The 56,851-nt window shown below is 61.7% G+C and carries 54 protein-coding genes (2 of these 54 cut by a window edge); 29 read left to right on the top strand and 25 right to left on the bottom strand.

Features of this window, described 5'->3' with window-relative positions; all coding sequences use genetic code 11:
• Together AC1UK9_RS24415 and trmA are read left to right on the top strand one after the other, a co-directional pair.
• Positions 1-525 carry the final stretch of an NCS2 family permease gene (locus tag AC1UK9_RS24415; protein WP_025108748.1) on the top strand. The gene continues 771 nt to the left of window position 1, outside the view, so 525 of the gene's 1,296 nt are visible here — the last part of the coding sequence; the start codon falls outside the window, past its left edge; its stop codon occupies positions 523-525.
• Positions 522-1,601 carry a tRNA (uridine(54)-C5)-methyltransferase TrmA gene (gene trmA / locus AC1UK9_RS24420; RefSeq protein WP_482578656.1) on the top strand — a complete coding sequence of 360 codons (1,080 nt, stop codon included), beginning with the start codon at positions 522-524 and terminating at the stop codon, positions 1,599-1,601. The genes AC1UK9_RS24415 and trmA overlap by 4 nt, the downstream gene beginning before the upstream one ends.
• Positions 1,602-1,656: 55 nt before the next feature.
• On the opposite strand, the gene AC1UK9_RS24425 is transcribed toward trmA, so the two are convergent.
• Positions 1,657-2,049, bottom strand: a complete 393-nt coding sequence (locus AC1UK9_RS24425) for a DUF2442 domain-containing protein (RefSeq protein ID WP_482580525.1) — start codon at positions 2,047-2,049, stop codon at positions 1,657-1,659.
• A gap of 232 nt (positions 2,050-2,281) precedes the next feature.
• On the opposite strand from AC1UK9_RS24425, the gene aroQ reads away from it, so the two are divergent.
• Positions 2,282-2,731 (top strand): type II 3-dehydroquinate dehydratase, encoded by a 450-nt coding sequence (gene aroQ, locus AC1UK9_RS24430; RefSeq protein WP_482578657.1) that lies wholly within the window; start codon positions 2,282-2,284, stop codon positions 2,729-2,731.
• On the top strand, positions 2,728-3,582 hold the full coding sequence (locus AC1UK9_RS24435; RefSeq protein WP_025108743.1) for a shikimate dehydrogenase: 855 nt from the start codon (positions 2,728-2,730) through the stop codon (positions 3,580-3,582). The genes aroQ and AC1UK9_RS24435 overlap by 4 nt, the downstream gene beginning before the upstream one ends.
• A 116-nt stretch (positions 3,583-3,698) precedes the next feature.
• Here AC1UK9_RS24435 and AC1UK9_RS24440 read toward each other — a convergent pair whose 3' ends face one another.
• Both AC1UK9_RS24440 and quiC read right to left on the bottom strand, forming a co-directional pair.
• Positions 3,699-4,376 carry a TetR/AcrR family transcriptional regulator gene (locus AC1UK9_RS24440; protein ID WP_025108742.1) on the bottom strand — a complete coding sequence of 226 codons (678 nt, stop codon included), beginning with the start codon at positions 4,374-4,376 and terminating at the stop codon, positions 3,699-3,701.
• A 102-nt stretch (positions 4,377-4,478) separates the two neighbouring features.
• A complete protein-coding gene (gene quiC, locus AC1UK9_RS24445; RefSeq protein WP_482578658.1) occupies positions 4,479-6,380 on the bottom strand; it encodes a 3-dehydroshikimate dehydratase QuiC in 1,902 nt (633 codons plus the stop codon).
• Positions 6,381-6,667: 287 nt separating this feature from the next.
• On the opposite strand from quiC, the gene AC1UK9_RS24450 reads away from it, so the two are divergent.
• Positions 6,668-7,981: an MFS transporter gene (locus AC1UK9_RS24450; RefSeq protein ID WP_371262549.1), complete on the top strand. Its 1,314-nt coding sequence runs from the start codon at positions 6,668-6,670 to the stop codon at positions 7,979-7,981.
• A gap of 114 nt (positions 7,982-8,095) precedes the next feature.
• Here the strand turns inward: AC1UK9_RS24450 and AC1UK9_RS24455 are convergent, their stop codons facing one another.
• Positions 8,096-8,974 (bottom strand): DMT family transporter, encoded by an 879-nt coding sequence (locus AC1UK9_RS24455; RefSeq protein WP_025108739.1) that lies wholly within the window; start codon positions 8,972-8,974, stop codon positions 8,096-8,098.
• Between the two features lie 297 nt (positions 8,975-9,271).
• Between AC1UK9_RS24455 and ypfJ the strand changes: the two genes are divergently transcribed.
• Both ypfJ and AC1UK9_RS24465 read left to right on the top strand, forming a co-directional pair.
• The gene (gene ypfJ / locus AC1UK9_RS24460) at positions 9,272-10,165 is read left to right on the top strand and encodes a KPN_02809 family neutral zinc metallopeptidase (RefSeq protein ID WP_482578659.1); all 894 of its coding nucleotides are present in this window, start codon (positions 9,272-9,274) and stop codon (positions 10,163-10,165) included.
• Positions 10,166-11,119 carry an alpha/beta fold hydrolase gene (locus AC1UK9_RS24465; protein WP_482578660.1) on the top strand — a complete coding sequence of 318 codons (954 nt, stop codon included), beginning with the start codon at positions 10,166-10,168 and terminating at the stop codon, positions 11,117-11,119.
• Positions 11,120-11,234: 115 nt separating this feature from the next.
• Here AC1UK9_RS24465 and AC1UK9_RS24470 read toward each other — a convergent pair whose 3' ends face one another.
• The 3 genes from AC1UK9_RS24470 to AC1UK9_RS24480 all read right to left on the bottom strand — a co-directional run bounded on the left by AC1UK9_RS24470 (position 11,235) and on the right by AC1UK9_RS24480 (position 13,369).
• The gene (locus AC1UK9_RS24470) at positions 11,235-11,828 is read right to left on the bottom strand and encodes an HAD family hydrolase (protein ID WP_025108736.1); all 594 of its coding nucleotides are present in this window, start codon (positions 11,826-11,828) and stop codon (positions 11,235-11,237) included.
• On the bottom strand, positions 11,825-12,694 hold the full coding sequence (gene tesB, locus AC1UK9_RS24475) for an acyl-CoA thioesterase II (RefSeq protein WP_025108735.1): 870 nt from the start codon (positions 12,692-12,694) through the stop codon (positions 11,825-11,827). The genes AC1UK9_RS24470 and tesB overlap by 4 nt, the downstream gene beginning before the upstream one ends.
• Before the next feature lie 105 nt (positions 12,695-12,799).
• Positions 12,800-13,369 (bottom strand): GNAT family N-acetyltransferase, encoded by a 570-nt coding sequence (locus tag AC1UK9_RS24480; protein ID WP_025108734.1) that lies wholly within the window; start codon positions 13,367-13,369, stop codon positions 12,800-12,802.
• 96 nt (positions 13,370-13,465) lie between these two features.
• On the opposite strand from AC1UK9_RS24480, the gene AC1UK9_RS24485 reads away from it, so the two are divergent.
• Positions 13,466-14,386, top strand: coding sequence for a histone deacetylase family protein (locus AC1UK9_RS24485; protein ID WP_482578661.1), 921 nt, complete (start codon positions 13,466-13,468; stop codon positions 14,384-14,386).
• Between the two features lie 294 nt (positions 14,387-14,680).
• Positions 14,681-15,922, top strand: a complete 1,242-nt coding sequence (locus tag AC1UK9_RS24490) for a TIGR03862 family flavoprotein (protein WP_482578662.1) — start codon at positions 14,681-14,683, stop codon at positions 15,920-15,922.
• Positions 15,923-16,039: 117 nt separating this feature from the next.
• Here AC1UK9_RS24490 and rhlE1 read toward each other — a convergent pair whose 3' ends face one another.
• The gene (gene rhlE1, locus AC1UK9_RS24495) at positions 16,040-17,380 is read right to left on the bottom strand and encodes an RNA helicase RhlE1 (protein ID WP_025108731.1); all 1,341 of its coding nucleotides are present in this window, start codon (positions 17,378-17,380) and stop codon (positions 16,040-16,042) included.
• Between the two features lie 65 nt (positions 17,381-17,445).
• Positions 17,446-18,387, bottom strand: a complete 942-nt coding sequence (yedA, locus tag AC1UK9_RS24500; protein ID WP_025108730.1) for a drug/metabolite exporter YedA — start codon at positions 18,385-18,387, stop codon at positions 17,446-17,448.
• 163 nt (positions 18,388-18,550) lie between these two features.
• Between yedA and AC1UK9_RS24505 the strand changes: the two genes are divergently transcribed.
• On the top strand, positions 18,551-19,003 hold the full coding sequence (locus tag AC1UK9_RS24505) for an Lrp/AsnC family transcriptional regulator (RefSeq protein ID WP_025108729.1): 453 nt from the start codon (positions 18,551-18,553) through the stop codon (positions 19,001-19,003).
• A 136-nt stretch (positions 19,004-19,139) separates the two neighbouring features.
• Here AC1UK9_RS24505 and AC1UK9_RS24510 read toward each other — a convergent pair whose 3' ends face one another.
• From AC1UK9_RS24510 to AC1UK9_RS24520, 3 genes are all read right to left on the bottom strand, one after another.
• On the bottom strand, positions 19,140-19,745 hold the full coding sequence (locus AC1UK9_RS24510) for a 3'-5' exonuclease (RefSeq protein ID WP_025108728.1): 606 nt from the start codon (positions 19,743-19,745) through the stop codon (positions 19,140-19,142).
• A gap of 41 nt (positions 19,746-19,786) precedes the next feature.
• Positions 19,787-20,266: a LabA-like NYN domain-containing protein gene (locus AC1UK9_RS24515; protein WP_007949802.1), complete on the bottom strand. Its 480-nt coding sequence runs from the start codon at positions 20,264-20,266 to the stop codon at positions 19,787-19,789.
• A gap of 181 nt (positions 20,267-20,447) precedes the next feature.
• A complete protein-coding gene (locus AC1UK9_RS24520; RefSeq protein ID WP_473013658.1) occupies positions 20,448-21,203 on the bottom strand; it encodes a DUF2076 domain-containing protein in 756 nt (251 codons plus the stop codon).
• 178 nt (positions 21,204-21,381) lie between these two features.
• Here AC1UK9_RS24520 and AC1UK9_RS24525 point away from each other — a divergent pair, with 178 nt between their 5' ends.
• Positions 21,382-22,056: a YciC family protein gene (locus AC1UK9_RS24525; RefSeq protein WP_102354513.1), complete on the top strand. Its 675-nt coding sequence runs from the start codon at positions 21,382-21,384 to the stop codon at positions 22,054-22,056.
• A 74-nt stretch (positions 22,057-22,130) separates the two neighbouring features.
• Positions 22,131-23,210: an endonuclease/exonuclease/phosphatase family protein gene (locus AC1UK9_RS24530; RefSeq protein WP_482578663.1), complete on the top strand. Its 1,080-nt coding sequence runs from the start codon at positions 22,131-22,133 to the stop codon at positions 23,208-23,210.
• Between the two features lie 129 nt (positions 23,211-23,339).
• Here the strand turns inward: AC1UK9_RS24530 and AC1UK9_RS24535 are convergent, their stop codons facing one another.
• From AC1UK9_RS24535 to AC1UK9_RS24550, 4 genes are all read right to left on the bottom strand, one after another.
• A complete protein-coding gene (locus AC1UK9_RS24535) occupies positions 23,340-24,176 on the bottom strand; it encodes an ABC transporter ATP-binding protein (RefSeq protein WP_473013661.1) in 837 nt (278 codons plus the stop codon).
• Complete coding sequence (locus tag AC1UK9_RS24540; RefSeq protein WP_025108723.1) at positions 24,164-24,967, bottom strand: ABC transporter permease; 804 nt, start codon at positions 24,965-24,967, stop codon at positions 24,164-24,166. The genes AC1UK9_RS24535 and AC1UK9_RS24540 overlap by 13 nt, the downstream gene beginning before the upstream one ends.
• A gap of 9 nt (positions 24,968-24,976) precedes the next feature.
• The gene (locus tag AC1UK9_RS24545) at positions 24,977-25,963 is read right to left on the bottom strand and encodes an ABC transporter substrate-binding protein (RefSeq protein WP_025108722.1); all 987 of its coding nucleotides are present in this window, start codon (positions 25,961-25,963) and stop codon (positions 24,977-24,979) included.
• Positions 25,964-26,314: 351 nt separating this feature from the next.
• Positions 26,315-27,805: an aldehyde dehydrogenase gene (locus AC1UK9_RS24550; protein ID WP_482578664.1), complete on the bottom strand. Its 1,491-nt coding sequence runs from the start codon at positions 27,803-27,805 to the stop codon at positions 26,315-26,317.
• 222 nt (positions 27,806-28,027) lie between these two features.
• Here AC1UK9_RS24550 and AC1UK9_RS24555 point away from each other — a divergent pair, with 222 nt between their 5' ends.
• Positions 28,028-28,942, top strand: coding sequence for a LysR substrate-binding domain-containing protein (locus AC1UK9_RS24555; protein WP_025108720.1), 915 nt, complete (start codon positions 28,028-28,030; stop codon positions 28,940-28,942).
• Positions 28,943-29,039: 97 nt separating this feature from the next.
• On the opposite strand, the gene hrpB is transcribed toward AC1UK9_RS24555, so the two are convergent.
• Positions 29,040-31,559 (bottom strand): ATP-dependent helicase HrpB, encoded by a 2,520-nt coding sequence (hrpB, locus tag AC1UK9_RS24560; protein ID WP_482578665.1) that lies wholly within the window; start codon positions 31,557-31,559, stop codon positions 29,040-29,042.
• Between the two features lie 363 nt (positions 31,560-31,922).
• Here hrpB and AC1UK9_RS24565 point away from each other — a divergent pair, with 363 nt between their 5' ends.
• A complete protein-coding gene (locus AC1UK9_RS24565; protein WP_025108718.1) occupies positions 31,923-32,342 on the top strand; it encodes a hypothetical protein in 420 nt (139 codons plus the stop codon).
• Positions 32,343-32,357: 15 nt separating this feature from the next.
• On the top strand, positions 32,358-33,266 hold the full coding sequence (locus AC1UK9_RS24570) for a cation diffusion facilitator family transporter (RefSeq protein ID WP_473013665.1): 909 nt from the start codon (positions 32,358-32,360) through the stop codon (positions 33,264-33,266).
• Here the strand turns inward: AC1UK9_RS24570 and AC1UK9_RS24575 are convergent.
• Entirely contained in the window at positions 33,260-34,309 is a 1,050-nt protein-coding gene (locus AC1UK9_RS24575) for a DUF6515 family protein (RefSeq protein ID WP_482578666.1), read from the bottom strand. The two genes, AC1UK9_RS24570 and AC1UK9_RS24575, sit on opposite strands and share 7 nt — an antisense overlap.
• Before the next feature lie 456 nt (positions 34,310-34,765).
• Between AC1UK9_RS24575 and AC1UK9_RS24580 the strand changes: the two genes are divergently transcribed.
• On the top strand, positions 34,766-35,245 hold the full coding sequence (locus AC1UK9_RS24580; protein WP_007909658.1) for an Lrp/AsnC family transcriptional regulator: 480 nt from the start codon (positions 34,766-34,768) through the stop codon (positions 35,243-35,245).
• Between the two features lie 217 nt (positions 35,246-35,462).
• On the top strand, positions 35,463-35,672 hold the full coding sequence (locus AC1UK9_RS24585) for a DUF2788 domain-containing protein (protein ID WP_003228500.1): 210 nt from the start codon (positions 35,463-35,465) through the stop codon (positions 35,670-35,672).
• Here AC1UK9_RS24585 and AC1UK9_RS24590 read toward each other — a convergent pair.
• The 4 genes from AC1UK9_RS24590 to AC1UK9_RS24605 form a co-directional block, all read right to left on the bottom strand.
• Positions 35,667-36,302, bottom strand: coding sequence for a pseudouridine synthase (locus AC1UK9_RS24590; RefSeq protein WP_025108716.1), 636 nt, complete (start codon positions 36,300-36,302; stop codon positions 35,667-35,669). The two genes, AC1UK9_RS24585 and AC1UK9_RS24590, sit on opposite strands and share 6 nt — an antisense overlap.
• Positions 36,303-36,374: 72 nt before the next feature.
• Entirely contained in the window at positions 36,375-37,874 is a 1,500-nt protein-coding gene (amn, locus tag AC1UK9_RS24595) for an AMP nucleosidase (protein ID WP_177327301.1), read from the bottom strand.
• 180 nt (positions 37,875-38,054) lie between these two features.
• Positions 38,055-39,704 carry an acyl-CoA dehydrogenase family protein gene (locus AC1UK9_RS24600; protein ID WP_482578667.1) on the bottom strand — a complete coding sequence of 550 codons (1,650 nt, stop codon included), beginning with the start codon at positions 39,702-39,704 and terminating at the stop codon, positions 38,055-38,057.
• A gap of 97 nt (positions 39,705-39,801) precedes the next feature.
• A complete protein-coding gene (locus tag AC1UK9_RS24605; protein WP_482578668.1) occupies positions 39,802-42,150 on the bottom strand; it encodes a 7TM diverse intracellular signaling domain-containing protein in 2,349 nt (782 codons plus the stop codon).
• A 303-nt stretch (positions 42,151-42,453) separates the two neighbouring features.
• On the opposite strand from AC1UK9_RS24605, the gene AC1UK9_RS24610 reads away from it, so the two are divergent.
• The 4 genes from AC1UK9_RS24610 to AC1UK9_RS24625 all read left to right on the top strand — a co-directional run bounded on the left by AC1UK9_RS24610 (position 42,454) and on the right by AC1UK9_RS24625 (position 45,989).
• The gene (locus tag AC1UK9_RS24610; RefSeq protein ID WP_007960553.1) at positions 42,454-43,251 is read left to right on the top strand and encodes a hydroxymethylpyrimidine/phosphomethylpyrimidine kinase; all 798 of its coding nucleotides are present in this window, start codon (positions 42,454-42,456) and stop codon (positions 43,249-43,251) included.
• 18 nt (positions 43,252-43,269) lie between these two features.
• Entirely contained in the window at positions 43,270-43,893 is a 624-nt protein-coding gene (thiE, locus tag AC1UK9_RS24615; protein ID WP_025108711.1) for a thiamine phosphate synthase, read from the top strand.
• A gap of 32 nt (positions 43,894-43,925) precedes the next feature.
• A complete protein-coding gene (hemL, locus tag AC1UK9_RS24620; protein ID WP_473013670.1) occupies positions 43,926-45,209 on the top strand; it encodes a glutamate-1-semialdehyde 2,1-aminomutase in 1,284 nt (427 codons plus the stop codon).
• A 225-nt stretch (positions 45,210-45,434) separates the two neighbouring features.
• The gene (locus tag AC1UK9_RS24625) at positions 45,435-45,989 is read left to right on the top strand and encodes a tetratricopeptide repeat protein (protein WP_482578669.1); all 555 of its coding nucleotides are present in this window, start codon (positions 45,435-45,437) and stop codon (positions 45,987-45,989) included.
• Positions 45,990-46,097: 108 nt separating this feature from the next.
• Here the strand turns inward: AC1UK9_RS24625 and AC1UK9_RS24630 are convergent, their stop codons facing one another.
• Entirely contained in the window at positions 46,098-46,427 is a 330-nt protein-coding gene (locus AC1UK9_RS24630; protein WP_003185742.1) for a DUF1820 family protein, read from the bottom strand.
• Between the two features lie 133 nt (positions 46,428-46,560).
• Between AC1UK9_RS24630 and miaB the strand changes: the two genes are divergently transcribed.
• The 5 genes from miaB (at position 46,561) to lnt (ending at position 51,952) form a co-directional block, all read left to right on the top strand.
• Entirely contained in the window at positions 46,561-47,889 is a 1,329-nt protein-coding gene (gene miaB / locus AC1UK9_RS24635; protein WP_482578670.1) for a tRNA (N6-isopentenyl adenosine(37)-C2)-methylthiotransferase MiaB, read from the top strand.
• 193 nt (positions 47,890-48,082) lie between these two features.
• Entirely contained in the window at positions 48,083-49,081 is a 999-nt protein-coding gene (locus tag AC1UK9_RS24640) for a PhoH family protein (RefSeq protein ID WP_482578671.1), read from the top strand.
• The gene (gene ybeY, locus AC1UK9_RS24645; RefSeq protein WP_215502209.1) at positions 49,074-49,568 is read left to right on the top strand and encodes an rRNA maturation RNase YbeY; all 495 of its coding nucleotides are present in this window, start codon (positions 49,074-49,076) and stop codon (positions 49,566-49,568) included. Before AC1UK9_RS24640 ends, ybeY begins: the two co-directional genes overlap by 8 nt.
• Positions 49,569-49,573: 5 nt before the next feature.
• Complete coding sequence (locus tag AC1UK9_RS24650; protein ID WP_025108706.1) at positions 49,574-50,413, top strand: HlyC/CorC family transporter; 840 nt, start codon at positions 49,574-49,576, stop codon at positions 50,411-50,413.
• Positions 50,414-50,428: 15 nt separating this feature from the next.
• On the top strand, positions 50,429-51,952 hold the full coding sequence (gene lnt, locus AC1UK9_RS24655) for an apolipoprotein N-acyltransferase (protein ID WP_482578672.1): 1,524 nt from the start codon (positions 50,429-50,431) through the stop codon (positions 51,950-51,952).
• Between the two features lie 75 nt (positions 51,953-52,027).
• Here the strand turns inward: lnt and AC1UK9_RS24660 are convergent, their stop codons facing one another.
• Positions 52,028-52,807 (bottom strand): YdcF family protein, encoded by a 780-nt coding sequence (locus tag AC1UK9_RS24660; RefSeq protein ID WP_482578673.1) that lies wholly within the window; start codon positions 52,805-52,807, stop codon positions 52,028-52,030.
• Positions 52,808-52,911: 104 nt separating this feature from the next.
• Positions 52,912-53,235 (bottom strand): hypothetical protein, encoded by a 324-nt coding sequence (locus AC1UK9_RS24665; RefSeq protein ID WP_025108703.1) that lies wholly within the window; start codon positions 53,233-53,235, stop codon positions 52,912-52,914.
• Between the two features lie 255 nt (positions 53,236-53,490).
• Between AC1UK9_RS24665 and leuS the strand changes: the two genes are divergently transcribed.
• The 3 genes from leuS to holA all read left to right on the top strand — a co-directional run.
• A complete protein-coding gene (gene leuS, locus AC1UK9_RS24670; protein ID WP_482578674.1) occupies positions 53,491-56,097 on the top strand; it encodes a leucine--tRNA ligase in 2,607 nt (868 codons plus the stop codon).
• An 88-nt stretch (positions 56,098-56,185) separates the two neighbouring features.
• On the top strand, positions 56,186-56,791 hold the full coding sequence (locus AC1UK9_RS24675) for an LPS-assembly lipoprotein LptE (RefSeq protein WP_025108701.1): 606 nt from the start codon (positions 56,186-56,188) through the stop codon (positions 56,789-56,791).
• Between the two features lie 39 nt (positions 56,792-56,830).
• On the top strand, positions 56,831-56,851 hold the beginning of the coding sequence (holA, locus tag AC1UK9_RS24680) for a DNA polymerase III subunit delta (protein WP_458833968.1). 1,017 nt of this gene lie beyond the right edge of the window; 21 of the gene's 1,038 nt are visible here — the first part of the coding sequence; its start codon is at positions 56,831-56,833; the stop codon falls past the right edge of the window.

A 56,851-nucleotide genomic window follows, 5' to 3' on the forward strand; every position in this document is an offset into this window, starting at 1 on the left:
ACCCTGATCGGCGTTGCCAAGCGCGCCGGCCTGATGGGCAAGGACGGCCACATGCCGAAAATGGGTCGCGCACTGATCGCTGACAGCACCGCGGCCATGGCCGGTTCGCTGCTGGGCACCTCGACCACCACCAGCTACATCGAATCCGCTGCCGGCGTGAGCGCGGGCGGGCGTACCGGTCTGACGGCCGTGGTCGTGGCGTTGCTGTTCCTGCTGGCGCTGTTCTTCTCGCCACTGGCGGCCAGCGTTCCGGCCTTCGCCACCGCACCGGCCCTGCTGTTCGTCGCCGTGCTGATGACGTCGGGCCTGGCGGAAATAGACTGGGAAGACATCACCGTCGCTGCGCCGGTCGTGGTCACCGCGCTGGCCATGCCGTTCACCTACTCGATCGCCAACGGCATCGCGTTCGGCTTCATTTCCTGGACCGTGATCAAGCTGCTGTCGGGCCGCGCCCGTGAGCTGAACCCGGCGCTGGTGATTCTGTCGATTCTGTTCGTGATCAAGTTGGGTTGGTTCAACGCATGACTTTCGATTCCCAGGCTTACGCCGAGCAACTTGAAGCCAAGGTCACGCGTTTGCGTGACCTGTTGGCGCCGTTCGATGCCCCCGAGCCAAGCGTGTTCGATTCGCCGCTGCAGAACTTCCGTCTGCGCGCCGAATTCCGCCTGTGGCGCGAGGCCGGCGAACGGCACTACGCGATGTTCTCCCAGGACGACAAACGCACGCCGATCCTGATCGAAGAGTTCCCGATTGCCAGCCTGCGCATCAACCAATTGATGCCGCAACTCAAGGCCGCGTGGCAAGCCAGTTCGGCGCTCAGCCACAAGCTGTTCCAGGTGGAGTTCCTGACCACTTTGGCCGGCGATGCGATGATCACCCTGTGCTACCACCGTCCGCTGGACGAGCACTGGCATGCCGCCGCTACCCAGTTGGCCGCTGATCTCAATGTCAGCGTCATTGGTCGCTCAAAGGGCAAACGCGAAGTGCTCGGCCTCGATTACGTGGTCGAGGAGCTCGAAGTTGGCGGTCGTACTTTCAGCTACCGTCAGCCTGAAGGTGCGTTCACCCAGCCTAACGGCACCGTGAACCAGAAGATGTTGAACTGGGCGTACGAAGCATTGGGCGATCGCACTGACGATCTGCTGGAGTTGTACTGCGGCAACGGCAACTTCACCCTGCCGCTCGCCACTCGCGTGCGTAAAGTGCTGGCCACCGAGATCAGCAAGACCTCGGTCAACGCAGCACTGAGCAACCTCAGTGAAAACGCTGTGGATAACGTCACGCTGGTACGCCTTTCCGCCGAAGAGCTGACCGAAGCCCTGAACGAAGTGCGCCCGTTCCGTCGCCTGCAAGGCATCGACCTGAAAAGCTACGAGTTCGGCAGCGTCTTCGTCGACCCGCCGCGCGCCGGCATGGACCCGGACACCTGCGAGCTGACCCGGCGCTTCGACAACATCCTGTACATCTCCTGCAACCCGGAAACCCTGGCGGCCAACATCGCCCAACTGCACGACACGCACCGCATCACCCGCTGCGCGCTGTTCGACCAGTTCCCGTGGACGCATCACATGGAGTCAGGCGTGTTGCTGACCCGGCGTTGATTGCCGGTTCCCGGATGCAAAAAAGCCGTCGTGATTGACGGCTTTTTTGTGGGTGTCACGGTGCGATATCGGTTTTACGGGGGCGCCCGCCCTTTTTGCCATTCGCTCGTGCAGCTTCGGATTTTGCCGCACTGCTTTGACGACCGTTGCGCGAAGCAACCACAGAAGCCGCCATCCTCATGAGTGACGGGTTCGCCGAAATCATCCCAGCAATGGAAACATCGAGGTCTTTGCCCTCGTGGCAAAGCGCGGTGCCTGCGAAACCGATTGTCAGTCCCTCATAGTCGCCTGCCTCAAACCCGTCGAACTCCGGATACTGATTCACCGGCAGTAACACACCGCTACCGTCTTCAAAACGGATGACCAGCGATGGTTTTTCAAAGCTCACCGAAACAGCAAATCCGACGACCGGAGCTGCACAACAAGCGCTGCTTCTCACCACTCTCAGGCTAGCGTTGGCGAGGGTCAGGAGTCGGTAAACATTCGAAGGAAAACGTAAGCAAAGCTGTCGTTACAATTAGAACAACCCTGCCCACAAAAATGGCTTGCGTGCGATCACCGAACACAAAACTCCCAGGCTCAAGCACTTCATTTGACCACGGTAACCATCTGGTACATTTTATCTCCGCAGGCTGAAACCCTCGGCCCAAGCCAACAACAATAAGTGGAGTTTGCCCCCCATGCCCCCTATCGTTCTGGTGCTCAACGGCCCGAACCTGAACCTGCTCGGCACCCGTGAACCGGCGACCTACGGTCACGAAACCCTGGCCGATATCTCTGCCCTGTGCGGTCGTGCGGCCGAGGAGTTCGGCCTGGCGGTGGAGTTTCGCCAGACCAATCACGAAGGCGAATTGCTCGACTGGATTCATGCGGCACGCGGGCGCTGTGCCGGCATCGTGATCAACCCGGCGGCCTGGACGCACACCTCGGTGGCGATCCGCGATGCGCTAGTTGCCTGTGAGTTGCCGGTGATCGAAGTGCACCTGTCCAACGTCCATGCACGCGAGCCGTTCCGGCATCACTCGTTCGTTTCGGCCATCGCCACAGCGGTGATGTGTGGCTTCGGCAGCCATGGATATCGCCTGGCCCTGGAACATTTCAGTCAACGGCTGAAGGGGCGCGCAGCATGATCCGCAAGCACGTGATATTGGCCGGACTGATCGGCGCCGGCATTCAGGCTTCGCGCACGCCGTCACTGCATGAGCATGAAGGTGACGCCCAAGGCCTGCGCTACCTGTATCGCCTGATCGACCTCGATCAGTTGCAACTGGACAGCAACGCCCTGCCCGACTTGCTGCTGGCGGCGGAGCGGATGAACTACACGGGCCTGAACATCACCTTTCCGTGCAAGCAGGCAGTCATTGCGCTGCTCGATGAACTGTCGCCGGAAGCCCGGGGCATCGGCGCGGTCAATACCGTGGTGCTCAAGGACGGCAAACGCATCGGCCACAACACCGATTGCCTGGGCTTTGCCGAAGGCTTTCGTCGCGGCTTGAAGGATGCTGCCCGAGAGCGTGTGGTCCAGATGGGCGCCGGCGGTGCAGGTGCGGCAGTTGCCCACGCGCTGCTGAGTGAGGGCGTGCGGCAACTGAGCATTTTCGACGTCGACCGCGAGCGCGCCGAAAGTCTGGCGAACAACCTCAACCAGCATTTCGGCTTCGGTCGCGCTGTCGCCGGGCAAGACCTGCCGGGCACACTGAACAAGGCTGATGGCCTGGTGAACACCACGCCGATGGGCATGGCCAAACTACCGGGCATGCCGGTGCCTATCGAACTGTTGCGCAAAGAATTGTGGGTCGCGGAGATTGTTTACTTTCCGCTGGAAACCGAACTGCTGCGCAACGCCCGCGCCCTCGGTTGCCGCACGCTGGACGGCGGCAACATGGCGGTGTTTCAAGCGGTGAAGGCGTTTGAACTGTTCAGCGGCGTGGTGCCTGATACGCAGCGGATGCTCGCGCATTTTCAAAGCATGAATGGCTGAAGAACAATATAAAACCTGTGGGAGCGGGCTTGCTCGCGAAAGCGGTGTGTCAGGCGCCAGATGTTTCGGCGGACACGCCGCCTTCGCGAGCAAGCCCGCTCCCGCATTGGATAGTGTTACGGCTGCAAGTAGCGCAGCACCGACTCGCAGATCATCTCGCGATGGCGCTGCTTGATGGTCTCGTCCGGCAGGTCGATCTGAAAGATCTCACCGAACGTATGGCGGTTCGAGACGCGATAGAAGCAGAACGAGCTGATCAGCAAGTGCACGTCCAGCGCGTCGAGGCCAGCACGGAAGACGCCCTCCTCGGCGCCACGGCGCAAAATCTCGCCCAGCGAATCGAGGATGGTGTTGTTCATCGCCTTGATCGCGTCGGAACGCTTCACGAACTCGGCGTTGTGGATATTTTCGATGCAGACGATGCGCACGAAATCGACGTTGCGGTCGTGGTGATCGAAGGTGAATTCCACCAGTCGCCGGATCGCCACCACCGGCGGCAACTCCGCCAGGTGCAGGCGGTTTTCGGTGCTGCGGATGTCGCCGTAGAGTTTCTCCAGCACCTCGACGTACAACTGCTCCTTACTGCCGAAGTAGTAATAGATCATGCGTTTGGAGGTGTGGATGCGCTCGGCGATCGCGTCGACGCGGGCGCCGGACAACCCCTGCTGGACGAACTCGACGATCGCCTCCTGGAGGATGTTCTCGCGGGTCTTTTCCGGGTTGTTCTTGCGACTCTTGCGCGGCTCGATGCCTGATACGACGGGAGCGGCGGGGAGTTCTGATGTCATTGTCATTGCGGGCTCACGGCCATCACTGCACAGGTGGGCGATTATGGGCCGCGTCGCACAGTGAAGGAAGCCACGTGGCCCGTGTTTAATCCCGCGTTTACGAATTTCCTACAACTTCGCCTGGCGCACCGCACCGCTGCGTGATTTGGCCATTGCCGCCAGACGCACAGCGACGTTCGCCGCACCGTAACCGGCGTAACCGTTCTTGCGCTGGATGATCTCGAAGAAGAAACGTCCCTCGAACGGCTCGGTGTACACATGGAACAGCTCGCCGCCCTGTGCATCACGGTCGTAGAGCACGTTGTAATAGGCCAGTTCGCTGAGGAACTCGTCATCGAAATCGAAGCGTGCAGCGAGGTCGTCATAATAGTTGAGCGGGATATCCAACAACGGCACACCAGCTTCTTTGGCGCGACTGACTTCGGCGAAGATGTCTTCACAATCGAAGGCGATGTGATGCACACCCGAGCCGCGATAACTCGACAGGGCATGAGAGATCGCGGTATTGCGATTCTCCGAGATGTTCAGCGGCAGACGGATCGAACTGTCGCGGCTACGCAACGCACGGCTCTTCACCAGACCGTAAGGATCGGGCAGCACCACTTCATCGTCGGCCTCGAAATCCAGCAGGCTCTTGTAGAACAGTACCCAACTGTCGAGGCTGTCGGCCGGCAACGCCATGGCCATGTGGTCGATGCGTTTGAGGCCGCCACGAGCCTGAGCGCTCGGCAACAGATTGAAGTCCGTGCCATAGACGTCCGCGGCCTCATCCACCAGATAAATCAGACTGCCGTCCGGCGCGCGTACGGCGGCCAGTTCCAGTTCGTTGGGGCCGACCAGTCCGCGATAGGGCTGGCCCTTGTAAGCGACCGCGCGGGCCAGCGCGCTGGCGCTGTCCTTGACCCGCACGGCGGTGGCGCACAGTGACGGGCCATGGGCCTCGAAAAAACTGTGGCCGAACGAATACGGTTCGGCGTTGAGGATCAGGTTGATATCGCCCTGACGCAGCAGGCTCACGTTCTTGGAGCGGTGCTGCCCGGCCTTGACGAAACCCAGGCGTTCCAGCCAGTTCGTCAATTTGGCGCCCAGGCTTTCATCGACGGCGAACTCGAGAAACTCGATCCCGTTGTACTCACTGGCCTTCGGTGTTTGGAAGAGGATTTCGCGGTTGCTCACCGGTGCTGTCTGCTGCTCCAGGCGCTGGCGGGTTTTCTCCTCCAGATACAGCAGCGAACGCAGACCATCGGCGGCGTTGGCCCGTGGCGGCGCGGCGCGGAAACCATCGTTGAAGATCTCCAGCGACAACGGCCCGGTGTAACCACTCTGAATGATCGGCGCGAGGAACCCCGGCAGATCGAATTCGCCCTGCCCGGGGAAGCAACGAAAATGCCGGCTCCACTCCAGCACATCCATGGCGAGGATCGGCGCGTCGGCCATTTGCACGAAGAAGATCTTGTCGCCGGGGATGTCGGCAATCGCGCTCGGATCGCCTTTCAACGACAAGGTGTGAAAGCTGTCGAGCAGCACGCCGAGGGCCGGGTGATCGGCCTGGCGCACGATGTCCCAGACCTGTTGATAGGTATTGACGTGCCGGCCCCAGGCCAGCGCTTCATAGCCGATGCGCAGCCCGCGGGCGCCCGCATGCTCGGCCAGCAGGCGCAGGTCATCGACGAGGATCTGCCGGTCGCCAACGCAGTCCGCAGAGGCGTTGCTGCACACCAGAATCAGATCGGTGCCCAGTTCCTGCATCAAGTCGAACTTGCGCTCGGCCCGCTCCAGATTACGCGCCAGACGCTCGCGCCGGCAGCCTTCGAAGTCACGAAACGGCTGGAACAGAGTGATCGCGATGCCCAGGTCAGCACACATCTGCCTGATTTCCCGAGGGCTGCCGTCGTAATACAGCAGATCGTTTTCAAAGATCTCGACGCCGTCGAATCCGGCGGCGGCAATGGCTTCGAGCTTTTCCGGCAGGGTGCCGCTCAGGGAAACGGTGGCAATGGAACGCTGCATGCTTGAACTCCCGGTCTGCACTGCTCTGATTCAGGGATGTTTTTATCGTCTGCAAATTATTGGCTGCATGACTGCGCACAGCAATTTAAAGTGTACTACCCGGTTAGTTTTGCGTGCGATTATCGAACACTAAGGCGTTTCGACGAATTGACGATTTTTCGTCCACTGCCCAACATCGACTGCACATTGAGTCCGGACGTGAACGCTCGGTCGCAGTGCCTTGCAAACAACACCACATAACAAATTCAAAAACGGGTGGAACAATGATTCCTTCACAGACTTCCCACATGGCTCCGGCCATGAGCACTGCCACGGGTGGCATCGGCGACAAGATCCGCGGCGCCATGGCCGTCGGCAAGACCCGTTGGGGCATGCTGGCGCTGGTGTTTTTTGCCACCACCCTGAACTACATCGACCGCGCCGCCCTGGGCGTCATGCAGCCGATCCTCGCCAAGGAAATGAGCTGGACGGCGATGGATTACGCCAACATCAACTTCTGGTTTCAGGTGGGCTACGCGATCGGCTTCGTCCTGCAGGGGCGACTGATCGACCGGGTCGGGGTCAAGCGCGTGTTCTTCTGCGCGGTGCTGCTCTGGAGCCTGGCCACCGGCGCTCACGGCCTGGCGACCTCGGCCGTCGGCTTCATGGTCTGCCGGTTCATCCTCGGCCTGACCGAGGCGGCCAACTACCCGGCCTGCGTGAAAACCACGCGGCTGTGGTTCCCGGCCGGTGAACGTGCGGTTGCCACCGGCATCTTCAACGCCGGCACCAACGTTGGCGCGATGTTCACACCGATGCTGCTGCCGCTGATCCTCCATGTGTGGGGCTGGCAGGCGGCGTTCCTGTGCATGTCGGCACTGGGCGGGATCTGGCTGCTGCTCTGGGGGCTGAAGTACTTCAACCCGGAAGACCATCCGAGCGTGAAAAAATCCGAACTCGACTACATCCAGCAGGAAGTCGAACCGGAGCAGGCCCGCGTACCGTTCTCGCGCATCCTGCGCATGCGTGGCACCTGGGCCTTCGCCCTCGCCTACTCGATGACCGCGCCGGTGTTCTGGTTCTACCTGTACTGGCTGCCGCCGTTTCTCAATCAGCAATACAACCTGGGCATCAACGTGACCCAGATGGGCATTCCGCTGATCATCATCTACGTCACGGCCGACTTCGGCAGTGTCGGCGGCGGCATCCTGTCGTCCTTCATGATTGGCCGCGGGATGAACCCGATCAAGGCACGGCTGCTGTCGATGTTCCTGTTTGCCTGCTGCATCATCGGCGTGGTGATGGCGGCCGGCTCAAGCAATCTGTGGGTCGCGGTGGCGGCAATTTCCCTGGCGATCGGCGCGCATCAGGCCTGGACCGCGAACATCTGGAGCCTGGTGATGGACTACACGCCCAAGCACATGATGAGCACGGTGTTCGGTTTCGGCGGCATGTGCGCAGCGATCGGCGGGATGTTCATGACCCAGATCGTCGGCCACATCCTGACCGTCACCCACAACAACTACACGGTGCTGTTCACGCTGATTCCGGCGATGTACTTCATCGCACTGGCGTGGATGTACTTCCTGGCGCCGCGCAAGATTCCGACGATCACCGAGTAACCCCGCCCCTGTGGGAGCGGGCTTGCTCGCGAAAGCGTCCTCTCAGTCACTGAAGATGCCGACTGAAACACCGACTTCGCGAGCAAGCCCGCTCCCACAGGGATTTGCGTTTCTTCAGCGACGGCTTTGCTGCCACGCTGCCGCCAATCCACTGCAGCAGATCACCGCGATCCCGATCACCGTCAATAGACTCGGCGTGTGCTTGAACACCACCCAGCCCAACAACCCCGCAAACACGATCTGGCAGTAGCCAAACGGCGCCAGCAAGGCCGGCGCGGCGTGGCGGAACGCCTGGGTCAGAAACAGGTGCGCAGTCATCCCGCAGGTGCCCAGCGCCAGCATCAACACCCCATGCCCCAGGCTCGGCACCTGCCAGAAGAACGGCACCAGCGCGCTCATCACCAACGTGTTGCACAGGCCGGCGAAAAAGTTGCTGGTGGTCGGGCTGTCGAATTCGCTGAGCTTGCGCGTGAGCAGTTGATAGAAACAGAAGAACAGCGCCGAGCAGAAGGGCAACAGCACTGCCGGGGTGAACAATTCGCCTCCCGGGTGGACGATGATCAGCACGCCGATGAATCCGCAGATCACCGCGATCCACTGCCCGCGCGTCACCCGCTCCTTGAGCAACGGCACCGACAACGCGGTCACCAGCACCGGCGCGAGAAAGTTGACTGCCGTGGCTTCGGCCAGCGGGATGTACAGCAGCGCGGTGGTGAAAAACAGACTGGTGCCCAACAGGCACAAGGCCCGCGCCAACTGCCACAACGGTCGCTTGGTGCGCAGCACCCGCAACCCAGACTGCGGCAGAAAGATCCCCGCCATCAGCAAGGTGTGCACCAGATACCGAGCCCACACCACCATCACGATCGGATAGAAACCCGAGAGGTATTTCGACAGCGCGTCATGGCTGGAAAACAGAAAGGTCGCCAGGACAATCAGCAAGATCCCTTTGAAGGGTTGGTTGACGCCGGATAACGGTGTGCTGACGGTCATGAGCTCTCCTTGTAAATACTGCGCAACAATCTAGAGCCAGGCGTCAGACTCTCACACACGACAAACCAAATACTGGGCGAACAACGCACGACTTCACCCGCACCGCGTTTCCACACAGAGTAGAAACCACCGCACTGCACACGATACCTTCCCGGGCACGCGGCTAAAACGCTAATCTGGCGGCGACAGAACCGTCGCGCCGCCCGGCTGTCTGACGACCGGACTGGCGCCGCTCCTGCGCACCAGCAACACTCATCACCACGCAACTTTCACCCGGTACAGATAGAGGATTCCCACATGCTATGGAAAAAAGGCCGACGCAGTGACAACGTCGTCGACGCCCGGGGTGATGAGGGCGACAGCGGTGGCGGTGGCATGCGTTTCGGTGGCGGCAAGGGCCTGAGCCTCGGGGCGATCCTGCTGATCGTCGGCATCGGCTGGATCACCGGGCAGGATCCTTTGCAGATCCTCGGCCAGCTCACCGGGCAAATGACCGAGCAATCGGCACCCGCTACAACGCAAACCCGTCAAGCGCCACCGGCCAATGACCAGCAGGCCGAATTCGTCCGCTCGATTCTTGGCGACACCGAAGACACCTGGGGCGCGATTTTCCAGCAGGCCGGGCGCCAATATAAGGATCCGACCCTGGTGCTGTTCAGCAACCGGGTGAATTCCGCCTGCGGTCTCGCCACCTCGGCCACTGGCCCGTTCTATTGCCCGGCGGATCAGAAAGTCTATCTGGACATGGCGTTCTTCCAGGAAATGGCCCAGCGCTTCAAGGCCGCCGGCGACTTCGCCCAGGCCTACGTGATCGCGCATGAAGTCGGCCACCATGTGCAGACGCTGCTCGGCGTCTCGGCAAAAATCCAGGCCGCCCGCCAGCAGGGCCGGCAGATGCAAGGCGATGGCGGTTTGCTCGTGCGTCAGGAATTGCAGGCCGACTGCCTCGCCGGCGTCTGGGCCTACCATGCGCAGAAGCGCCTGAACTGGCTGGAACCCGGTGACGTCGAAGAGGCCTTGAACGCGGCCAACGCCATCGGTGATGATCGACTGCAACAACAGGGTCAGGGCCGTGTGGTGCCGGACTCGTTTACCCATGGCACGTCGGAGCAACGAGTGCGCTGGTTCAAAACCGGATTCGCCCAGGGCCAGGTCGGCCAGTGCGATACCTTCGCCGCGAAAAACCTCTAAATGCGTAAATGGCTTTTGGCTTTACTGATCATCGGCGGCAGTGCCCAGGCCGCCGGTGTCGACGCGATCAGTCCCGGGCGCCTGCAACTGAAGGCCGGGGAAATGGCTGTCGGCCTCGGCCCGGCGCCGGAGAAGATCGAACGGGTGCTGATCGTCATTCACGGTCGTCTGCGCAACGCCGAGACCTACCGCAAAAGCGCCGAGAGCGCCGCCGAACTGGCCGGGCAAACCGCGCACACGCTGGTGATCGCCCCGCAGTTTCTCAACGAAAGTGACGTCGCCCTGTACTCCCTGCCCAACACATTGTTGCGCTGGAAAGGCAACGAGTGGATGGGTGGCGGGTTATCCACAGGACCCAACTCGCTGAGTTCCTACGCTGCACTGGACGAAATCGTCGCGCGGGTCAGCGATCGCAAGCAGTTCCCGGATGTGCAGCAGATCGTGATTTTCGGCCATTCCGGTGGCGGACAAGTGGTGCAGCGCTATGCCCTGCTCGCCAAGGATCAGCCGGCACTGAAGGCCAACGGCATTCGTCTGCGGTATGTCGTGGCCAATCCGTCTTCGTATGCTTATTTCAACGAACAGCGGCCCGTGGCGTTCGATCACGCGCAGTGCCCGGGTTTCAATCGCTGGAAGTACGGTCTGAGCGACATGCCAGTGTACGCCGGTGGGCAAACGCCGTTGCAGCTTGAAAGCAGTTACATCAAGCGCGAGGTGATTTATCTGCTCGGCCAACAGGACATCGACCCGCAGCATCCGGCGCTGGACAAGCGTTGCGCCGCCGAAGCCCAGGGCGCTTATCGCCTGGAGCGCGGCAAACTGTTTTTCGGCTACCTGCTGCGCCGCCATCCGGAAGGGGTCAATCAGCGGCTGGTTGAAGTGCCGGGGGTGGGGCATAACGGCGATGGGATGCTGACATCGCCGCAGGGGCAGAAAGCCCTGTTCGATCAGTAATCCCTGCGGCGGCCGCTCTGGCCTCTTCGCGAGCAAGCCCGCTCCCACAGGGGAATGCATTCCATATGTGGGAGCGGGCTTGCTCGCGAAGGCAATCTGGCAGGCGCCGAGGATCTCAGGCCGAAAGCATCTGCCGCAACACCACACAATCCTGCGCATGCCAGTCGGTCAACTCCGGCCACGGGTTATCCGGCAAATTCACCAGCACCGTCCGCGCCCCGGCCGCTCGCCCGCAATCCAGATCGAAGCGGTAATCACCGACCATCACCATCTCGCTGGCCGGCACGTTCCAGGCCTCGGCCAGTTTCAGCAACCCGCCAGGATGCGGCTTGGGCGGAGCTTCATCGCGGCCCAGTACATCTTCCACCGCGAAGCAGTCGGCCAGGCCAATAGCTTCGAGCGTCACATGCGCCAGTTCCCGTGCATTGCGCGTCAGGATGCCAAGGCGATAACCGCGCCCGTGCAGGTCACGCACCAGCTCCACCGCACCCACCGCCGGTTTTGAACCCAGCGCCAGATCACGCTCATGCTCCAACAGCCACGCATGCTTCGCTGCCGCTTCATCGGCTGGCAGCGCTGCGAGATGGGTAAGGATGTCATCCTCGGGCGGAATCGCCAGCGCCACGCGGATCGCCGCAAAGTCATGCACCGCGACGGTCAGGGTGCCGTCCATGTCGAACACCCAGTGCTTCACATCGCTCAGGCTCATGCCCAGTCCTTGCGGTGACGAATCAAGCCTTCCTGGGTCACCGACGCCACCAGTTGCCCGGCGCGGTTGTACACGCTGCCACGGGAGAAGCCACGGGAATTGCCGGCCCATGGGCTGTCCATCGCGTAGAGCAACCAGTCATCGGCGCGCAGATCGTTGTGGAACCACAACGCGTGATCGAGGCTGGCGACCTGCATGTCCTTCTGCCAGACCGACTTGCCGTGGGGCAGCATCGAGGTGGTCAGCAGACCGAAGTCCGAGGCGTAGGCCAGCAGGTATTTATGCAACGCCGGAATGTCGGCCAGCGCACCGTCAGCGCGGAACCACACGTACTTCACCGGATCGGCCGGCTGCGGGTTGTACGGGTCTTTTTCGGTGACCGGGCGAACTTCGATCGGTTTCGGGCACAGCAGCTTTTCGCGCATGTGCTCGGGGATCAGGTGCGCGCGTTGCTGGGTCAGTTCCAGCTCCGACGGCAGGTTTTCCGGGCCGACCACCACCGGCATCTGGCTCTGATGTTCGAAGCCTTCCTCGTCGTACTGAAACGACGCGCTGCAGGTAAAGATCGGGTGCCCTTTCTGGATCGCCGTCACCCGGCGAGTGCTGAAACTGCCGCCATCACGCACGCGATCCACCGAATACACCACCGGCAACTTGGCGTCGCCGGGGCGCAAAAAATAGCCGTGCATCGAATGCACATGACGCGCCTCTTCAACCGTCTGACTGGCCGCCGACAGCGACTGACCGAGCACCTGACCACCGAACAACTGACGGAAACCCAAGTCCTGGCTACGGCCACGGAACAGGTTTTCCTCGATCGGCTCCAGGGTCAGCAGGTCGACCAGATCATCCAACACTTGGCTCATTCAGACTCTCCTCACACAACGCTATGCCGCGCAGTCTTGGCTGCGGCGGCCCATTCAGGTTCTGGCGCGAGCCACTGTCGCGCCATTGTAAACGTCCGTGTCGGCTTAGCCATGCAAGGTCTGCAGCCATTGCTCCCGGGTGATGCGGTACAACAGATGTCGACGCAGCGGGTGGTCGACAGCCAGTTTGGGGTGATCGAAATCATCGGCCGGGTCGTGATGCATGCCAATCGCCTGCATGACTTTCTCCGACGGCAGATTGCTCTGTGCGGTGAAGGACACGATCTCCTTCAGCGCCAGCCGATCAAAGCCTGCGCGCAATGCCGTCCAGGCTGCCTCACTGGCGTAACCCAGGCCCCAATGTTCCTTGGCCAGACGCCAGCCGATTTCCACGGCTGGGGTGAATGGCGCATCGAAGCCGACCACGCCGAGGCCGGTAAAACCGATGAACTCGCCGCTGTCCTTGCGCTCCAGCGCCCACAAGCCATAACCGTGCTCGGCAAAATGCCCGCGCACGCGGCCGATCATCGACGCGCTTTCCAGGCGGCTCATCGGCGCCGGAAAATAGCGCATCACCTGAGGATCGGCGCACATCGCCGCAAATGCCGGCAAATCCTCGTCGCGCCACTGGCGCATCAACAGGCGTGCGCTTTCGAGTTCCTGTATCGGCTCCATCGTGCCCCTCCGTTTCCATGCCGCAAGTCTACATCGCTGGTAGGATCCTTCACGCTTTCCTACATTCCTGACCCCAAGTACTGATAAGAAATCGCCATGCCAGTGCCGCTGATCTACCACGAAGACTACAGCCCCGACTTTCCGGCGGATCACCGCTTTCCGATGGACAAGTTCCGTTTGCTGCGCGATCACCTGGTCGACAGCGGCCTGACCCGCGACGCTGATCTGCTGCGTCCAGAGATCTGCCCCAACGACATCCTCGCCCTCGCCCATGACCGTAGCTATATCGAACGCTACATGAGCGGCGAGTTGTCCCGCGAAGACCAGCGGCGCCTCGGCCTGCCGTGGAACGAAGCACTGGCCCGACGCACCGTGCGGGCTGTCGGCGGTTCGATTCTGGCGGCCGAAAAAGCCTTGGCGCACGGCCTGGCCTGTCACCTGGCCGGCGGTACACACCACGCCCATTACGATTACCCGGCCGGGTTCTGCATTTTCAACGACCTGGCGATCATCAGCCATTACCTGCTGCAAAGCGGTCGGGTGAACCGGGTGCTGATCTTCGATTGCGACGTGCATCAGGGCGACGGCACCGCGCGAATCCTGCAGGACACGCCAGAGGCGATCACCGTTTCCCTGCACTGTGAAAAGAATTTTCCTGCACGCAAGGCCGAAAGCGACTGGGACATTCCGCTGCCTAAAGGCATGGGCGATGCCGATTACCTGAAAGTGGTGGATGACACACTCAACTACCTGCTGCCGCTGTATCAACCGGATCTGGTGCTGTATGACGCCGGCGTTGACGTGCACAAGGACGACGCCCTCGGTTATCTGCAACTGACCGACGCCGGTGTCGCCGCCCGCGATGAAAGCGTGATGCGCCATTGTCTGGGCCGTGACATCCCGGTGGTCGGGGTCATCGGTGGCGGCTACAGCAAGGATCGCCACGCCCTCGCCCGCCGCCACGGCATCCTGCACCACAGCGCGCAACGAGTCTGGCAGTCACTGGGCTGTCATTAAGTTGTGCTGCGTTACCCACAATGGCTGTGGAACGGCCTGTGGATAACCTGAGCGAAAGGGACTACAGGCCACAGCGAACATGGCGTACAGCTTGATGGTTGTTTTTTAACCAGATACCGAACCCACCATGATTTCCCTGTGAGGAGCGAGCCTGCTCGCGAAGACGTCGGCACAGTCGACATAAAAGTGACTGACCCATCGCTTTCGCGAGCAGGCTCGCTCCCACAGGGATCTCCCACATCGATCTGCGCTGTTAGAATGCGCGCCTTATCCCGCCATACCACAGCGCACGCCATGACCCAGACATCCGCCCCCCTCCCCGCTCACGTCGCCATCATCGGCGGTGGCCCCGCTGGCCTGATGGCCGCCGAGGTGCTGAGCCAGGCCGGCGTGCGCGTCGATCTGTACGACGGCATGCCGTCGGTGGGGCGCAAGTTCCTGCTGGCCGGAGTCGGCGGCATGAACATCACCCATTCCGAAGCCTACCCGGCGTTCCTCGCGCGCTATGCCGAACGCGCACCGCAAATCGCACCCTGGCTGCGCGCCTTCGACGCCGATGCGTTGTGCCGCTGGATTCACGACCTCGGTATCGAGACCTTCATTGGCAGCTCCGGTCGGGTGTTCCCCACCGACATGAAAGCCGCCCCGTTGCTGCGTGCCTGGCTCAAGCGCCTGCGCGACTGCGGCGTGGTTATCCACACCCGCCATCGCTGGCTTGGTTGGGATGAACACGGCGCACTGCGCATCGCCGGCCCCGACGGCGACATCACCGTCAAACCCGATGCCACCCTGCTCGCCCTCGGCGGCGGCAGTTGGTCGCGCCTTGGCTCGGACGGCGCGTGGATGCTGCCGCTGGAGCAAAAAGGCGTAGGACTGGCGCCGTTGCAGCCGAGTAATTGCGGCTTCGAGGTGCAGGCCTGGAGCGAGTTGCTTGTCAGCAAATTCGCTGGCGCACCGCTGAAAAACGTCGCTATCGGTTTGAACGACGATGTGCCGCGCTTGGGCGAATGCGTGATCACCGCAACGGGCGTTGAAGGCAGCCTGATCTACGCGCTGTCGGCGCCGATTCGCGAGGCGATCAACGCGCATGGCTCAGCCACGGTGCACATCGATCTGCTGCCGGGCCGGCCTGTGGATAAATTGCAGGCTGCGTTGAGCAAACCGCGAGGTTCGCGCTCGATGGCCAAGCATCTGCACAGTCAGGTCGGAATCGATGGGGTGAAAGCGGCGCTGCTGCGTGAATTGACTGACGCGACAACCTTTGCCGACCCGGCGCTGTTGGCCCGGGCGATCAAGGCATTGCCGTTGACCCTGGTGAAAACCCGTCCGCTGGACGAAGCGATCAGCAGCGCCGGTGGCGTGATGTTCGAGGCGATGGATGAGTGCTTGATGCTCAAGGCGTTGCCGGGGGTGTTCTGCGCGGGGGAGATGCTGGACTGGGAAGCGCCGACGGGCGGCTATTTGCTCACGGGGTGCTTTGCCAGTGGGCGGGCTGCGGGGTTTGGGCTGCTGGAGTGGTTGCAGCGCAAGGGCTGAAGACTGCGGTGCGCCCTTTGCGAGCAAGCCCGCTCCCACAGGATATCTCCATTTCACTGAAGACCCATGTGGGAGCGGGCTTGCTCGCGAAGGCGTCCTTACAGACGCCGCATCAAATCAAGGTTTGCGCTTACGCGGCCCGGTATTGAACACCGGCACTTTACGCACAGGCTTGATCGAAGGCTCCGGCGCCTGGGTATCGCCACTGTCGACCCACTTGCCGAGATTACGCTTGCCGCCACCGCCGCCGGAGGTCTTCGGCTTTTTCGGTTTCTTCGGCTTTTTGATCACCTGACCGCTGGCATCGGTATCCGGCACGCGGTGCTCAGGTTCGAAGTCCGGCTCGTTCTGGCGCTTCAAGGTCTGACGCGTGAGCATCTCGATCGCCGAGAGCATGTTCACTTCATCGGCGCACACCAGCGAAATCGCCTCGCCCGTAGCGCCAGCGCGCCCGGTACGACCGATGCGGTGAATGTAATCCTCCGCCACGATCGGCAGGTCGAAGTTGACCACCAGCGGCAGGTCTTCGATGTCCAGACCCCGGGCAGCCACATCGGTGGCCACCAGAATCTGCACTTCACTGAGTTTGAAACGATCCAGCGCACGCTGGCGGGTCGCCTGCGGTTTGTCGCCATGGATGCCGTCGGCATTCACGCCCAGGCCCTGGAGTTTTTCCACCAGCGCGTCAACGCCGTTGCGGGTCTTGGCGAACACCAGCACCTGCTTCCACTTGTTCTTGCGCATCAGGTGCACGAACAGTTCAGGCTTGCGCTTCTTGTCCACCGTCACCACCCATTGCTTGACGGTGTTGGCCGCGACGTTACGCGGGCTGACTTCGACGCTCAGCGGATCGTTGAGCATCTGCCCGGCCAGCAGGCGGATGTCATCGGAGAACGTCGCGGAAAACAGCAGGGTCTGGCGCTTCTTCGGCAGCGCGCGATAGATGTTCGCCAGCTCTTCGGAGAAACCGAGGTCGAGCATGCGGTCGGCTTCGTCCAGCACCAGGGTTTGCAGCTGATTGAATTTCAGCGCGTTCTGGCGGAACAGGTCGAGCAGACGGCCCGGCGTCGCCACCAGCAGATCGACGCCGCCGCGCAGCTTCATCATCTGCGGGTTGATGCTCACGCCGCCGTACACCGCATAGGTGCGCAGCGGCAGGTTTTCAGCGTACTGGCGCACGGATTCGTGAACCTGCTCGGCCAGCTCGCGGGTCGGCACCAGAATCAGTGCGCGCACCGAGTTGGCGGTGACTTTCGGCCCTTCCATGGCCAGCAACTGCAGCAGCGGCAAGGCGAAACCGGCGGTCTTGCCGGTGCCGGTCTGGGCCGCAGCCATCAGGTCGCGACCGGCCAGAACGGCCGGGATGGCTTGCGCCTGGACCGGCGTTGGAGTCTGGTAGCCGAGCGTCTCGAGGGAGCGCAGCAAGGGTTCGATCAGGCCAAGGGTGGCGAAAGTCATGGGAATACCGTAGGAAAAATCAGCGCGGTTGCGCAAAACAAGAGTGCAATTGCGCGCAGTTTACCCTAATTCACACGTTGCTCTGCTGGAATGGCTGTCTTCGGCGCCTCCACGACGGGTGGCTGCGCGGGGCGCCGCCATTGCGGCAGACCGATCAGCACCACGGCACTGATGATCACCAGCATCGCCAGCGCTTCTTCCAGGCCGATGGTCTCGCCGACAAACACGATCCCCAGCAACACGGCCACCGCCGGGTTGACGTAGGCATAACTGGTGGCCGCCGCCGGACGCACATGCTTGAGCAGGTACATGTAGGAATTGAAGGCGATGATCGAGCCGAAGAAAATCAGGTACGCCAGCGCCAGCCAGCCTTCCACCGGCGGCACGGCTTGCAGGTGTTCGCCGCTCACCGCGCTGCCGATCAGCAGCACCACGCCGCCCACCAGCATCTCCACGGCACTGGCCATCGCCCCTTGCGGCAGCGGCAGGTGTTTACTCCACACCGAGCCGAACGCCCAGGTCGCCGCCGCAAAAATCAGCAGCGCCGCGCCCATCGGGCTCGATTGCAGGTTGGAGCCCATGTTGAGCATGGCGATGCCGATAATCCCCAACGCTACCCCGGCCCATTCCAGTCGAGTGTTGCGCGCACCCCAGAAATACCCGCACAGCAAGGTGAACAACGGCACCGTCGCCACCGCCAGTGCCGCCACGCCGGAAGCCACGCCCGTGTGCTCGGCCACGCTGACCGCGCCGTTACCGAAGCTGAGCAGCAAAATCCCGATGATCCCCGCCGCTTTCCACTGCGCCCACGTCGGCGCCGGTGCCCCGCGCCAGCGCAGGAAGGCGTACATCAGGCTGCCAGCAATCACAAAGCGTACCCCGCCGAGCATCAGCGGCGGCCAGTATTCGACGCCAATGCGAATCACCAGGTAGGTCGACCCCCATATCACGTACAGCGCGAAAAACGCGGCGATCAACGGCAAGGAAAAACGGCGCAAGGCAGGCATGGGCAGCTCGACGGTCAGAGGCAGGGTGTGGATTATTCTAGAAAGGCCTGCGAGCAAAAATAAGTTACAAAACCTGTTTATAGCGCCGGTACACTTTTGAAATAACGGAGATCATCGGGATAAACCGTGATTTCGAAAGTCTGGCAATTTCAGGAGTCTGGTCTTGGACAAATACGACCGCATGCTGCTCAGCGCCCTGTTGGAAAACGGTCGCGCGTCCTACGCCGACCTCGCGCGCAAGGTGAACCTTTCGGCTCCGGCTGTGGCCGAGCGCGTGGCCAAGCTTGAGGCGTGCGGGGTGATAACCGGGTATCAGGCGAACATCGACCTGTCGAAAATCGGCTTGCCGATCCAGTGCATGATCGAATTGCGCCTGCACCAGAACGGCAGTCAGAAGGTCTACGACGAACTGGTGAAAATTCCGCAACTGACCGAGTGCTTTCGAGTGACGGGCGATCCGTGCGTGATGATGAAGGGCGCGGTGGGCTCGATGCCGGAGCTGGAAGAGCTGATCAACCGCGTGGCGAAGTTCGGCTTCAGCAAGACTTCGATTGTGCTGTCGAGCGCGATCGAGAAACGCGTGCCGCTGGGGCTCATCGAAAACAACGGCAAGTAATCAGGCACTCAGACGATCCAAATGTGGGAGCGGGCTTGCTCGCGAAGAGGGCGTGTCAGACAACATATTTGCCGAATGACACACCGCTTTCGCGAGCAAGCCCGCTCCCACAGGGGATTTTGTGTTGGGTTCGGGATCAGCGGTAGCGCTGCAGGTGCTCGCTGACTTTGGCTGCCGGGACTTTCTGCAGTTTGCACAGCAGGTCGTGGTTCAGCTCACGCACCCCATGCTTGTGCCGCAACTCTTGCGCCAGATGCGCCATCAGATTGGCCGCCATCTCCGCATCCGCCATCGCCCTGTGCGCCTGACCGGTGTGCGGCAGGCTGGCGAATGCAGTGAGAGTACCGAGCTTGTGATTCGGCGCCGCTGGCATCAGGCGGCGCGCCAACAACAGCGAGCAGGCAAAATTCTGCAGACGGGTACGTTTGATCCGCCCAAGCTCGAAGTCCCAGAACTTCTGGTCGAACGATGCGTTATGCGCGACCAGCGGCGTGCAGCCGACGAATTCGTTGACCTCCTCCATTACCCGCTCGGCCGAGGGTGCGGTGCGCAGCATGGCGTTGCTGATACCGGTCAGTTGTTCGATGAAGGCCGGGACGCGTACACCCGCGTTCATCAGGCTCTGGTAACGCTCGACGATGCGCCCGTTTTCCAGCATGACCACGGCGATTTCCGTGGCGCGGCAGCTGCTGTTCGGCGACAGGCCGGTGGTTTCAAAGTCGATGACTGCAATGCGTTCCAAACCGGGTTCAACTCCGTACAAATCAATTCTTCAGTAACAGCTTAATTCTTCAACAACAACGCGCCTTCGATCGGCACGTAACGGCTGGCGGCGCGGATCAGCGAATTGGCGGTCAGGCCGGGTACGCCGTAGGCCACTGCCTGTACGCCGTGTTTGCTGATGATGCGTTCGAGCAGCATGTCGAAGTCACCGTCACCGGAGGCCAGGACGATTTCGTCGACATGGTCGGCCGCGTCCATGATGTCGAGGGTGATGCCCACGTCCCAGTCACCCTTCGCGGAGCCGTCGCTGCGCTGGATATAGGGCTTGAGCTTCACGGTGAAGCCGAGGTTGCGCAGGATCTGCTGGAACTGCTGCTGTTTGCTGTCGCCACGGTCGATCGCATAGGCGTAGGCCTCGACGATCTGCCCGTCCTTGCTGATGTCTGCCCACAATGCGGCGTAGTTGAAGTGACAACCATAGGCCTGACGCACGGTGTAGTAGAGGTTCTGCACGTCGGCGAACACTGCGATTTTTTTCACCGGGATTCCTGTGAGCGCATAGCGCACGAAGCGGGATCAGGCGCCAGGCCCGAAAAAGGCGCCCAGTATGCCAGTCCACAGGAAGGTGGCGCGAATAATCAACCCACCACTCCGGACGGATGGTGGATTGTGGCGAGGGAATTTATCACCTCGCCACAGGTTGGTACGGGCGGCTGATCAGTCAGACGAAGGAATCGTCGTCATCGAAGAACGACGAGTTGTCGTCGCTGTAATCGGTGTCGGCGAGACCACCCTGATCGTTACCGAAGCTGTCGTTGCCGGCCATACGCTGGTCGTTGCCCCAGTCATTGTTGCTCTGGTCAGCCACTTGCGCCGGCTCTTCCTTGATCACCTCAACGATTTCTTCAGGCTGCTGGTTGTGATGGAACAAGCTGCTGATGCCTTGTGCCAGCATCACGCCACCGGCCACGCCAGCGGCAGTTTTCAGGGCGCCGCCGAGGAAGCTGCTGCCCGCTGCCGGGGCTGCTTGTTGCGCGTAGTTGGGCGGTGGCGCGGCATAGTTCGGTTGTGGCGGTGGCGCAGCGTAGTTCTGCTGCGGTGCCGGTTCACGCCAGCCGCCAGTAGAAGCCGGAGCGCTCTGGATCGGCGCCGGACGCGAGCTGCCACCGAAGATGCTGGACAGGAAACCACCGCCGCCGCTTGGCGCCGGGGCCGCAGTCTGGGCCTTGGCCGCTTGCAGTTCGGCCTGCAATTGCTGGACTTGCTGGGTCAGCTGCTTGTTCTGTTCGTCGAGGCTCTTGATGGCCGCCTCTTGCACCAGAATCGCCTGGGTCATGAAATAACCTGCCGCCGGCTGGCGGGTCAGGTGTTCCTTGATCCGCGCCTCAGCCTGGGCGTCGCGCGGGGCTGCCTCCGTTTCGGCCTGTTGCAGCCGGGAAAACAGTCCATCGATCAGGGTTTGCTCTTCGCTGTTCATGGCGACCTCGTAGATTGCCGGGGATAACGTTGCCCGTGTCCACTGTGGACAAGGCGCTCCTCTGTAATGGAGGCAGTGACAGGATGTTTCAACGACCTTTACCGAATGTTTACGTTTGTGTCGGCCCGCGCATCATCGGTTAAAGTGAGCCACTGTTTTCGACCTGCGATACCGACTGATGAATGCCTTCGATGTACTGCGTGACTCTCTGTATTTTTTCAAACGCCATCTGGCCAGCATCGTGCAGTTGTGCCTGCCACTGGTGATCTTCGAAGCGGCGCTGCAGCAAGTGGTGGACCATGTCACCGACCCGGACAGCTTCTCCGCCGCCAGCGTCGTGGTCGGTCTGCTGGTGTACCCGCTGTACACCGCCGCGCTGATCCTGTTCCTCGACGCCCGCACCCGCGGCGAAGCCCCGCGCACCCTTGACCTGCTGGCGATGTCCGCCCGCCTGTGGCCGCGCTTCGCCCTGCTCACGGCGCTCAATACGCTGCTGATTCTGCTCGGGTTGTCCCTGTATTTCCTGCCAGGGCTGATGTTGATGGTGATGTTGGCGTTCGCTGAATACCTGCTGGTGCTGCGCGGCATGGGGCCGTTGCAGGCGATGAAGGAAAGCCTGCGCCTGACCCGTGGGCATTTCTGGCGCATCCTGCTGTGCATTCTGTGCGTGATGGGGCCGTTGTGGCTGCTCAAGGGCGCGACGCTGGCGGTGTACCCCGACCCGCAGAATCCGCTGATCGCGGTACTGATCGACAGTGCGCACAGCTTCCTGCAACTGTTCACCAGCGTAGTGCTGTTCCGTCTGTTCATGCTGATCAGCGAATTGCCTGACAAACGTAACGGAGCGGTCTGACTTCAGGGGCCTTGGGCCAAGCGTCTGCGGTCGGGTATGCTCGGGGTCACTTTTGTAACGCGATAAGCCGAGCCATGCCCCGTCTGCTGCGCTACACCCTGTTGCCGTGTTTGCTCGCCATCGTCCTGATCGGCGGGCTGATCTACAGCTTGACCTGGCGCCCCGATGCCCGCGAAACCCTGCCAGTCACCTGCACCGGTACGCCGCCGAACCTGATGCCTGGGCAGGCGCTGAAAGTCATGACCTGGAACGTGCAATACCTCGCCGGCAAGCGCTACGTGTTCTGGAACGACCTGGCCCAAGGCGACGATGAAGCGCCGACGCCGGAAGACATGGCCTTCAGCCTCGACGAAGTGGCGCGGGTGATTCGCGACGAGCAGCCCGACGTGGTGTTGCTGCAGGAACTGGATGACGGCGCCAAGGCCAGTGATTACCAGAATCAGCTCAAACTGCTGCAGGAGCGGGTCACCGACCTCTACCCGTGCAGCGCCCACGCTTTCGACTGGAAGGCCGATTTCGTCCCCGAGCCGCATATCTTCGGCAGCGTTGGCCGACAACTGGCGACCCTGAGCCGCTACCGCATCGAACACGCCGAACGCCTGCAATTGCCGGTGCCCCCGGCGAACCTCATCAGCCGCCAGTTCCAACCGAAGGACGCCCTGCTTGTCACCAAACTGCCGCTGAGTGACGGCGGGCAGCTGACGGTGTTCAACACACACCTGGATCGCGCCAGACAACCCGATGACACCTTGCAGGCGCAAGTGACCGCGGTGGCCAAAGTGCTCGACAAATACGAAAGCCAGGGCCTGCCGTGGCTGATCGGGGGCGACTTCAACCTGTTGCCGCTGGGCCAGTATCAGCGCCTGCCCGCCGAGCAGCGCACGCCCTACTCGATCGACAGCGCGCTGCACCTGTTGTGGGACAAATACCCGATGATCCCGACCAACAACGAAGCCAGCGGCATCGACCGCGCCCACTGGATGACCCACTACCCCAACGACCCAGGCCTCAATGGCCCGGATCGCACGGTCGACTACCTGTTCTACAGCCCGAAAATCAAACGGGTCGAAGCGAGGGTGCGGCAGGACGATACGTTGCGCATTTCCGATCACTTGCCGGTCATCGCCCGGTTCCTGCTGCCGGCTACCCCATAGCCAGCAAACACAAGACCTCCTGTGGGAGCGGGCTTGCTCGCGAAAGCGGTGTGTCTGCAAAGTTGATGGCGGCTGACACTACGCCTTCGCGAGCAAGCCCACACACAGGGAAATATGCATGACTCCAAGTCAGTGCACTTCTTCGAGGTCGTCATGCAGCAGCCCGAAGATCTCCCGTTTCATGTCGATGAACGAGCGCTCCATGACCATGTCCAGTGAGCGCGGGCGTTCGATCGGCACGTCGAGGATCTGCTTGATCCGCCCCGGTTTGGCGCCCATCACGTAGACCCGGTCGCCGAGCAGGATCGCCTCGTCAATATCATGAGTCACGAACAGCACAGTCTTCTTGCTGTTGCCCCAGACCCGCAGCAACAGCTGCTGCATCTGCAAGCGAGTCTGGCTGTCCAGTGCGCCAAACGGCTCGTCCATCAGCAGGATCTGCGGATCATTGGCCAGCGCCCGGGCAATCGCCACGCGCTGCATCATGCCGCCCGAGAGCTGCTTGGCGTAGTTGTCAGCAAACCCGGCAAGGCCCACTTCGTTGACGTAGTAGTCGACGATTTCCTTGCGCCGCGCCGCCGGCATGCCGCGCCGCTTGAGGCCGAATTCGACGTTCTGGCGCACGGTCAGCCACGGAAACAGCGTGTAGCTCTGAAACACCATCCCGCGATCGGCACCGGGGCCTTGCACTTGCTGACCGCCGACGTAGATCTCGCCGGACGTCGGCTCGGCCAGGCCGGCAGTCAGGTACAACAGGCTCGACTTGCCGCACCCCGACGGCCCGACGAGTACCGCGAACTGCTGATCCGGCACCTCGAACGACACCTGTTCCAGCGCGGTGAATGTGCCGCCATCGGGCTTCTTGTAGCGCAGGCTGACCTTGTCCACTTGCAGGCGCGCGGCGGCTTGCGGCGCGGCGGCTCGCGGTTCGAGGAAACGGTGATTGGCAGCGGTTACTGAGCCCATGCGGCAACCCTCAAGCGGAGAAAACGGAACAGTTGATCGGTGACCAGACCCAGCAGGCCGATGATCGCGATGGCGAGGAAAATCACGTCGACCTGAAAGCCGCGCATGGCTTTGAGGCTCAGGTAACCGAGGCCACTGGAGGCCGCGACCAGCTCGGCCACCACCAGATACGTCCAGGCCCAGCCCATGGTCACGCGCAGGGTGTCGAGCACACCGGGCACCGAGGCCGGAGCGATCACATGCAGCACCGCGTCACGGCGGCTGGAGCCCAAGGTGTAGGACGCGTTGATCAGGTCCTTGGAAATCCCTTTGGACACGTCCGCGATCATCACCAGTTGCTGGAAGAACACACCGAAGATAATCACCGATACGCGCTGCTCCAGACCGATACCAATCCACAGGATGAACAGCGGCACGAACGAGGTCACCGGCAGGTAGCGAATGAAGTTGACCAGCGGTTCGAGGAACGCCTGGACGATGCGAAAGCTGCCCATCAGCAAGCCCAGCGGCACCGCCACCAGCGACGAGACAATGAAGCCGACCATCACCACTTCGACGCTGGCCCACACGTGGGTGCCAAGCGTACCGTCGCGGCTCAGGCGCACGGCCGCCTCGAGCACCGCGCCGGGGGTTGGCAGAAACATCCCCGGCACGATGCCGCCGTAGGACAACCCGGCCCACAGGCCGACCAGCAACACCCAGGCCAGACCGCTGGCGCTCCACACCACTTGCACCGGCAACCCGGTCTTGGGCGTGAGGCAGCGGCTCAGCCATGATTTGCGCTTGAACATGCAGACCTCCTAAAGCGGGCTGACGAAACGGTTGTCGACCAGATCGTCATGGCTGACGTTGTAGGGCTTGCCTTGCAGTTCGCTGGCGGTTTCGTTGGCCAGTTTGATCAGCGCTGCGCTGTCACCCGGTTTGCCCGGCGAACCGAGGAGTTTTTCGCTCATGGCCTGATCGTAGAAGCGCACGCCCTTGGCGGCAGCGGCCAGTTCCTTCGGATCGGAGAGGTAGCCGCCGACACCTTTGGCCATGATCGCGTAGGCCTCGTCCGGGTGCTCCTGAGTGTACTTGACCGCCTTGTACAAACCGCTGACCAACGCCTTGACGTCCTGCGGCTGTTTTTCGATGACGCTGCAGTTGAGCGCCACCACATCAACGATCACCCCCGGGGTACTGCTGCTGTCGATCAGCACCTTGCCCTGCTGCTTGTCACGCACCATCGACAGGTGCGGTTCCCAGGTCACGGCGGCCGGTACACGCCCGGCGATGAACGCGGTGGCGGCATCGTCGGCGGTCATGTTCTGCACGGTGATGTCGCTCATTTTCATGCCGTTCTTTTTCAGCAGGTACGACAGCCAGAACTGCGACGTCGAGCCTTCGTTGACCGCCACGGCCTGGCCCTTGAGCTCCTGCAATGACTTCACGTCCTTGCCGACCAGCACACCGTCGCCGCCATGGCTGTCATCCAGCGCCGCAACTGCCTTGAAGCAGAACTGCGGGCGGTATTTGAGCACCTCGTCGATGGTCGAGGCCGAGCCGGACAGTTGACCGGAGGCTTGGGCTGCCATGTACATCGAAGCTTCTTCAACTACCGGCAGTTCGACGGTCAACCCGTTTTCCTTGAAGTAGCCAAGGTCCTGAGCCAGATAGAGCGTGCCATAGCCGACCCAGGTGGTATGGCCGATGGACAGGGTGCCGGCCTGGGCGCTGGTCGCAACCGTGGCCGCCAGGGCGGTGATCGCCAGAGGATGGGTGAGACGGATACACAAGGACTTGATCATGGAGCACTCCCGACGCTGTTGATTTAGTTTTGTCATGGGCAGTACGGCCGGCACCGATGATGTAATCCACGCTGCGGTCTCTGCTGGACTCTGGCGTGAAACATCGGGCTGGCGAGATCGATGGTGGCCCATGTGCGGGCCGAGGAAAATCAGGAAATAGTTGGCAGCAAATGATGAAAAAACTGGGTAGTGCGCACTGCTAAAGGGCGCGGTTTGCGGGGGCGCTCAAAGGGGGGGCAGATCAGGGATTTTCTGTGACTGCCCCACCGCGTTCGCGAGCAAGCCCGCTGCCACAGTGGAACGCGGTCAACTGTAGGAGTGAGCCTGCTCGCGAAAAGGGGCGACGCGGTATCAGCGCAACTGAAACCAGGTGGTTTTCAGCTGAGTGTATTTGTCGAATGAGTGCAGTGACAGGTCGCGGCCAAACCCCGATTGCTTGCCGCCGCCGAACGGCACGGTCACGTCCAGCGCATCGACGGTATTGACCGACACCGTGCCCGCCCGCAGCCGTCGGGCCACGCGGTGCGCGCGATGCAGATCATCGGTCCACAGCGACGCCGCCAGCCCATACACACTGTCATTGGCCAGCCGCACCGCTTCATCTTCATCGTCGAACGGCACCACCGCCAGCACCGGCCCGAACACCTCTTCGCGAAACAACGGCATGTCGGCGCTGACGCCGGTAAAAATCGTCGGCTCGATGAAGTTGTCCGAACCATTGAAACGCCGCTGCTGACCGCCACACACCCGGGCCGCCCCCGACTGCTCGGCGCCGCGAATGGCGCGCATGATGCTCGCCGTCTGCCGGTGATCGACGATGGCACCGGCACGGCTTTGCGGGTCGAGCGGATCACCCGGCAGCCAGCGCTCAGCCTGAGATTTCAGACGCTCGACAAACTCGTCGTGAATCGAGCGTTCGACCAACAGCCGCGAGTTGGCCGAACACACTTCGCCCTGATTGAAGAAGATCGCGAACGCGGCTTTTTCCGCCGCCAAATCCAGATCGCGGCAATCGGCGAACACCAGATTGGCGCTTTTGCCGCCGCACTCCAGCCACACTTGTTTGAGGTTGGATTGCGCCGAGTACTGCATGAAATATTTGCCAACCTGCGTCGAGCCGGTGAACACCAGACAATCGACATCCGGGTGCAGGCCCAAGGCTTTGCCGGTCTGTTCGCCAAGCCCCGGTAGCACGTTGAGCACGCCCGGCGGCAGGCCGGCTTCCAGCGCCAGCTCGGCCAGACGCAACGCGGAAAACGGTGATTGCTCGGCCGGTTTGAGGATCACCGAATTACCCGCCGCTAGCGCCGGCGCGAGCTTCCACGCCGCCATGTCCAACGGGAAATTCCACGGCACCACCGCCGCCACCACGCCCAGCGCCTCGCGGGTGATGGTCGCCAGCACATTGGCGGCACCCGGGGCGATCTGGTCGTAGAGTTTGTCGATGCTTTCGGCGTACCAGCGAAACACCCCGGCGGCGCCCGGCACATCAATGTTGTAAGCGTCCATCACCGGTTTGCCCATGTTCAGCGAATCGAGCAGGGCCAATTCTTCTCGATGCTCCATCAGCAGATCAGCCAGGCGCAGCAGCACTTGCTTGCGCTCGGCGGGCGGGCGCTGCGCCCAGGTACCGGCCTCGAACACTTGTCGCGCATTGCACACCGCCGCGTCCACATCCTCCTCGCCACACGCGGCGACATTGGCCAGTAACTGGCCGGTGGCGGGATTGATCGCAACGAAGGTCTGCCCTGATTGCGCGGCGCAGTGTTGACCGTTGATCACGGCTTGATCGGGAAACTTCAATGCAACGGCCTGGCGCTGCCACTCTGCAAGCTCGAACACGTCGGATGCTCCTTGGACGTTATTGTGCAGTCGATGGTCGCTCAGGCCCCGGCGGGCTAAAACCAGTAAAAATGTCTTCGCAGGCAATGAAAAAACTGCTCAATCGGTTTCCCCAAAACCTGCACGGATGACTAAGGTTCAAGGACAAAAACAACGTCGCGCAGCGGACGCGGCGGCGCACAAATTGCTTGGAAGTCGAGTCCGCTCGTCCTGAGGTTTGCCGTGGCCGCCTACAATTTGCGTCAGCTCAAATACTTCATCACCACCGTCGAATGCGGCAGCGTTGCCGAAGCTTCACGCAAGCTGTACATCGCGCAACCGGCGATCTCCACGGCAATCAAGGGGCTGGAAGACAGCTTCGCCGTGCAACTGCTGATCCGCCATCACGCCCAAGGCGTATCCCTGACGCCCAGCGGTGCACGGTTTTTCCGCAAGGCGCAGGAGCTGTTGCGCATGGCCCGGGAGTTCGAGCAGAACGCCCTGGCCGACAATGACATCGTCGCCGGGCAGATCGACATCGGCTGCTTCGAAACCGTCGCCCCGTTGTACTTGCCGCAATTGATCGCCGGGTTTTCCGCGCTCTACCCCGGGGTGAAAATCCGCATCCGCGACGGCGAACAACAGGAACTGGTGCTGGGCCTGACCTCGGGCACGTTCGACCTGGTCATCCTCTATGAGCACGAACTCGACGCCACCATTCAGACCGAGCCACTGATGCCGGCGCAACGGCCGTACGCGTTGCTGCCGGCCGACCACCGTTTCGCCCAGTACAAGCAAGTGTCGCTGCGTGACCTGTGTCTGGAGCCAATGATTCTGCTGGACGTACAACCGAGCCGGACCTACTTCGTCAGCCTGTTCGAAGAACTGGGCCTGACCCCGCGCATCGAGTTCAGCTCGCCGTCGATCGAGATGGTCCGCGGCATGGTCGGCCAGGGCTTTGGCTTCTCGGTGCTGGTCACCCGACCGCATTCGGAATGCACCTATGACGGCAAGAAAGTGGTGTGCGTGGAGATTGCCGAGGATGTCACCGGCTCAGGGCTGGTGGCGGCTTGGCTCAAGCGTGGGCAACTGACCAAGCCGGCGCAATTGTTCGCCGATTACTGCCGGGAACAACTGACGGGCAAGGCGCGTATTTAACAGCGAACACGCTCAGACTCATTGTGGGAGCGGGTTTGCTCCCACAGTAGATCGATGTCGCACCGTCAATGGATGGCAGGTTGTGATGTTTTGACCTTCACGTGCCGCGCGGTTTGGCCCGCGCCGTGGCCTCGGCCACCAACGGATCATCCGGCCAATAGTGCTTCGGATACCGTCCCTTCAAATCCTTCTTCACCTCGGCATAGGTGCTGCGCCAGAAGTTGGCCAGATCCTGCGTCACCTGCACCGGCCGCCGCGCCGGGGACAGCAGGTGCAGCTTGACCACTTGCCGGCCGCCGGCAATACGTGGCGTCTCGGCCAGGCCGAACAACTCCTGCAGGCGCACCGCGAGAATCGGCGGTTGCTCGCTATAGTCCAGACGAATAGACGAGCCCGACGGCACACTGATGTGATGCGGCGCCAGCTCGTCCAGCCGTTGCGGCAACGGCCACGGCAGCAGATTGCGGACGATGCTCGACAGGTCCAGATTGGCGAAATGGCTGAGCCGCGAGACTTTGCCCAAATAAGGCATTAACCAATGCTCGAGGGTGTTCAGCAACGTCGCGTCGCTGACATCCGGCCACTGGCTGTCGGTCTGTGTCGCCAGATCCAGTTGCCGCAGCAGCGCGACCCGCGCCTGCCACTGGCGCAGCTCCGGCGTCCACGGCAGCAACTCCAGACCTTTGCGCCGCACCAGATTGACCAGCGCCTGACTGCGCGCCGCTTCGTCGAGACCGGTCAACGGCTCGCGGCTGAGGATCAGTTCGCCAACCTTGCGCTGGCGCTCGGCGCGCAGCACGCCTTCGCGCTCGTCCCAATCCAGTTGATCGACGCCACTGACCTGCTCGGCCAACACTGAATCGAACAGCGCCGGATCGAAATCCGCCGCCAGATAAATCCGTTCCTCGCGCTGACCCTGACGGCTGCCGAGGTCGGCAATGACAATCCACGGCTCCTTCATCAGGCTGTCGGCTTCGGCGAACAGTGCCGCGCGACCATTGGCCAGACGATATTCCGCACCACCGGCGCGGCGCTGCTGAGCGACGCGATCCGGATAGGCCAGCGCCAGCAGCGCACCGAGCCAGCGCGGGTGATCGGGATCGCTGACCGGCGCGCTCGCCTTGCCGCGCAGATAACCCCGATATTGTCGCGCCAGTTGCCGCGCTCGCTGCACGCCCCCCTGAGCACCGCGCGATGCGCGCTCCTCGCCAGAGAGCAGGACCAATCGGCTGTGCAAATCCGCACCGGCACCGCGCAGGATATCGCGCTCGCCGAGCAGCGCCGCAACGTCGCACGCCATGTTCGCCAGCCCCAGCGCCTGACCGCGCAACAACAGATGGGCGATGCGCGGATGCGCCGGCAGTTCAGCCATGGCCTGACCGTGCGCGGTCAGCGTTTCGCCTTCAAGCGCGCCGAGGCGCTGCAACAGATCCTGCGCCTGGGCATAAGCCGCCGCCGGTGGCACATCGAGCCAGACCAGTTCGCCCGGGGTCACGCCCCAGCGTCCGAGCTGGAGGGCCAGGCTCGCCAGATCCGCTGAAAGAATTTCCGCACTGCCGTAAGCGGCGAGTTGTTCGTGCTGATCCTGCGACCACAAGCGATAACACACACCCGGTTCCAGACGCCCCGCCCGGCCCGCGCGCTGGGTGGCGCTGGCCTTGGAAATGCGCTGGGTGTCGAGTCGGGTCATGCCGCTGCCAGGGTCAAAACGCGGCACCCGCGCCAACCCGGCGTCGATCACCACGCGCACGCCGTCAATGGTCAAACTGGTCTCGGCGATGTTGGTCGCCAGCACCACTTTGCGCTGGCCGGCGGGAGCCGGATCGATCGCGGCGCGCTGGGCATTCAGATCCAGTTCGCCGTGCAGCGGGCAGAGCAACACATCGCTGCGCTCGCCAATGGCATCGCTCAATTGCTGATGCACGCGACGGATTTCCGCCTGCCCCGGAAGGAACACCAGCAGGCTGCCGGTTTCATCGTGCAGGGCTTCGAGGACGGTCTGGGTCACGCGCTGATCGATGTATTCGCCGGGCTGGAATGGCCGGCCCCAACGCATCGCCACCGGGTACATGCGCCCTTCGCTGCGCAGGATCGGCGCGTCATCCAGCAACCCGGCCAGACGCTCGCCTTCCAGCGTGGCCGACATCAGCAGAATCTTCAGCGGCTGTTCAGCTCGGAACAGTTCACGACCGTTCAAACTGAGCGCCAATGCCAGATCGGCATCGAGGCTGCGCTCGTGGAATTCGTCGAAAATCAGCAGGCCCACGCCTTCCAGCGCCGGATCGTCCTGCAGGCGCCGGGTAAGAATACCTTCGGTGACCACCTCGATACGGGTGTTGGGGCCGACCTTGCTGTCGAGGCGGATGCGATAGCCGACGGTTTCACCAACCTTCTCGCCCAGTTCGCTGGCCAGTCGTTCAGCCGCCGCACGCGCCGCCAGACGGCGCGGTTCGAGCATGAGGATGGTCTGCCCGGCCAGCCAGGCTTCATCGAGCAAGGCCAAGGGCACGCGGGTGGTTTTACCGGCGCCGGGCGGTGCTTCGAGCACGGCTTCGTGGCGTGTCGCCAACGCTTCACGCAGGACGGGTAAAACTTCATCGATCGGCAAAGAAATCATGCTGGCTCCCCAGGGCGTGTCCACCGTAAATTGCGAGTCGCGTTAAAGCTGTGAGCGTGCCAGGCAAGGCGCGGGACGCAGGTAAGGGTCGTTTCCTTGCCAAGTCCCGCAACGCAGCATGGCGTGCTCACAGCTTTAGCCCGGAGGGCCGAACCCCGACAGGATTCATCAGCCTTCACGCGGTGTCGATCTGGAGAAAACAACTTCAATCCTCAACATATTTCGGTAGGGGTGAGACGAGGCCGCAATTTACTGTGGGCATGCCCTGCCAGCCGCGAGTATAACGGCGAACTGCCGGGCGTTTGTCAGGGTCTTAATTTCAAATGACGACGCTTCGTTTTCAAATGACTCAGGAGATTTTCCATGCGCTTACCTTCTCGCCTGATCGGCGGTGTACTGGTCGCCACCCTGCTCACTCAACTCACCGCCTGCGGTTCGATTTTCTACCCGGACCGGCGCGGTCAGATTGACGGCAAGATCGACCCGGCAATTGCCGTGCTCGACGCCGTGGGCCTGCTGTTCTACGTCATCCCCGGCCTGATCGCATTCGCGGTCGACTTCACCACCGGCGCGATCTATTTCGAACCGGGCCACACCGCCCAGGTCGATCCGGCCAAACTGAAACAAGCCATCGGCCCGGACGGTCAGGTCGATAACCTCAAGTTGCAGGCTATTCTCGAAACTGAACTGGGCCGCAACCTGCCACTGGACGATCCACGTCTGATCCAGCACAAGGGCAGTACTCAACAACTGGCGATGTTTGGCCTGCAACCTGCCGCATAAGGAAATCGCACTCACATGACCACCAGCCCCGAACACGCCCGCCTGCTGAGGCTGGCGACCCGCGCCTCGGTCGCGGTGGCCTGCACGCTGATTATCGCCAAAGCCATCGCCTGGTGGCTCAGCGGTTCGGTGAGCATGCTCGCCGGCCTCACCGACTCGGCGCTGGATGGCGTCACCTCGCTGCTCAATCTGCTGGCAGTGCATTACGCGCTGCGCCCGGCCGATGACGATCACCGTTACGGCCACGGCAAGGCCGAGTCGCTGGCGGGCATGGCGCAGGCGCTGTTCATCGGTGGCAGTGCGGTGTTGATTGCCTTTCAGGCTTACGAACGCATCCAGCAACCGGAGCCGCTGGGCGCACCGTGGCTGAGCATCGGCGTGATCGTGTTTTCCCTGCTGCTGACCGCCGCGTTGCTGACACTGCAACATCGCGTGATCAAGCAGACCGGCTCCAACGCGGTGCGCGCCGACTCGCTGCACTACCGCTCGGACATGCTGCTCAACGGCAGCATTCTGATCGCGCTGATCCTCGCCGGGATGGGCTTTCATCAGCTCGATGCATGGTTCGGTTTGGGAATTGCCGGGTACATTTTGTGGAGTGCGATCCAGATCGCCCGGGAAAGTTTTTCGGTGCTGATGGATGAAGAGCTGCCGACGGACGTCAGTCAGCACATGCTCGAACTGGCCTGCGGCGTCCCCGGCGTGCTGGGCGCGCATGATCTGCGCACGCGGATTTCGGGCAATCACTGGTTCGTGCAGTTGCATCTGGAGTTGCCGGGAGAACTGACGCTGTCAGTCGCTCACGGCATCAGCGATCAGGCGGCGGATGCGATTCACGCCGCCTACCCGCGAGCCGAGGTGCTGGTGCACGCCGACCCGCAGGAAGTGGTCAAGACCGAACGGGCGCAAACCCGGCTTCAGTAAGACACCTGATAACCGCGACTGCTCAGGCAATTGCCCTGAGCCTGACGGTACGCCTGCACCACTTCTGGCGCCGGTTGATAGGTCGCGGTACGCGGATCGAAACCGCTTTGCTGCACCGCGTATTGGTAGCACTGGTAACCGTCCTGCTGGACCTGTTCCGGCGACTGACCGTTAGCGGGATAAGCCTCGACGTCATAACCCTGGGATTGCGGCTGCGGCTGCGGCGGTTGTTGCACCGGCGGCTCGACCACTACGTAATCCTGGGTGGATTGCTCATACGCATAGTAGGAACCGGCAGCGAGGAACAGCAGCGCACCGCCGATCCACACTTCACGCGCATAGTCCGGCAGATACTGGGTCCGAATCCCTCGAGGCGGTTGCACGACGATGTAGCGCGGGCCTTGCGGGCGATACCAGTAGCCGCCGGAATAGAAGTAATCCTGACCACGATACGGCACACGGTATTCGCGATCCGGGAAACGATCGATCACATGCCCCGGGCGATACTGCGGGCCTGGGCCCCAGCCGTTGCCATGCCCGTCCGGGCGGCCCGGCCAGCGATTGTCATTGGGCCGGTTGCCGGTTTGCCATTGCTGGTTGTGGTAACCATTCTGCGGACGCTCGTCGCGGTAGTAACCCTGGCGCGGTTCCTGGGTCTGACGCACGGCGTCGGGCCGAGGCTGGATCGGCAGATTGTTCGCCGGGGGCGGTGGCGCCTGATGAACCGGAGCAGGCGGGGCGGGCGCGCGGTTCTGGTTCTGCCATTGACCGTTATTATTGTGCTGCTGGCCGTTGTGCTCGAACTGGCGACTGTTGTCGCCTCGAATGATTTCGTTGTTCTGCGGCCGCGGCTGATTTTGCGGCGGCGGGTTGTTCTGCCCGTGGGGCTGATGTTCGCCGCCATGCCCCTGATTGCCCTGATGTTCACCACCGTGCCCGTTATTCTCGGGGCCACGGTTCTGTGGCTCGTCGGCAAGCGCTTGCGCACTGACACTCACACACAGCAAACCAACACCGGCCAGACGCCAGATGCGCGACTTCATGCTTTTCCTCACTGCGGGTAATAAGGGGGCTTGTAACTAAGACCGGGAATACACACACCGGGTTCTGCGACAGGTTATCAGTCACGAAACTTATTTATTGAGGATGGCGGCGCTGCAAGGCACAAAAATCGCAGGCAAGAAAAAAGGGAGACCCGTCGGCCTCCCTTCTAGAGAACTTCGTCCTGGCTCGACGCTTTTGACGTCGGCTCACCTCACGCCGTCTTCTGGACAGTGTGCAGCTCGGGGGCCGGCACATCCCCGGTGGGGGTGGCGGCCGCGGCGGGCCTGATTGGGCGGGCCGCAGTGGACTGTGTTACCGAGCAGTGATTCTGGTGATAAGAATAGGCCGCGAGCCGCGACAGAGGATTGCGAAGATTGCTCAAATAAACATCACTTGCGCAATTTTTAACCCTGGATAGATAATCCTCCGCAATAGTTACAACCAAGGACAGATTCATGAGCAAACTCGACCGTTACGACCTGAGCATTTTGGCGGAATTGCAGCGCGACGCCCGCATCTCCAACCAGGAACTGGCCGAGCGCATCGGTTTGTCGCCCTCCCCTTGCTCACGCCGGGTCAAACAACTGGAGGACGACGGCTACATCTCGCGCCAGGTCGCCCTGCTCGATCGCAAGATGCTCGGCCTGAGCCTGACCGCCTACGTGCTGATCGGCATGGACCGGCACACGCCGGAGCGTTTCGAGAACTTCGAAGCGGCAATCCGCACCCTGCCGCAGGTGCTGGAATGCAGCCTGGTGACGGGCGTCGATGCCGACTATCAGTTGAAAGTAGTGGTGCCGGACATGGATCACTATCAGAAGCTGCTGCTGGGGCACCTGACCCGGATTGAGGGCGTGACCAGCGTGCGCTCGAGCTTTGTGCTGAATCAGGTGCTTAACAGCACTGAATTGCCACTGACGCATTTGCGCAGCTGAAACCGCCTTCGCGAGCAAGCCCGCTCCCACAATTGATCTTCGTCGAGCACACAATTTGTGTACCACCGAGATCACCTGTGGGAGCGGGCTTGCTCGCGAAGGGGCCGGTACAGGCACCCCATAACTGCGGCACACCGACGCAGGTCAATGCGGCTATTGCCACCCTCGGCGTATAATCGCCGAGCCCTTTCAGCCGCGCCTGCGCCGGAGATGCCCGATGGATCCTGCAGTATTCGAAGAGTGGATGATGACTGGCCTGGTCAGCATCCTGATCATTTTCATGGGTTTCATCGTCTGGGATCTGGCGAAGAAGTCCAAGGCCGGGCGTTTCGGCTCGTTCATTCTGTTCTTCGTACTGGGCCTGGGCGTGGCCGCGTTCATCATCAAGAGCGTGGTGATCGGCCTGATCGAATCCGGCGCGCTATAGACGCGCCGGCACTTCTTTCCATTGGCCCTGATCGAGCCCTTCGATTGTCCAGTCGCCAATCCTGACCCGCACCAGCCGCAACGTCGGCAGCCCGACCGCTGCGGTCATCCGCCGAACCTGACGGTTACGCCCTTCGCGAATCACCAGCTCCAGCCAGGTTGTCGGAATCGTCGCGCGAAAGCGTACCGGCGGATTACGCGGCCACAGCTCGGGCTCATCCAGTTGCCGCGCTTCGGCGGGCAAGGTCATGCCGTCATTCAGTTCGACACCGTCACGCAGACGCTGCAACTGCTCAGCCGTCGGCACGCCTTCGACCTGCACCCAATAGGTTTTCGCCAGCTTGTGCTTCGGATCGGCAATCCGCGCCTGCAACTGGCCGTCATTGGTCAGCAGCAGCAAACCTTCGCTGTCGCGGTCCAGCCGTCCGGCCGGGTAGATGCCCGGAACGTCGATGTAATCCTTGAGCGTCGCTCGCCCTTCGCCATCGCTGAATTGCGTCAGCACATCGAACGGTTTGTTGAACAGGATCAGCTTCGGCTCGGCCGGCGGCGCCTTGGCGACACGACGCGGGGCTGAAGGGGACGGCTTCGCGCCGGGGCGGCGGGAAGGTGGACGTTGGGGACGGGACATGGCGAAAAGAACATCTAACGGTCGGGGCTGACAATGCTAGTGCCCCGACCGCCAAATGACCACGACTAACCGTTAACGGAACGGCGGCTCGTCGAAGCTGCGCAGTTTGCGCGAGTGCAGCGAGTTGAGTTCGGTGCGCAGCAGATCCACCGCTTCAATGCCGATCTTCAAGTGCTGGCTGACCGCACGTTCGTAGAACGCGTTGGCCGAGCCCGGCAGCTTGATCTCACTGTGCAGCGGTTTGTCCGAGACACACAGCAACGTGCCGTATGGCACTCGCAGGCGATAACCCTGGGCGGCGATGGTGCCGCTTTCCATGTCAACGGCCACGGCGCGAGACAGGTTGATCAGCGGACGCTCCTGGGCCCAGCGCAGCTCCCAGTTGCGATCGTCGTAGGTCAGCACGGTGCCGGTGCGCAGGCGTTTCTTCAGCTCTTCACCTTTTTCGCCGGTGATGTTGGCCGCAGCTTGTTGCAGCGCCAGCTGCACTTCGGCCAGTGCCGGAATCGGAATGTTCGGCGGCACAACGCGGTCGAGGATCCCGTCACGACGCATGTAGGCGTGAGCCAGTACATAGTCGCCGATGGTCTGCGACTGACGCAGGCCGCCGCAGTGGCCGATCATCAACCAGCAATGCGGACGCAGCACCGCCAGGTGGTCAGTGATGTTCTTGGCGTTGGACGGGCCGACGCCGATGTTGACCAGGGTCACGCCATGGCCATCGCTGGCGATCAGGTGATAGGCCGGCATCTGGTAGCGGTGCCAGACCACGCCGGCGGCAATCGCCGAGGCTTCGCCGTGATCCATGCCCTTCTCGATGATCACGTTGCCCGGCAGGACCATGCGCACGAAACGCGGGTCTTTGCGCAGTTGTTCCAGGCCATGGACGATGAACTGGTCGACGTAGCGGTGGTAGTTGGTCAACAGGATCCACGGCTGCACATGGCGCCAGTCGCTGCCGGTGTAGTGCACCAGGCGGCGCAGGGAAAAATCGACCCGCGCGGCGTCGAACAGCGCCAGCGGCAGCGGATCGGTGTTTTCCCAGTCGTAGAGGCCGTCAGCGATGCCATCGGTGGCAGCAGACAGGTCGGTACTCGGAAACACCCGCGCCAGCACGGCAGCGGTGACGCCGGAGCCGGCCAGCTCATCGCCCTGCTCGACCACATACGGGTACGGAATGTTCTGCTGGCTGACGCCGACTTCCACGGTCACGGTGAAGTCGTGCATCAACGGCACCAGTTGTTCCAGCAGGTATTTGCGGAACGCCTTGGGGTGGGTGACGGTGACGCTGTAGGTGCCCGGCAGTTGCACCTTGGCGTAGGCGCGGGTGGTCTGCGGGACTTCGCCCTGGCACAGGTAGGTCAGACGCAGTTCGGGATAACGAAACAGAGCGCGCTGCGCAGCGTCAGGCTCGACGCGATCCTTGAGGTAACGCTTGAGCGCCGAGTTCAGCGCAGTGGTGGCCCGCTCGTGCAGCTCGGCCAGACGGTCCACGGCTTGTTCGGCGGTTTGAACGACAATAAACGCTTCGGTCACGATCAGCTTCCTGTGTTCTGACTTGCAGAGCTTCATCTTGCCTGCATCGCGGTCTCACGGGAACAGTGGCGTTGTGGCTGTACCTTAATCTTCAGAATAAAGAAGATCCCTGTGGGAGCGAGCCTGCTCGCGAAAGCGTAGTGTCAGCCACCAACCATTTGACTGATACACCGCTTGCGCGAGCAAGCCCGCTCCCACAAGGGGATTTGTGGCGGGTCAGAAACCTTGCGGCGTCGAGCGCGCGACAATGGCTTCGACATCCAGCCCCCGCGGCAATGCGCCATAGACCCGGCCGCCGCCGCTCAGGCGACTGGCAATAAATGCATCACTGACCGCCGAATTCCCCGCCTCCAGCAGCAGTTTGGCCTGCAGCCCCAACGCAATATCCTCGGTCAACTGCCGCGCGCGGTACTGAATATCGCTGGTGTCCTTGAACTGCGCCTGCAACTGCTGGATATGCGCGGCCAGACGCTTGTCGCCATGACCGTCACCCAATTCGCTGAACAACACATCGAGTACACCCGGCTCCTTCGAGAGTGCGCGCAACACGTCCAGGCACTGCACGTTGCCCGAGCCTTCCCATGTCGAATTGACCGGCGCCTCGCGATACAGGCGCGGCAGGATGCTCTCCTCGACATACCCGGCACCGCCCATGCATTCGGCAGCCTCGTTGATCATTGCCGGCGCACGCTTGCAGATCCAGTACTTGCCCACCGCCGTCACCAGTCGGGCGAATTGCGCTTCGTGACGATCATCCAGATGATCCAGCGCCTGGCCCATGCGCAGGCTCAGGGCCAGCGCGGCTTCGCTTTCCAGCGCCAGATCGGCCAGCACGTTCTGCATCAACGGTTGCTCGCTGAGCAGTTTGCCACCGACCTTGCGGTGCGCGCAGTGGTGGCTGGCCTGGGTCAGCGCCTGACGCATCAGCGAGCTGGAGCCGACCATGCAATCGAAACGGGTCATCGCCACCATCTCGATGATCGTCGGCACGCCACGCCCCTCTTCACCGATCATCCACGCCAGGGCGCCACGGAACTCCACTTCGCTGGAGGCGTTGGACTGGTTGCCGAGCTTGTTTTTCAGACGCTGGATGTAGAACTGATTGCGTGTGTCGTCCGGACGATGACGTGGCAGCAGGAAGCAGGTCAGGCCCTTGTCGGTCTGCGCCAGTGTCAGGAACGCATCGCACATCGGCGCCGAGCAGAACCACTTGTGCCCGACCAGTTCATAGGCCTGGCCCGGCCCACTGGCGCCGACCGGATAAGCCCTGGTGGTGTTGGCCCGCACATCGGTGCCGCCCTGCTTCTCGGTCATCGCCATGCCGATGGTCACGCCGGCCTTGTGCGCCATGGCGACGTTGCGCGGGTCATATTCGGTGGCGAGGATTTTCGGCAGCCACTGTTCGGCCAGATCCGGCTGCAAGCGCATCGCCGGGACACTGGCAAAGGTCATGGTCAACGGGCAACCGCTGCCGGCTTCGGCCTGGCTGTGCAGATAGCTCATGGAGGCGCGGGCAACATGCGCGCCGTCCTGCGGCCGGGTCCATGGCGATGAGGTCAGGCCATGTTCGATCGCTGTGCGCATCAGCTCGTGATAGGCCGGATGAAATTCCACCAGATCAATGCGATGACCATAGCGATCATGGCTGACGAACACTGGTTTGTTCTGATTGGCGAGGAACCCGGCTTCCATCAGTGGCCCGCCGGCCAGCGCACCGTAGGCATCGATCCGCGACTCGGCCCAACCGGCGCCGAAACGCCGCGACCACTCCTGCAGCGGCAGGTCGATGCGGTACAGGTTGGCACCGTCCAGCGACGGTGGCTGGTTGGTGACTTCGTGGGTTTCGGCGAACTGATGCAGGTTCATGACGGGGCTCCTTTGGTCAGCCAAGGAATCCAGTTAAGCACCGCCCCGTGGCTGATCAAAGTGTCATATGCGCCGAACTGTCGGCGCTTTCACCCTATCAGGCGCTGAGCACTCGACGCTCCAGTGCGGTCTGCAGGTCTTCGAATTTCACCGGTTTGTTCAGGTAATCGATGCGCGTACCGGGCGCGCATTGCTCGCGATCCGTGCCCAGCGCCAGCATGAACACCGGCAGATTGGCGCAGCCGGGCAACGCATGAATCTGGCAGCACAACGACGCCCCTTCATGGCTGGGCAGCTGGCAATCGATCAGCACCGCGTCGAAGGTTTCCCGTTGCAGGCAATCGACTGCCGCCGCGCCATTGTCGGCCGTGCGCACGCGGAAACCGAGCTTGAGCAGCATGCCGCGCATCACCAGTTGATTGACGCTGTTGTCATCCACCAGCAACACCGTGCAGTCCTGCGGCGCACGAATGCGGTCATGCAGCGGGCTCGGCGCCGCCTCGACCATCGGCAGTTCGAATTCGACATCCAGCTGAAAGCGGCTGCCGCGCCCGGGCTCGGAGCGATGGGTGAGCTTGCCGCCGAGCAGCTCGACCAGTTGCCGACAGATCGCCAGCCCCACGCCCAGGCCACCGTATTCGCGAGTCATCGAGCCGTCGAGCTGGAAGAAACGCTGATACATCGTCGCCTCGCCCAGATCGGTGAAACCGATGCCGGTGTCGATCACCGCAAATGACAGCGCCAAGCGGTTGTCCGCCCCCGGTTTGCCGGTCACCCGCAGGGCCAGGCCGCCAACCCGGGTGAACTTGATCGCATTGTCCAACAGGCACTCCAGGCACTGCGCCAGCTTGGCACTGTCGCCATGCAGGCGATCGGGCAAGGTCGGCAGCACCTCGACCTTGAAATCCAGCGACTTGCTCGCGGCGTTGCCGTCGAACTGCACGCGCAAGGCCTCGACCACCGCACGCAGGCTGAAGCTGCCCGGTGTCGCCTTAAGCTTGCCGGCCTGCAGTTCGGTGAGGGTCAGGATGCCGTTGACCATGCGCATCATGTCCCGGGCGGAACCGGCGGCGGTTTGCTGATATTGCTCCAGCTCAGGTTCCAGCTCGACGGTCTGCATCAACTCCAGCGAACCGATCACGCCGTTCATCGGCGTGCGCAATTCGTGCGTCAGGGTCGCGAGGAATTCGTCCTTGAGCTTGTTGCTGTGGGCCAGTTGCTGGTTGAGCACTTCGAGTTTCTGCCCGGCGTCGAACAGCGTTTGTGCCTGCTGCTCGCGCATCGCGTTGATGCGATCGGCCAGCGCCAGCGACAGCAATGCCACTTCAATCGCCGAGCCGATCTGGCTGGCGTACATGGTCAGGAACACGTTCGGCAGCAAGCCCAGCACCATCAGCGTGTTGACGATGCCGCCGAGCAAAAACGCCGACCAGGCAATGATGAAATAACGCGCCACGCGCAGGCCACGCCACCAGGCGAGGATCCCGGCGGCGAAGATCACCACGGTGAAGGTCAGCGCCAGTATTGTCGCCAGACGCAGCGACAACGCGTAGCTGGTCATCAGCGACAGACCAACCACCAGCGCGCCGAACGCAATCAGCGCAATCAGCAAGCGGTCGAGCCAACGGCTGTGGGTTTTGGTCTGCAGGAAACTGCGGGCGAACTGGCTGCCGAACAGGCCGGCACAACCGATGAAAAACGGTGTGGCGGCGTTGGCCCACCACGGATTGTCCGGCCAGAAATACTCGACCGCCGCGCCGTTCACCGACAGTTGATAGAGGCCGAACGAGGCGATGTAGAAAATGTAATAGAGGTAGCTGGTATCGCGCACGCTCAGGTAGATGAACAGGTTGTAGACCAGCATCCCCAGCAGCACGCCATAAATGATCCCCAGCACATACAGGCGCACCGGCTGGTCTTCGAGGTACGCGGTGCTCGACCACAACGTCACCGGCGCCTGAATCGAGCCTTCGCTGGCCAGCCGCAGGTACAGGGTCTGTTGCTGATCGGGGGTGAAGCTGAGGTCGAACAGGTAGTTGTTCTGACGGATCTCGCGACTGGCGAACGGCAAGGCGTCGCCGGTCTGCCGGATCAGGCGATAGTCACCGTTGGCGTCGGCCCTGTACAAATCAAGATGATCGAGCGGCGGGTACGCCAGCTCCAGCAGCCAGGTGCGCTGTGCGGCCGGGTTGTTCGGACGGTAATGCAGGTCGATCTTCAGCCAGAACGCCGAACGTGAGTAACCGGCATTGAGCGTGGCTTTATCGTGGGGTTTGAAATTGCCCGCCGCCGCTTGGGCGCGGACGTCGGCGATGCTCGCCTGACCGCTCGGGTCTTCGAACACCTGCAAGGAGCGCCCCAGGGGAAGGCTCTGGGTATTTTCGTCGAACTCGACGGCGCTTGCGAAGAGGGGCAAGCAGAACAGCAACATCAGCAAATAGCGCATTGAAGCCCCAGCGTGGCTCGTCCGGTTGTGTCAGGAAGCCCCCCATTCCCTTTGAGTAGACGTAAAACCGGTATTACCTGTTATTGGTTTGGATCCAGACTAGCATAGCCGTTGATGGCCATTGAGCACCATTAAAATATTTACGACAAAGGCTCTAGAACGGGCGTTTCAGAGCAAAGCAGCGGGCTAGAGCTGTTGAGTCGGTCAGCTCACGACAACATCCGATATGTGAATACCTTTTGTGGCGACGAGCCTGATCGGGACTGAACCCCAAAATCAGGTTTGGTGGTAAGCTCGCGCACCATGAATATCTACAGTTCCCGCCCCGTTGTCCTCTGTCTCTCCGGCCACGACCCCAGTGGTGGCGCCGGCTTGCAGGCAGATATCGAAGCCCTGCTCGCGCAGGGTTGCCATGCGGCTCCGGCCGTCACCGCCCTGACCGTGCAAGACACCGTCAACGTCACTGACTTCCGCGTCCTCGACCGTGAGTGGGTACTGGCCCAGGCCAATGCCGTGCTCAACGACTCCGAAGTCGCTGCGGTCAAACTGGGCATGCTCGGTTCGCTGGAAATGGTCGACACCGTTGTCGAACTGCTTTCGGCGCACCCGCACCTGCCAGTGGTCTGCGACCCGGTGCTGCGTGCCGGCGGCGGCGGACGCCTGGGCAAGGACGAAGTCGGTTATGCAATGCGCGAGCGCCTGCTGCCGCTGTCGATCATTGCCACCCCTAACCTCCCTGAAGCGCGGATCCTCGCCGAACTGCCCGAAGGCACGGCGGACGAGTGCGCTGAAAAACTCCTGCCGTTCGTCAAAAACCTGCTGATCACTGGCGGTCATGGCGACGAAACTGAAATCCACAATCGCCTGTACAGCCGTGATGGCCTGCGTGAAACCTTCTATTGCCAGCGTTTGCCAGGCAGTTATCACGGTTCCGGTTGCACTCTGGCCAGCGCCCTCGCCGGTCGTCTGGCCCAAGGTGAAAACCTCGCCAGCGCCGTACGCACCGCGCTGGATTACACCTGGCGCACCCTGCGCGATGCCGAACAACTGGGCAAAGGCCAGTTCGTGCCGCGTCGCCTGCCGCTGGATTTTTGCTCGTAACGTCGTGAGGTTTGCCTGATGAAACTACGTGGCCTGTATGCCATCACCGACAGCACACTGCTGGCGGGCAAGTTTCTGTCGTACGTGGAGGCAGCGCTGGAAGGCGGTGTCACCCTGCTGCAATACCGCGACAAAAGCAGCGACGAGGCCCGCCGTCTGCGCGAGGCCGAAGCGCTGCGCGACCTGTGCGAGCGCTACAAGACGCAGTTGATCATCAACGATGACGCCGAACTGGCCGCGCGCCTGAACGTCGGCGTGCACCTGGGCCAGACCGACGGCCCGCTGTCACCGACCCGCGCCCTGCTCGGCTCCAAAGCCATCATCGGTTCGACCTGCCACGCGCAACTCGAACTGGCCGAGCAAGCCGCCAAGGAAGGCGCGAGCTATGTCGCCTTCGGCCGCTTCTTCAACTCCAGCACCAAGCCCGGCGCGCCAAGTTGCGGCCTCGATCTGCTCGACGAAGCCAAACGCACACTGCATCTGCCGATCTGCGCGATTGGCGGCATCACCCTCGACAACGCCGCACCGCTGGTGGCCCACGGGGTCGACCTGCTCGCCGTGGTGCATGGCCTGTTCGGTGCCGACAGCACCGCCGAAGTGACCCGCCGCGCTCGCGCGTTCAACCAACTGCTTTCTATTTAAGTCGCTTAGAAATCTGATTTGAGAGCCCGATCATGTCTCGTTCCGAAACCCTGTTTGCCAATGCCCAGAAACACATTCCCGGTGGCGTGAATTCGCCGGTTCGCGCGTTCAAGAGCGTGGGCGGCACGCCGCTGTTCTTCAAGCACGCCGAAGGCGCCTACGTCACTGACGAAGATGACAAGCGCTATGTGGACTACGTAGGTTCGTGGGGTCCGATGATCCTCGGCCACAGCCATCCGGACGTGCTCGACGCGGTACGCAATCAATTGCAACACGGCTTGTCGTACGGCGCGCCGACCGCGATGGAAACCGAGATGGCCGATCTGGTCTGCTCGCTGGTGCCATCGATGGACATGGTGCGCATGGTCAGCTCCGGTACCGAAGCGACCATGAGCGCGATCCGTCTGGCCCGTGGTTACACCGGTCGTGACAGCATCATCAAGTTCGAAGGCTGCTACCACGGTCACTCCGACAGCCTGCTGGTCAAGGCCGGCTCCGGCGCACTGACTCAGGGCGTGCCAAGCTCCGCCGGTGTGCCGGCTGCATTCGCCAAACACACCCTGACTCTGCCGTTCAATGACATCGACGCGGTTGAAAAGATGCTCGCTGAAGTCGGCCAGGACGTGGCGTGCATCATCGTCGAGCCAGTAGCAGGCAACATGAACTGCGTACCGCCGGCACCGGGCTTCCTCGAAGGCCTGCGCGCGCTGTGCGACAAGCATGGCGTGGTGCTGATTTTCGACGAAGTGATGACCGGTTTCCGCGTCGCCCTCGGCGGTGCCCAGGCCTACTACGGCGTCAACCCTGACCTGACCACTTTCGGCAAGATCATCGGCGGCGGCATGCCGGTCGGCTGCTTCGGCGGCAAGCGTGAAATCATGGAGCGCATCGCGCCGCTGGGTCCGGTGTATCAGGCCGGCACCTTGTCGGGTAACCCGCTGGCGATGGCCGCCGGTTTGACCACGTTGCGTTTGATCAGTCGTCCAGGCTTCCACGCCGAGCTGACCGACTACACCACGCGCCTGCTCGACGGCCTGCAACAGCGCGCCGATGCCGCGGGCATCCCGTTCGTGACCACGCAGGCTGGTGGCATGTTCGGCCTGTACTTCAGCGGCGCCGACGATATCGTCACCTTTGAAGACGTGATGGCCAGCGACGCAGCACTGTTCGGTCGCTTCTTCCACCTGATGCTGGAAGGCGGGGTGTACCTGGCACCAAGCGCATTCGAAGCTGGTTTCACTTCGATCGCCCACGGCGAAGCCGAGCTGAAAATCACTCTGGACGCTGCCGAACGCGCCTTCGCTGCACTGAAGTAATCGCCGCACCGCTGACGTTGGCCATTGCCAGCGTCAGCTTTCACCTACACCTGCGCCGTTTTTCCCACGCCTCTGCTAAAAATCCGCCAGAAAGTGGCCGATATATTCCCCGCGCAGCAGAAAAACGAGTAAAGACTTTGTAAGGTTGGCCCTGCTTATTTCATAATGCGCGCTTATTGGATCCCTCGATGGGTCCGCGTGCCCTTCAGAGGTAAGTCGATTCCCATGAACCGCACCGGCCGCACCCTTGCCTTGGGCTGCCTGTTGCTCCTTCAGCCCCTGCTCGCGCATGCACAAGCAGGCGGCAACTCGTTGTTGATCCCGGCGCTGGGTCGTTGCACCCTCAACACTCAGCCGCAAGACGTCACGCAGGCACTGGCCGCCTGCCAGAAAGCGGCGGACGAAGGGGATGCGCAAGCGCAATACGAGTTGGGTGAGTTCTACTACGACGGAAAGAATGCGCCGCGTGACCTCAATCAAGCCCTGAGCTACTTCGAAAAAGCCTCGTTGCAAGGCCACGCTCAGGCGCAGTTCAAACTCGGCACCATGTTCTTCCACGGTGAAGGCGTGCAGGCCAACAACATTCAGGCTTACATCGTGCTGAAGATGGCCGCGGTCAACGGCGCTGAAGATGCACTGGACACCGCCGACGAAGTCTCCGAAAAAATGTCCCGCGAAGACCTCGAAACCGCGACTCAGGTGCTCGGGCAAATTTTCCGTAAATACCTGATGGAACTGCAGAGCGCCGATGGGCGTACGCCGTTTTCGCCACTGCCTTAATTTCTGCGCCGACCTTTCTGGCCCCTCGCAAGCAGGGGATCTCCTGCACACTGAAGATCACCTGCAGGAGTGAGCCTGCTCGCGATGGCAGCGACCCGGGTTGGCGACTTACTTCTCAGGCATCGGCATCGGAAACGGCATCACATTGCCGACTGCGCCACGGGCTTCGCTGATTTTCGGGGTGCCCAGACGCTCCACCTCGTCGATGCGCACAATCGAATGCATCGGCACAAAGCTGCGCACCACGCCTTCAAACTGCGCCTTGAGCTTCTCTTCGCTCGGATCGACCACCACTTGCGTGCGCTCGCCAAAGACGAACTCTTCCACTTCCAGGAAACCCCACAGATCACTTTGATAGATCTGCTTGGCGTACATTTCGAACACCTGGCCCTGATTGAGGAAAATCACCTTATAGATTGGAGCTTCGCGTTTGGTCATGGCGGGGGGATAACATCGGGGATAAAAATGAGGGCGCAAACTATAGCATAGCCACTGGACGCACAGCGGTAGGAACCTGAGGGCTTGTTCCCTATAATGCGCGGTTCTTTGAATCACGTGACGACCCTACTCCATGGCCAAGAAGCTTTACATCGAAACCCACGGTTGCCAGATGAACGAGTACGACAGCTCGCGCATGGTCGATCTGCTGGGCGAACATCAGGCCCTGGAAGTCACCGCCCGCGCCGAAGACGCCGACGTGATTCTGCTCAACACCTGTTCGATCCGCGAACGCGCCCAGGATCGGGTGTACTCGCAGCTCGGCCGCTGGCGCGAACTGAAACTGGCCAACCCGGACATGGTGATCGCCGTCGGCGGTTGCGTGGCCAGCCAGGAAGGCGCGGCGATCCGTGATCGCGCACCGTACGTCGACGTGGTCTTCGGCCCGCAGACCCTGCACCGCCTGCCGGAAATGATCGACGCCGCGCGCAGCAGCAAGCTGCCGCAAGTCGACGTCTCGTTCCCGGAAATCGAAAAATTCGACCACCTGCCCGAGCCGCGCATCGATGGCCCGAGCGCGTACGTGTCGGTGATGGAAGGCTGCAGCAAGTACTGCACGTTCTGCGTGGTGCCCTACACCCGAGGCGAAGAAGTCAGCCGGCCGTTCGACGACGTGATCGCCGAAATCATCCACCTCGCCGAAAACGGCGTGCGTGAAGTGACTTTGCTGGGGCAGAATGTCAACGGTTATCGCGGCACCACCCATGACGGTCGCCTGGCCGATCTGGCGGAGTTGATCCGCGTAGTGGCCGCCGTTGATGGCATCGACCGCATCCGCTACACCACCTCGCACCCGCTGGAGTTCTCCGACAGCCTGATTCAGGCCCATGCCGACGTGCCGGAGCTGGTGAAACACCTGCACTTGCCGGTGCAGTCGGGTTCAGACCGGATTCTGGCGGCAATGAAGCGCAACCACACGGCGCTGGAATACAAGTCCAAGCTGCGCAAACTGCGCGCCGCCGTGCCGGGCATCTGCATCAGCTCGGACTTCATCGTCGGCTTCCCCGGCGAAACCGAGAAAGACTTCGAACAGACGATGAAGCTGATTGCCGACGTCGGCTTCGACTTCTCCTACTCGTTCGTCTATAGCCAGCGCCCGGGCACCCCGGCGGCCGATCTGGCCGATGACACCCCGGAAGAACTTAAGAAGGAACGCCTGAACGCCTTGCAGCACCGCCTGAACCAGCAAGGGTTCGAGATCAGCCGACAAATGGTCGGTTCGATCCAGCGCATTCTGGTCACCGACTACTCGAAAAAAGACCCGGGCGAGCTGCAAGGGCGTACCGAGAATAATCGTATCGTCAACTTCCGCTGCGATAATCCGACCCTGATCGGCCAGTTCGCCGACGTGCACATCGACGCGGCACAACCGCACTCGTTGCGCGGCTCGCTGGTCCAGTAACACTAATGTTCAACTGTGGGAGCGAGCCTGCTCGCGATGAACGATGACGTGGTTTGTCAGATGAACCGCATCACGCCCATCGCGAGCAGGCTCGCTCCCATAGGAACTGCATTTATTTAAGAGCTTTCGCACCCACGCCACTGGCGTTATCCTTGATTTCATCTTAATTGCCCCAGGGCGGCTAAATACGACCTTGAACGCACCCATAGAACCACATCGTTTTATCCTCGAGCCTTTTGAAGCTCGCCGCTTCGCCAATCTGTGCGGGCAATTCGACGAGCACCTGCGCTTGATCGAACAACGCCTGGCCATCGAGATCCGCAACCGCGGAAACCAGTTCGAACTGATCGGCGAACCCAAGCACACCACGTCTGCGGAAAACCTGCTGCGCCGCCTGTACCGGGAAACCAAGGGTACCGAGCTGTCGCCGGACCTGGTGCACCTGTTCCTCCAGGAATCGGCCGTCGTCGAGCTGGACAATCACGCCCCCGCCGAAGCGTCCGTCGCCCTGCGCACCAAGAAAGGCATGATTCGCCCACGCGGCTTGAATCAACTGCGCTACGTGAAGGAAATCCTCGGCAACGACATCAACTTCGGCATCGGTCCAGCCGGTACCGGCAAGACTTATCTGGCCGTAGCGTGTGCCGTCGATGCACTGGAGCGCGAGCAGATCCGCCGTATCCTGCTGGTGCGCCCAGCGGTCGAAGCCGGGGAGAAACTCGGCTTCCTGCCCGGTGACCTGAGCCAGAAAATCGACCCGTACCTGCGCCCGCTCTACGACGCACTCTACGAGATGCTCGGCTTCGAATACGTGGCCAAGCTGATCGAGCGTCAAGTGATCGAAGTCGCGCCGCTGGCCTACATGCGTGGTCGGACGCTGAACAACAGCTTCATCATTCTCGACGAAAGCCAGAACACCACCGTCGAGCAAATGAAGATGTTCCTGACCCGGATCGGCTTCGGCTCCACCGCGGTCATCACCGGCGACATCACCCAGGTCGACCTGCCGCGCGGCACCAAGTCCGGCCTGCATCATGTGATCGAAGTGCTCAAGGACGTTCCGGGCATCAGCTTCACGCACTTCCAGCCCAAAGACGTCGTGCGCCACCCATTGGTGCAGCGGATCGTCGAAGCCTACGAGCGCTTCGAAAGCCGCGCCGATGCCCCCAAGGACACCTCGCGCGATGCTTGAGCTGGACCTGCAAATCGCAACCGAAGCGAACGCCCCGAGCGAAGCCGAGTTCCGCCAATGGTGCGAACTGGCCCTGCGCCAGCGCACCGCCGACTCGGAAATGACCATTCGCCTGGTTGACGAGGAAGAAGGTCGTGAGCTCAATCACACCTGGCGCCACAAGGATTACGCGACCAACGTCCTGTCGTTTCCTGCCGAAGTACCCGACGAGTTTCTCGACATCCCGCTGCTAGGCGATCTGGTGATCTGCGTGGCCGTGGTCGAGCGTGAAGCCGCCGAACAGGGCAAGGAACTTAAAGCGCACTGGGCACATCTGGTCATTCACGGCTGCTTGCATCTGCTCGGTTACGACCATATAGATGACGACGAAGCCGAAGAAATGGAAGCACTGGAACGCGAGTTGCTTGCCGAATTGGGTTATCCCGATCCGTACGCGGACGACGAAACCGAAACATCCCCTATCGTTACAACAAAGGATTCAGAGTAATCGCTATGAGCGAAGATCGATCGAGCAACGGGCAGAAGTCATGGCTGGGTAAACTGACCCAGGCTTTTGCCCACGAGCCGAAGAACCGTCAGGAGCTGCTTGAGCTGCTGCGTGATGCACATCAGAACAAACTGCTGGACAGCGAAGCGCTGGCCATCGTCGAAGGCGCCATCCAGGTGGCTGACCTGCAAGTGCGTGACATCATGGTCCCGCGCTCGCAGATGATCAGCATCAAGGCGACCCAGACCCCTCGTGAATTCCTGCCCGCCGTGCTCGACTCGGCCCACTCGCGCTACCCGGTCATTGGTGAAAGCCACGACGACGTGATGGGCGTGCTGCTGGCCAAGGATCTGCTGCCGCTGATCCTCAAGGAGAACGGTGACACCTTCAACATCAAGGACCTGCTGCGCCCGGCCACGTTTGTACCGGAGTCCAAGCGTCTGAACGTGTTGCTGCGTGAGTTTCGCGCCAACCACAACCACATGGCCATCGTCATCGACGAGTACGGCGGCGTGGCCGGCCTGGTGACGATCGAAGACGTGCTGGAACAGATCGTCGGCGACATCGAAGACGAGCACGACGTCGAAGAAGACAGCTACATCAAACCGCTGCCCAGCGGTGACTTCCTGATCAAGGCGCTGACGCCGATCGAGAACTTCAACGAGTTCTTCGACAGCGAATTCTCCGACGACGAATTCGACACCGTCGGTGGCTTGGTGATGAGCGCGTTCGGGCACTTGCCAAAACGCAACGAAATCACTGAAATCGGCGCCTATCGTTTCCGCATCCTGAACGCCGACAGCCGTCGGATTCATTTGCTGCGACTGACGCCAATCGCTCGGTAATCATTAAGGATAGAAATGCGCTGGACAACCCGCCCCGGCTGGCCCGGTAACCTGCTGGCCGTGGCGGCCGGTGCAATCACCACCTTCGCGCTGGCTCCGTTCAACATCTGGCCGCTGGCCCTGCTGGCGGTCGGCCTGTTCTACGCCGGCCTGCGCGAGCTGAAACCGCGCCAGGCGCTGGGCCGTGGCTGGTGCTTCGGTTTCGGCCTGTTCGGCGCCGGGACCAGCTGGATCTACTATAGCATCCACCACTTCGGCGGCGCATCCGTGCTGCTGGCCGGGTTCCTGATGCTGCTGTTCACCGCAGCGATCGCGTTGTTCTTCGCCCTGCCCGCGTGGGTCTGGGCGCGCTGGTTGCGCCGCAACGAAGCACCGCTGGCCGACGCGCTGGCGTTTGCTGCGCTGTGGGTCGGCCAGGAAGCCTTTCGCGGCTGGTTCCTCACTGGCTTCCCGTGGCTCTATTCCGGCTACAGCCAGCTCGACGGCCCGCTGTCCGGGCTCGCCCCGGTCGGCGGCATGTGGCTGGTTTCGTTCGTGCTGGCGCTGACCGCAGCGCTGATCTACAACGCACCACGTCTGTTGAGCGGCGGACGCAAAGGCTTTATCGCCGCCGGTCTGCTGTTGCTGGTCGGGCCGTGGGTCGCTGGCATTGCCCTCAAGGGCCATGCCTGGACCAGCCCGTCCGGCGCGCCGCTGACGGTTGCCGCGATTCAGGGCAACGTCGCGCAGAGCATGAAATGGGACCCGGCCGAGCTCAACGCACAACTGGCGCTGTACCGCGACCTGAGTTTTCGCTCGAAGCGTGTGGACCTGCTGATCTGGCCGGAAACCGCTGTGCCGGTACTCAAAGAGTCCGCCGAAGGCTACCTGAGCATGATGGGCACCTTCGCCGCCGAGCGTAAATCGGCGCTGATCACCGGCGTGCCGATCCGCGAGATGGTCCGTCACGAAAAACGCTTCTTCAATGGCATCACCGTGGTCGGCGAAGGCGACGGCACCTACCTCAAGCAGAAACTGGTGCCTTTCGGTGAATACGTGCCGTTGCAGGAACTGTTGCGCGGCTTGATCGCGTTCTTTGACTTGCCGATGTCCGACTTCGCTCGCGGCCCGGCGGACCAGCCGTTGCTGCAAGCCAAGGGTTATCAGATTGCGCCGTTCATCTGCTACGAAGTGGTGTACCCGGAATTCGCCGCAGGCCTGTCGGCACGCAGTGATCTGCTGCTGACGATCAGCAACGACACCTGGTTCGGCACCTCGATCGGCCCGCTGCAACACCTGCAGATGGCGCAAATGCGTGCACTTGAAGCGGGCCGCTGGATGATCCGCGCCACCAACAACGGCGTAACCGGGCTGATCAACCCTTTCGGGCAGATCACCGAGCAGATTCCGCAGTTCGAGCAGGGCATCCTGTACGGCGAAGTGGTGCCGATGCACAACCTGACGCCGTACCTGCAATGGCGTTCGTGGCCACTGATCATCGTGTGTGTGCTGCTGTTTGGCTGGGCGCTGATGGCGAGCCGGATGTCAAAAACCCTTTAAAAACTTCGCGAGCAAGCCCTGCAGATCTACTGTTGGAGCGGGCTTGCTCGCGAAGGGGGCATGAGCAGCAGCCAATCAATCAGGGATCGCATCACCTCGGTAAAACAGCGAATACCCCACCTGCCCCACCGCCTCATTCAGCAATTGCCCGCTCTGCCAGATCGACTTGAACTCCGGCAGCCAGCCACCAAATGGCCGGGCGTTATCGGTGCCTAGAAAGCCGACAGGCGCTGGTACCACTTCAAATCCAGCCTGCTCGAAACACCAGACTGCGCGCAGCATGTGCCAGGCCTGCGTTACCACGACGACGCGTCTGATGCCTTGGGGCAGCAGGATATCGGCGCTGAGTCTGGCGTTCTCCCAGGTGGTGCGGCTTTCACCTTCCTGCCAGCGTGTTGTCACGCCGAAATCGTCGAGCAGCGAATCAGCCATCAGCTTGGCTTCGGTCGGCGGCGTGCCGTAATGCAAGCCGCCGCTGGTCAGGATCGGCAAACCGGACGCCTTGGCCAGCCGCGCGGCGTAGCGCTGACGCTCCAGCCCCACTCCGGTCGGCTGATCCTCGCCCCAGGCCAGGTCCCCGCGCTCACGCCCTGAACCCAGCACCACGATGGCATCAGCCCGTTGCGCCAGCGCCGTCCATGCGTCACGGGGCAGCGGCGGTTCACGCTCAAGTGCTTTGGCGCCCCACTGCACGACCACCGGCAGGCTCATCAGCCAGAAACCGCCCAGGCCAATGGCAAAACACACACCGGCCAGTCGCGGTCGGGAGCGGCGCAGCCACCAGGCAACCAGCAACAGCAGTAAAAGAATGCCGGGCGGCAATAGAAGTTGTTTGATGAAATAACGAAATGGCATCGGGGCATCTCCAGAGATGCCCGAAGCCTAAGAGTGTTAATAAAGCGTTACAACCGATAGGGTGGGATCCCGTTGAAAAAGATCCGTTTTTTGCCGTCTTGCGCTTACTTGGCCTGCAAAGAGCGAACCTTGACGGTGTCTTTGCCGGGCGCCTTGTCCTTGAGCCAGATGACCTTGGCCGAATGTGCTGCATCGAGCTGCTTCACTGCCTGCGACAGGTATCCATGCGTTTCACGTTCACTGCGATCCAGATAGGCCTTGACCAATTTGAACTCGGCGGGGCTCAAGCCACGCAATTCCAGTTCCAGGGGGCGCTCATCGCGCAGCCGGCCAGCGGTTTTTGCCGCGTCGAGCGCCATGCCCAGACGATCCATCAACCGCTCGTACAACTCGGGTTTCGTCACGTTTTTTTGCCGTTGCTCCACCATCCCTCACCTCATTGAAGATAAGACTCACTCCCCAATTAGAGCTTAGCTTCGCTGCACAAACCGGCTGCACGCCGCGACCAACGGCCCTGGCCAGGTTTTTTGCCGGCCAAACAGCTGTAATCAGGGTTTCCCTAGGCCAAGCGCGGTCATGTATGCTACGGCGCTTCCTGTAATTCCACTTCCAGCTCATCCGGACCATCTCCGGATCGCTCGTTGAAGAGGATTAGGCCACCCCTATCCAGTACAAAAGTAGCCATGCACGAACAATATCAGCCCCGTGAAATCGAAGCCGCCGCCCAATCGTTCTGGGACGAGCAAAAGTCCTTTGAAGTCAGTGAACAGCCAGGCAAGGAGACCTACTACTGCCTGTCGATGTTCCCTTACCCCAGCGGCAAGCTACACATGGGGCACGTGCGCAACTACACCATCGGCGACGTGATCTCCCGCTACCAGCGCATGCAAGGCAAGAACGTCCTGCAACCCATGGGTTGGGACGCTTTCGGCATGCCGGCGGAAAACGCCGCGATGAAGAACAACGTGGCGCCTGCCAAGTGGACCTACGAAAACATCGCCTACATGAAGTCCCAGCTGCGCAGCCTGGGTCTGGCGGTGGACTGGTCCCGTGAAGTGACCACCTGCAAGCCCGATTACTATCGCTGGGAACAATGGCTGTTCACTCGCCTGTTCGAAAAAGGCGTGATCTACCGTAAAAACGGCACCGTGAACTGGGACCCCATCGACCAGACTGTTCTGGCCAACGAACAGGTGATCGACGGTCGCGGCTGGCGTTCCGGCGCGCTGATCGAAAAGCGCGAAATCCCGATGTACTACTTCAAGATCACCGCTTACGCGGATGAGCTGCTCGAGAGCCTCGACGAACTCACTGGCTGGCCTGAACAGGTCAAGACCATGCAGCGCAACTGGATCGGCAAATCCCGCGGCATGGAAGTGCAGTTCCCGTACAACGTCGAATCGATCGGCGAAGAAGGCACACTCAAAGTCTTCACCACCCGTCCGGACACCCTGATGGGCGCGACCTACGTCGCCGTGGCCGCCGAGCACCACCTGGCTGCTCTGGCCGCAAAGAACAACCCAGAGCTGCAAGCGTTCATCGCTGAATGCAAGGGCGGCAGCGTTGCCGAAGCCGACGTCGCCACGCAAGAGAAGAAAGGCCTGCCGACCGGCCTGTTCGTCGAGCACCCGCTGACCGGTGAGAAACTGCCGGTGTGGGTCGCCAACTACGTGCTGATGCATTACGGCGACGGCGCCGTGATGGCAGTTCCGGCGCACGATGAGCGCGATTTCGAATTCGCCCACAAGTACAACCTGCTGGTCAAATCAGTGGTGCGTACCAGCTCCGGTGACAGCAACCCGGCCCCGTGGCAAGACGCCTACGGCGAGCACGGCACGCTGATCAACTCCGGCGAGTTCGACGGCCTGGACTTCACCGGTGCGTTCGACGCCATGGAAGTCGCCCTGATCAAGAAAAACCTCGGAGCCTCGCGCACCCAGTTCCGCCTGCGCGACTGGGGCATCAGCCGTCAGCGCTACTGGGGCTGCCCGATCCCGATCATCCACTGCAACACTTGCGGTGACGTGCCGGTGCCGGAAGACCAGTTGCCGGTGGTGCTGCCGGAAGACGTGGTGCCGGACGGCGCCGGTTCGCCGCTGGCGCGCATGCCGGAATTCTACGAGTGCAGCTGCCCGAAATGCGGTCAGCCTGCCAAGCGTGAAACCGACACCATGGACACCTTCGTCGAGTCCTCGTGGTACTACGCCCGTTACGCCTCGCCGCACTTCGAAGGTGGCCTGGTGGAAAAATCCGCGGCTGACCACTGGCTGCCGGTGGATCAGTACATCGGTGGTATCGAACACGCCATTCTCCACCTGCTGTACGCGCGCTTCTTCCACAAGCTGATGCGCGACGAAGGCCTGGTGAGCTCCAACGAGCCGTTCAAGAACCTGCTGACCCAGGGCATGGTGATCGCCGAGACCTACTATCGTCGCGAGGCCAATGGTGCCTACACCTGGTTCAACCCGGCGGACGTGGAACTTGAGCGTGACAGCAAAGCCAAGGTCATCAGCGCCAAACTGAAATCCGACGGTTTGCCGGTGGAAATCGGTGGCACCGAGAAAATGGCCAAGTCGAAGAACAACGGCGTCGACCCACAGTCGATGATCGATCAGTTCGGCGCCGACACCTGCCGCCTGTTCATGATGTTCGCTTCGCCGCCTGACATGAGCGCCGAATGGTCTGACTCCGGCGTCGAAGGCTCGCACCGCTTCCTCAAGCGCGTCTGGCGTCTGGCTCAGGCCCACGTCACCCAGGGCCTGCCGGGCAAACTGGACATCGCCAGCCTCAACGACGAGCAGAAAGCCGTTCGCCGCGCGATCCACCTGGCCATCAAGCAGGCCAGCCACGACGTCGGCCAGAACCACAAATTCAATACCGCCATCGCTCAAGTGATGACGCTGATGAACGTGCTGGAGAAAGCCGCACAAGGCACCGAACAGGATCGTGCCCTGATTCACGAAGGCCTCGAAGCCGTGACCTTGCTACTGGCGCCAATCACGCCGCACATCAGCCACGAGCTGTGGAACCAGTTGGGCCACGCTGACGCGGTCATCGACGCCGGCTGGCCGGCAGTCGACGAAAGTGCCTTGGTGCAGGACAGCCTGACACTGGTTATCCAGGTCAACGGCAAGCTGCGTGGCCAGATCGAAATGCCGGCCAGCGCGACCCGCGAAGAAGTCGAAGCGGCGGCCCGCATCAACGAAAACGTGCTGCGTTTCGTCGACGGTCTGACCATTCGCAAAGTGATCGTCGTGCCGGGCAAACTGGTCAATATCGTCGCCAGCTAAATTGGATTGGGTGCCGGGTCTGCCCGGCGCTCTGTAAAACCTTTCGGGCCGCAGGGTCGGCCCACATGGTTTCAAGGGGAGCAACACAATGATCAAACGCAATCTGCTGGTGATGGGCCTCGCCGTTCTGCTGAGCGCCTGCGGTTTCCAGCTGCGCGGCACTGGCACCACCGAACTGGCGATCAAGGAACTCGACCTGAGCGCCCGCAACACCTATGGTCCGACTGTCACTCAACTGCGTCAGGTACTGGAGTCCAGCGGCGTCAAGGTCTACAACGGTGCGCCGTACAAGCTGTATCTGTCTGACGAGCAGGAAAACCAGCGCATTCTCAGCTACGCCGGCGCCGGTCGTACGGGTGAGTACCAAGTGACCACCGTGCTGAATTACGACATCGTTGGTGAACACAATCTGAACCTGCTGAGCGACAAGCTTGAAGTGCAGAAGGTGTTCATCCACGACGGCAACAACCTTGTCGGCTCCGACCAGGAAGCCAACGACGCCCGCAACGAAACCCGTCGCGAGCTGGTTCAGCGCATGATTCTGCGCCTGCAACAGCTGACTCCGGGCCAACTGCAGCAATTGCAGCAAGCGGCCAACGACCGTGCCCGGGCTGAAGCCGACGCGCTGAAGGCGGCACAGAAGGCTGAAGCGGAAACCCCGCGTCAGTCGCCGCTCGAACTGCCGCAGCAGTAAGACGCACGGGGCGCTCAGGCGCCCCGTTCGCCCTCTCTTATGAAGCTCGCTCCCGCTCAA

The sequence above is a fragment of the Pseudomonas sp. AK-TSAG1-1 genome (assembly GCF_056821665.1).

Bases quoted from the DNA above. Each gene is read 5' to 3' on its own strand.
- AC1UK9_RS24470 (WP_025108736.1), bottom strand. From the start codon at position 11,828: ATGAGCCTGAGCGATGTGAAGCACTGGGTGTTCGACATGGACGGCACC.
- AC1UK9_RS24545 (WP_025108722.1), bottom strand. From the start codon at position 25,963: ATGATCAAGTCCTTGTGTATCCGTCTCACCCATCCTCTGGCGATCACC.
- amn (WP_177327301.1), bottom strand. From the start codon at position 37,874: ATGAAGCTCTGCAAGTCAGAACACAGGAAGCTGATCGTGACCGAAGCG.
- AC1UK9_RS24660 (WP_482578673.1), bottom strand. From the start codon at position 52,807: ATGCCATTTCGTTATTTCATCAAACAACTTCTATTGCCGCCCGGCATT.
- AC1UK9_RS24525 (WP_102354513.1), top strand. From the start codon at position 21,382: ATGAATGCCTTCGATGTACTGCGTGACTCTCTGTATTTTTTCAAACGC.
- ybeY (WP_215502209.1), top strand. From the start codon at position 49,074: ATGCTTGAGCTGGACCTGCAAATCGCAACCGAAGCGAACGCCCCGAGC.
- AC1UK9_RS24490 (WP_482578662.1), top strand. From the start codon at position 14,681: ATGACCCAGACATCCGCCCCCCTCCCCGCTCACGTCGCCATCATCGGC.
- hemL (WP_473013670.1), top strand. From the start codon at position 43,926: ATGTCTCGTTCCGAAACCCTGTTTGCCAATGCCCAGAAACACATTCCC.
- AC1UK9_RS24575 (WP_482578666.1), bottom strand. From the start codon at position 34,309: ATGAAGTCGCGCATCTGGCGTCTGGCCGGTGTTGGTTTGCTGTGTGTG.
- AC1UK9_RS24565 (WP_025108718.1), top strand. From the start codon at position 31,923: ATGCGCTTACCTTCTCGCCTGATCGGCGGTGTACTGGTCGCCACCCTG.
- miaB (WP_482578670.1), top strand. From the start codon at position 46,561: ATGGCCAAGAAGCTTTACATCGAAACCCACGGTTGCCAGATGAACGAG.
- quiC (WP_482578658.1), bottom strand. From the start codon at position 6,380: ATGCAGCGTTCCATTGCCACCGTTTCCCTGAGCGGCACCCTGCCGGAA.
- AC1UK9_RS24450 (WP_371262549.1), top strand. From the start codon at position 6,668: ATGGCTCCGGCCATGAGCACTGCCACGGGTGGCATCGGCGACAAGATC.
- trmA (WP_482578656.1), top strand. From the start codon at position 522: ATGACTTTCGATTCCCAGGCTTACGCCGAGCAACTTGAAGCCAAGGTC.
- leuS (WP_482578674.1), top strand. From the start codon at position 53,491: ATGCACGAACAATATCAGCCCCGTGAAATCGAAGCCGCCGCCCAATCG.
- yedA (WP_025108730.1), bottom strand. From the start codon at position 18,387: ATGCCTGCCTTGCGCCGTTTTTCCTTGCCGTTGATCGCCGCGTTTTTC.
- AC1UK9_RS24485 (WP_482578661.1), top strand. From the start codon at position 13,466: ATGCCAGTGCCGCTGATCTACCACGAAGACTACAGCCCCGACTTTCCG.
- ypfJ (WP_482578659.1), top strand. From the start codon at position 9,272: ATGCTATGGAAAAAAGGCCGACGCAGTGACAACGTCGTCGACGCCCGG.
- hrpB (WP_482578665.1), bottom strand. From the start codon at position 31,559: ATGATTTCTTTGCCGATCGATGAAGTTTTACCCGTCCTGCGTGAAGCG.
- AC1UK9_RS24675 (WP_025108701.1), top strand. From the start codon at position 56,186: ATGATCAAACGCAATCTGCTGGTGATGGGCCTCGCCGTTCTGCTGAGC.
- AC1UK9_RS24465 (WP_482578660.1), top strand. From the start codon at position 10,166: ATGCGTAAATGGCTTTTGGCTTTACTGATCATCGGCGGCAGTGCCCAG.
- AC1UK9_RS24535 (WP_473013661.1), bottom strand. From the start codon at position 24,176: ATGGGCTCAGTAACCGCTGCCAATCACCGTTTCCTCGAACCGCGAGCC.
- thiE (WP_025108711.1), top strand. From the start codon at position 43,270: ATGAAACTACGTGGCCTGTATGCCATCACCGACAGCACACTGCTGGCG.
- AC1UK9_RS24570 (WP_473013665.1), top strand. From the start codon at position 32,358: ATGACCACCAGCCCCGAACACGCCCGCCTGCTGAGGCTGGCGACCCGC.
- rhlE1 (WP_025108731.1), bottom strand. From the start codon at position 17,380: ATGACTTTCGCCACCCTTGGCCTGATCGAACCCTTGCTGCGCTCCCTC.
- AC1UK9_RS24520 (WP_473013658.1), bottom strand. From the start codon at position 21,203: ATGAACAGCGAAGAGCAAACCCTGATCGATGGACTGTTTTCCCGGCTG.
- AC1UK9_RS24625 (WP_482578669.1), top strand. From the start codon at position 45,435: ATGAACCGCACCGGCCGCACCCTTGCCTTGGGCTGCCTGTTGCTCCTT.
- AC1UK9_RS24650 (WP_025108706.1), top strand. From the start codon at position 49,574: ATGAGCGAAGATCGATCGAGCAACGGGCAGAAGTCATGGCTGGGTAAA.
- AC1UK9_RS24440 (WP_025108742.1), bottom strand. From the start codon at position 4,376: ATGACAATGACATCAGAACTCCCCGCCGCTCCCGTCGTATCAGGCATC.
- AC1UK9_RS24665 (WP_025108703.1), bottom strand. From the start codon at position 53,235: ATGGTGGAGCAACGGCAAAAAAACGTGACGAAACCCGAGTTGTACGAG.
- AC1UK9_RS24590 (WP_025108716.1), bottom strand. From the start codon at position 36,302: ATGTCCCGTCCCCAACGTCCACCTTCCCGCCGCCCCGGCGCGAAGCCG.
- AC1UK9_RS24585 (WP_003228500.1), top strand. From the start codon at position 35,463: ATGGATCCTGCAGTATTCGAAGAGTGGATGATGACTGGCCTGGTCAGC.
- AC1UK9_RS24480 (WP_025108734.1), bottom strand. From the start codon at position 13,369: ATGGAGCCGATACAGGAACTCGAAAGCGCACGCCTGTTGATGCGCCAG.
- AC1UK9_RS24540 (WP_025108723.1), bottom strand. From the start codon at position 24,967: ATGTTCAAGCGCAAATCATGGCTGAGCCGCTGCCTCACGCCCAAGACC.
- tesB (WP_025108735.1), bottom strand. From the start codon at position 12,694: ATGAGCCAAGTGTTGGATGATCTGGTCGACCTGCTGACCCTGGAGCCG.
- AC1UK9_RS24630 (WP_003185742.1), bottom strand. From the start codon at position 46,427: ATGACCAAACGCGAAGCTCCAATCTATAAGGTGATTTTCCTCAATCAG.
- aroQ (WP_482578657.1), top strand. From the start codon at position 2,282: ATGCCCCCTATCGTTCTGGTGCTCAACGGCCCGAACCTGAACCTGCTC.
- AC1UK9_RS24610 (WP_007960553.1), top strand. From the start codon at position 42,454: ATGAATATCTACAGTTCCCGCCCCGTTGTCCTCTGTCTCTCCGGCCAC.
- lnt (WP_482578672.1), top strand. From the start codon at position 50,429: ATGCGCTGGACAACCCGCCCCGGCTGGCCCGGTAACCTGCTGGCCGTG.
- AC1UK9_RS24435 (WP_025108743.1), top strand. From the start codon at position 2,728: ATGATCCGCAAGCACGTGATATTGGCCGGACTGATCGGCGCCGGCATT.
- AC1UK9_RS24530 (WP_482578663.1), top strand. From the start codon at position 22,131: ATGCCCCGTCTGCTGCGCTACACCCTGTTGCCGTGTTTGCTCGCCATC.
- AC1UK9_RS24600 (WP_482578667.1), bottom strand. From the start codon at position 39,704: ATGAACCTGCATCAGTTCGCCGAAACCCACGAAGTCACCAACCAGCCA.
- AC1UK9_RS24580 (WP_007909658.1), top strand. From the start codon at position 34,766: ATGAGCAAACTCGACCGTTACGACCTGAGCATTTTGGCGGAATTGCAG.
- AC1UK9_RS24605 (WP_482578668.1), bottom strand. From the start codon at position 42,150: ATGCGCTATTTGCTGATGTTGCTGTTCTGCTTGCCCCTCTTCGCAAGC.
- AC1UK9_RS24455 (WP_025108739.1), bottom strand. From the start codon at position 8,974: ATGACCGTCAGCACACCGTTATCCGGCGTCAACCAACCCTTCAAAGGG.